The organism is Streptomyces asoensis (assembly GCF_013085465.1).
GTDB classification, from domain to species: Bacteria; Actinomycetota; Actinomycetes; order Streptomycetales; family Streptomycetaceae; genus Streptomyces; species Streptomyces cacaoi_A.
Genome location: NZ_CP049838.1, coordinates 8,867,526 through 8,924,201 on the forward strand (window position 1 = coordinate 8,867,526; position 56,676 = coordinate 8,924,201).

Annotated in this window: 51 protein-coding genes, 4 pseudogenes and 1 riboswitch (2 of these 56 running past the window's edge); of the genes and pseudogenes, 21 read left to right on the forward strand and 34 right to left on the reverse strand. The window is 70.9% G+C overall.

What is annotated here, in order from left to right:
- On the reverse strand, positions 1-436 hold the 5' end (the start) of the coding sequence (metE, locus tag G9272_RS39430; protein WP_171401005.1) for a 5-methyltetrahydropteroyltriglutamate--homocysteine S-methyltransferase. Its footprint begins 1,883 nt before the window's first position; only the first 436 of its 2,319 coding nucleotides appear in the window; it begins with the start codon at positions 434-436; the stop codon falls past the left edge of the window.
- A 166-nt stretch (positions 437-602) separates the two neighbouring features.
- Positions 603-833: riboswitch (cobalamin riboswitch) on the reverse strand.
- 202 nt (positions 834-1,035) lie between these two features.
- Positions 1,036-1,329 (reverse strand): annotated as a pseudogene (locus G9272_RS39435) (3-hydroxyacyl-CoA dehydrogenase family protein); the annotation flags it as partial.
- Positions 1,330-1,333: 4 nt separating this feature from the next.
- Here G9272_RS39435 and G9272_RS39440 point away from each other — a divergent pair.
- Positions 1,334-1,711 (forward strand): annotated as a pseudogene (locus tag G9272_RS39440) (DUF2083 domain-containing protein); the annotation flags it as partial.
- 58 nt (positions 1,712-1,769) lie between these two features.
- Here the strand turns inward: G9272_RS39440 and G9272_RS39445 are convergent.
- Positions 1,770-2,222 carry a nuclear transport factor 2 family protein gene (locus G9272_RS39445; RefSeq protein ID WP_171401006.1) on the reverse strand — a complete coding sequence of 151 codons (453 nt, stop codon included), beginning with the start codon at positions 2,220-2,222 and terminating at the stop codon, positions 1,770-1,772.
- Positions 2,223-2,428: 206 nt separating this feature from the next.
- Between G9272_RS39445 and G9272_RS39450 the strand changes: the two genes are divergently transcribed.
- A complete protein-coding gene (locus tag G9272_RS39450; RefSeq protein WP_171401007.1) occupies positions 2,429-2,899 on the forward strand; it encodes an ATP-binding protein in 471 nt (156 codons plus the stop codon).
- Between the two features lie 57 nt (positions 2,900-2,956).
- On the opposite strand, the gene G9272_RS39455 is transcribed toward G9272_RS39450, so the two are convergent.
- From G9272_RS39455 to G9272_RS39475, 5 genes are all read right to left on the reverse strand, one after another.
- Complete coding sequence (locus G9272_RS39455; protein ID WP_171401008.1) at positions 2,957-4,324, reverse strand: M1 family metallopeptidase; 1,368 nt, start codon at positions 4,322-4,324, stop codon at positions 2,957-2,959.
- 122 nt (positions 4,325-4,446) lie between these two features.
- Positions 4,447-5,139: a response regulator gene (locus G9272_RS39460; protein ID WP_171401009.1), complete on the reverse strand. Its 693-nt coding sequence runs from the start codon at positions 5,137-5,139 to the stop codon at positions 4,447-4,449.
- A gap of 30 nt (positions 5,140-5,169) precedes the next feature.
- Positions 5,170-6,363, reverse strand: a complete 1,194-nt coding sequence (locus G9272_RS39465) for a sensor histidine kinase (RefSeq protein ID WP_171401010.1) — start codon at positions 6,361-6,363, stop codon at positions 5,170-5,172.
- A gap of 135 nt (positions 6,364-6,498) precedes the next feature.
- Positions 6,499-7,188, reverse strand: coding sequence for a DUF4232 domain-containing protein (locus G9272_RS45605; protein ID WP_171401011.1), 690 nt, complete (start codon positions 7,186-7,188; stop codon positions 6,499-6,501).
- A 249-nt stretch (positions 7,189-7,437) separates the two neighbouring features.
- Positions 7,438-8,034 (reverse strand): NADPH-dependent FMN reductase, encoded by a 597-nt coding sequence (locus tag G9272_RS39475; protein ID WP_171401012.1) that lies wholly within the window; start codon positions 8,032-8,034, stop codon positions 7,438-7,440.
- Positions 8,035-8,146: 112 nt separating this feature from the next.
- Between G9272_RS39475 and G9272_RS39480 the strand changes: the two genes are divergently transcribed.
- Complete coding sequence (locus G9272_RS39480) at positions 8,147-8,983, forward strand: helix-turn-helix domain-containing protein (RefSeq protein WP_171401013.1); 837 nt, start codon at positions 8,147-8,149, stop codon at positions 8,981-8,983.
- Positions 8,984-9,015: 32 nt separating this feature from the next.
- Here G9272_RS39480 and G9272_RS39485 read toward each other — a convergent pair whose 3' ends face one another.
- The 4 genes from G9272_RS39485 to G9272_RS39505 form a co-directional block, all read right to left on the reverse strand.
- Positions 9,016-9,660 carry a dihydrofolate reductase family protein gene (locus G9272_RS39485; RefSeq protein ID WP_171401014.1) on the reverse strand — a complete coding sequence of 215 codons (645 nt, stop codon included), beginning with the start codon at positions 9,658-9,660 and terminating at the stop codon, positions 9,016-9,018.
- Positions 9,661-10,309: 649 nt separating this feature from the next.
- Positions 10,310-11,329 carry a DNA-directed RNA polymerase subunit alpha gene (locus G9272_RS39495; protein ID WP_171401015.1) on the reverse strand — a complete coding sequence of 340 codons (1,020 nt, stop codon included), beginning with the start codon at positions 11,327-11,329 and terminating at the stop codon, positions 10,310-10,312.
- A gap of 261 nt (positions 11,330-11,590) precedes the next feature.
- Positions 11,591-14,059 (reverse strand): SpoIIE family protein phosphatase, encoded by a 2,469-nt coding sequence (locus G9272_RS39500; protein ID WP_171401016.1) that lies wholly within the window; start codon positions 14,057-14,059, stop codon positions 11,591-11,593.
- Between the two features lie 418 nt (positions 14,060-14,477).
- A complete protein-coding gene (locus tag G9272_RS39505) occupies positions 14,478-15,377 on the reverse strand; it encodes a LysR substrate-binding domain-containing protein (protein ID WP_171402365.1) in 900 nt (299 codons plus the stop codon).
- Between the two features lie 140 nt (positions 15,378-15,517).
- Between G9272_RS39505 and G9272_RS39510 the strand changes: the two genes are divergently transcribed.
- Together G9272_RS39510 and G9272_RS39515 are read left to right on the forward strand one after the other, a co-directional pair.
- On the forward strand, positions 15,518-16,528 hold the full coding sequence (locus tag G9272_RS39510) for an aldo/keto reductase (protein ID WP_171401017.1): 1,011 nt from the start codon (positions 15,518-15,520) through the stop codon (positions 16,526-16,528).
- A gap of 33 nt (positions 16,529-16,561) precedes the next feature.
- On the forward strand, positions 16,562-16,993 hold the full coding sequence (locus G9272_RS39515; protein WP_171401018.1) for an SRPBCC family protein: 432 nt from the start codon (positions 16,562-16,564) through the stop codon (positions 16,991-16,993).
- A 78-nt stretch (positions 16,994-17,071) separates the two neighbouring features.
- Here G9272_RS39515 and G9272_RS39520 read toward each other — a convergent pair whose 3' ends face one another.
- The 9 genes and pseudogenes from G9272_RS39520 to G9272_RS39560 form a co-directional block, all read right to left on the reverse strand.
- Positions 17,072-18,313 (reverse strand): PP2C family protein-serine/threonine phosphatase, encoded by a 1,242-nt coding sequence (locus tag G9272_RS39520; RefSeq protein ID WP_253268077.1) that lies wholly within the window; start codon positions 18,311-18,313, stop codon positions 17,072-17,074.
- Between the two features lie 219 nt (positions 18,314-18,532).
- Positions 18,533-19,534 carry a hypothetical protein gene (locus G9272_RS39525; protein WP_171401020.1) on the reverse strand — a complete coding sequence of 334 codons (1,002 nt, stop codon included), beginning with the start codon at positions 19,532-19,534 and terminating at the stop codon, positions 18,533-18,535.
- A 56-nt stretch (positions 19,535-19,590) separates the two neighbouring features.
- Complete coding sequence (locus tag G9272_RS39530) at positions 19,591-20,871, reverse strand: TRAP transporter large permease subunit (RefSeq protein ID WP_171401021.1); 1,281 nt, start codon at positions 20,869-20,871, stop codon at positions 19,591-19,593.
- Positions 20,872-20,874: 3 nt separating this feature from the next.
- Positions 20,875-21,480, reverse strand: coding sequence for a hypothetical protein (locus G9272_RS39535; protein WP_171401022.1), 606 nt, complete (start codon positions 21,478-21,480; stop codon positions 20,875-20,877).
- Complete coding sequence (locus G9272_RS39540; RefSeq protein WP_171401023.1) at positions 21,477-23,606, reverse strand: hydantoinase/oxoprolinase family protein; 2,130 nt, start codon at positions 23,604-23,606, stop codon at positions 21,477-21,479. The genes G9272_RS39535 and G9272_RS39540 overlap by 4 nt, the downstream gene beginning before the upstream one ends.
- A gap of 100 nt (positions 23,607-23,706) precedes the next feature.
- A complete protein-coding gene (locus tag G9272_RS39545; protein ID WP_171401024.1) occupies positions 23,707-25,305 on the reverse strand; it encodes an FAD-dependent oxidoreductase in 1,599 nt (532 codons plus the stop codon).
- A gap of 59 nt (positions 25,306-25,364) precedes the next feature.
- Positions 25,365-26,390: a LacI family DNA-binding transcriptional regulator gene (locus G9272_RS39550; protein WP_171402366.1), complete on the reverse strand. Its 1,026-nt coding sequence runs from the start codon at positions 26,388-26,390 to the stop codon at positions 25,365-25,367.
- A 325-nt stretch (positions 26,391-26,715) separates the two neighbouring features.
- Positions 26,716-27,027 (reverse strand): annotated as a pseudogene (locus G9272_RS39555) (transposase); the annotation flags it as partial.
- Between the two features lie 187 nt (positions 27,028-27,214).
- Positions 27,215-27,988 carry a maleylpyruvate isomerase N-terminal domain-containing protein gene (locus G9272_RS39560; RefSeq protein WP_171401025.1) on the reverse strand — a complete coding sequence of 258 codons (774 nt, stop codon included), beginning with the start codon at positions 27,986-27,988 and terminating at the stop codon, positions 27,215-27,217.
- Between the two features lie 509 nt (positions 27,989-28,497).
- Between G9272_RS39560 and G9272_RS39565 the strand changes: the two are divergent.
- A pseudogene (locus G9272_RS39565) lies at positions 28,498-28,653 on the forward strand (STAS domain-containing protein); the annotation flags it as partial.
- Positions 28,654-28,815: 162 nt separating this feature from the next.
- Here the strand turns inward: G9272_RS39565 and G9272_RS39570 are convergent.
- The 3 genes from G9272_RS39570 to G9272_RS39580 all read right to left on the reverse strand — a co-directional run bounded on the left by G9272_RS39570 (position 28,816) and on the right by G9272_RS39580 (position 30,839).
- Entirely contained in the window at positions 28,816-29,781 is a 966-nt protein-coding gene (locus G9272_RS39570; RefSeq protein WP_171401026.1) for a pirin family protein, read from the reverse strand.
- A gap of 76 nt (positions 29,782-29,857) precedes the next feature.
- The gene (locus G9272_RS39575) at positions 29,858-30,346 is read right to left on the reverse strand and encodes a hypothetical protein (protein ID WP_253268078.1); all 489 of its coding nucleotides are present in this window, start codon (positions 30,344-30,346) and stop codon (positions 29,858-29,860) included.
- 1 nt (position 30,347) lies between these two features.
- Positions 30,348-30,839 carry an ATP-binding protein gene (locus G9272_RS39580; RefSeq protein WP_171401027.1) on the reverse strand — a complete coding sequence of 164 codons (492 nt, stop codon included), beginning with the start codon at positions 30,837-30,839 and terminating at the stop codon, positions 30,348-30,350.
- 129 nt (positions 30,840-30,968) lie between these two features.
- Here G9272_RS39580 and G9272_RS39585 point away from each other — a divergent pair, with 129 nt between their 5' ends.
- Entirely contained in the window at positions 30,969-31,199 is a 231-nt protein-coding gene (locus G9272_RS39585) for a DUF397 domain-containing protein (RefSeq protein WP_171401028.1), read from the forward strand.
- Positions 31,200-31,297: 98 nt separating this feature from the next.
- Entirely contained in the window at positions 31,298-32,221 is a 924-nt protein-coding gene (locus tag G9272_RS39590; RefSeq protein ID WP_171401029.1) for a helix-turn-helix domain-containing protein, read from the forward strand.
- 11 nt (positions 32,222-32,232) lie between these two features.
- On the opposite strand, the gene G9272_RS39595 is transcribed toward G9272_RS39590, so the two are convergent.
- Positions 32,233-33,051 (reverse strand): SAM-dependent methyltransferase, encoded by an 819-nt coding sequence (locus G9272_RS39595; RefSeq protein ID WP_171401030.1) that lies wholly within the window; start codon positions 33,049-33,051, stop codon positions 32,233-32,235.
- A 175-nt stretch (positions 33,052-33,226) separates the two neighbouring features.
- On the opposite strand from G9272_RS39595, the gene G9272_RS39600 reads away from it, so the two are divergent.
- The 3 genes from G9272_RS39600 (at position 33,227) to G9272_RS39610 (ending at position 35,418) form a co-directional block, all read left to right on the forward strand.
- On the forward strand, positions 33,227-33,946 hold the full coding sequence (locus tag G9272_RS39600) for a helix-turn-helix transcriptional regulator (RefSeq protein ID WP_171401031.1): 720 nt from the start codon (positions 33,227-33,229) through the stop codon (positions 33,944-33,946).
- Positions 33,943-34,917: a threo-3-hydroxy-L-aspartate ammonia-lyase gene (locus G9272_RS39605; protein ID WP_171401032.1), complete on the forward strand. Its 975-nt coding sequence runs from the start codon at positions 33,943-33,945 to the stop codon at positions 34,915-34,917. The genes G9272_RS39600 and G9272_RS39605 overlap by 4 nt, the downstream gene beginning before the upstream one ends.
- Positions 34,918-35,058: 141 nt before the next feature.
- Positions 35,059-35,418: a cupin domain-containing protein gene (locus G9272_RS39610; RefSeq protein ID WP_171401033.1), complete on the forward strand. Its 360-nt coding sequence runs from the start codon at positions 35,059-35,061 to the stop codon at positions 35,416-35,418.
- A gap of 40 nt (positions 35,419-35,458) precedes the next feature.
- Here the strand turns inward: G9272_RS39610 and G9272_RS39615 are convergent, their stop codons facing one another.
- Positions 35,459-36,811, reverse strand: coding sequence for a vWA domain-containing protein (locus G9272_RS39615; RefSeq protein ID WP_171401034.1), 1,353 nt, complete (start codon positions 36,809-36,811; stop codon positions 35,459-35,461).
- A complete protein-coding gene (locus G9272_RS39620) occupies positions 36,808-37,665 on the reverse strand; it encodes an AAA family ATPase (RefSeq protein ID WP_171401035.1) in 858 nt (285 codons plus the stop codon). The genes G9272_RS39615 and G9272_RS39620 overlap by 4 nt, the downstream gene beginning before the upstream one ends.
- A gap of 134 nt (positions 37,666-37,799) precedes the next feature.
- On the opposite strand from G9272_RS39620, the gene G9272_RS39625 reads away from it, so the two are divergent.
- Positions 37,800-38,378 carry a hypothetical protein gene (locus G9272_RS39625; RefSeq protein WP_171401036.1) on the forward strand — a complete coding sequence of 193 codons (579 nt, stop codon included), beginning with the start codon at positions 37,800-37,802 and terminating at the stop codon, positions 38,376-38,378.
- Positions 38,379-38,380: 2 nt separating this feature from the next.
- On the opposite strand, the gene G9272_RS39630 is transcribed toward G9272_RS39625, so the two are convergent.
- Positions 38,381-39,226 carry an NAD(P)H-binding protein gene (locus tag G9272_RS39630; protein ID WP_171401037.1) on the reverse strand — a complete coding sequence of 282 codons (846 nt, stop codon included), beginning with the start codon at positions 39,224-39,226 and terminating at the stop codon, positions 38,381-38,383.
- A gap of 103 nt (positions 39,227-39,329) precedes the next feature.
- On the opposite strand from G9272_RS39630, the gene G9272_RS39635 reads away from it, so the two are divergent.
- Positions 39,330-39,695, forward strand: a complete 366-nt coding sequence (locus G9272_RS39635; RefSeq protein WP_171401038.1) for a winged helix-turn-helix transcriptional regulator — start codon at positions 39,330-39,332, stop codon at positions 39,693-39,695.
- 48 nt (positions 39,696-39,743) lie between these two features.
- Here G9272_RS39635 and G9272_RS39640 read toward each other — a convergent pair whose 3' ends face one another.
- From G9272_RS39640 to rhaI, 6 genes are all read right to left on the reverse strand, one after another.
- Complete coding sequence (locus G9272_RS39640) at positions 39,744-40,385, reverse strand: LutC/YkgG family protein (protein WP_171401039.1); 642 nt, start codon at positions 40,383-40,385, stop codon at positions 39,744-39,746.
- On the reverse strand, positions 40,382-41,869 hold the full coding sequence (locus G9272_RS39645) for a LutB/LldF family L-lactate oxidation iron-sulfur protein (RefSeq protein WP_171401040.1): 1,488 nt from the start codon (positions 41,867-41,869) through the stop codon (positions 40,382-40,384). The genes G9272_RS39640 and G9272_RS39645 overlap by 4 nt, the downstream gene beginning before the upstream one ends.
- On the reverse strand, positions 41,866-42,621 hold the full coding sequence (locus G9272_RS39650; protein WP_171401041.1) for a (Fe-S)-binding protein: 756 nt from the start codon (positions 42,619-42,621) through the stop codon (positions 41,866-41,868). Before G9272_RS39650 ends, G9272_RS39645 begins: the two co-directional genes overlap by 4 nt.
- Positions 42,622-42,694: 73 nt before the next feature.
- Positions 42,695-44,131: a rhamnulokinase gene (locus G9272_RS39655; RefSeq protein ID WP_171402369.1), complete on the reverse strand. Its 1,437-nt coding sequence runs from the start codon at positions 44,129-44,131 to the stop codon at positions 42,695-42,697.
- A gap of 5 nt (positions 44,132-44,136) precedes the next feature.
- Entirely contained in the window at positions 44,137-46,176 is a 2,040-nt protein-coding gene (locus tag G9272_RS39660; RefSeq protein WP_171401042.1) for a bifunctional aldolase/short-chain dehydrogenase, read from the reverse strand.
- Between the two features lie 141 nt (positions 46,177-46,317).
- Entirely contained in the window at positions 46,318-47,478 is a 1,161-nt protein-coding gene (rhaI, locus tag G9272_RS39665; RefSeq protein ID WP_171401043.1) for an L-rhamnose isomerase, read from the reverse strand.
- A gap of 261 nt (positions 47,479-47,739) precedes the next feature.
- Between rhaI and G9272_RS39670 the strand changes: the two genes are divergently transcribed.
- The 8 genes from G9272_RS39670 to G9272_RS39705 form a co-directional block, all read left to right on the forward strand.
- Positions 47,740-49,257 (forward strand): sugar ABC transporter ATP-binding protein, encoded by a 1,518-nt coding sequence (locus G9272_RS39670; RefSeq protein WP_171401044.1) that lies wholly within the window; start codon positions 47,740-47,742, stop codon positions 49,255-49,257.
- Positions 49,254-50,348, forward strand: a complete 1,095-nt coding sequence (locus G9272_RS39675) for an ABC transporter permease (protein ID WP_171401045.1) — start codon at positions 49,254-49,256, stop codon at positions 50,346-50,348. Before G9272_RS39670 ends, G9272_RS39675 begins: the two co-directional genes overlap by 4 nt.
- A complete protein-coding gene (locus G9272_RS39680) occupies positions 50,341-51,333 on the forward strand; it encodes an ABC transporter permease (protein ID WP_171401046.1) in 993 nt (330 codons plus the stop codon). Before G9272_RS39675 ends, G9272_RS39680 begins: the two co-directional genes overlap by 8 nt.
- Before the next feature lie 35 nt (positions 51,334-51,368).
- Entirely contained in the window at positions 51,369-52,451 is a 1,083-nt protein-coding gene (rhaS, locus tag G9272_RS39685) for a rhamnose ABC transporter substrate-binding protein (RefSeq protein ID WP_020127638.1), read from the forward strand.
- Positions 52,452-52,491: 40 nt separating this feature from the next.
- Positions 52,492-52,812 (forward strand): L-rhamnose mutarotase, encoded by a 321-nt coding sequence (locus G9272_RS39690; protein WP_171401047.1) that lies wholly within the window; start codon positions 52,492-52,494, stop codon positions 52,810-52,812.
- A gap of 85 nt (positions 52,813-52,897) precedes the next feature.
- Positions 52,898-54,322 (forward strand): BNR repeat-containing protein, encoded by a 1,425-nt coding sequence (locus G9272_RS39695; protein WP_171401048.1) that lies wholly within the window; start codon positions 52,898-52,900, stop codon positions 54,320-54,322.
- 91 nt (positions 54,323-54,413) lie between these two features.
- Positions 54,414-55,454, forward strand: coding sequence for a LacI family DNA-binding transcriptional regulator (locus tag G9272_RS39700; RefSeq protein ID WP_171401049.1), 1,041 nt, complete (start codon positions 54,414-54,416; stop codon positions 55,452-55,454).
- 127 nt (positions 55,455-55,581) lie between these two features.
- On the forward strand, positions 55,582-56,676 hold the 5' portion of the coding sequence (locus G9272_RS39705) for an alpha/beta fold hydrolase (RefSeq protein WP_171401050.1). Its footprint extends 207 nt past the window's final position; the window shows 1,095 of its 1,302 coding nt (coding positions 1-1,095); it begins with the start codon at positions 55,582-55,584; its stop codon lies beyond the right edge, outside the window.

Sequence of the window (56,676 nt, forward strand, 5' to 3'; positions counted from 1 at the left end):
GCTTGGCCGGATCGGCCGTGAAGACGGTGTACGGGCCCAACTCGGGCACCAGGTAGTGGTAGTTGGTGTCGAACCACTTGGTCATCTCGAGCGGCGCGACGTCCTGGGTGCCGCGTGCCATGGCGAAGTAGCCGTCGAGCGGATCGGTGGCGACGGCGGCGCGGTGGCGGCCGGGGATCGCGCCGACCATGACGGTGGTGTCCAGGACGTGGTCGTAGTACGAGAAGTCGCCGGTCGGGACCTCGTCGATGCCGGCGTCGGCGAGCTGCCGCCAGTTGGCGGCGCGCAGTTCGGCGGCGGTGGTTCGGAGGGCGTCGGCGGTGACGCGGCCCTTCCAGTAGCCCTCGATGGCCTTCTTCAGTTCCCGGTTCGGGCCCTGGCGGGGGTAGCCGTACACGGTGGCCCGTGCTGCCGCGGCTGCGGACTTCGCTGTCACGGAAATCTCCTTCGCGAGACATCTCCCTGGGATCCCGGGACGGGACGCGAGCGCGAAGGGGTGACGAACCGGACGGAACCGACCTCGCGCGGCACAGCGCGGTCATCCGCCTGATATGTACGCCGACCCGCCCACGAGGTCACCGGGATCTCCGCGCACGAGTCCTTTCGTGCGCGGGCAACGGGCAGGTCTTCGGACTCACGGGCACGTCTCGTCGTACAAGGGTCGTACGAGACACCTACTGGCCGTCGCTTCCCAGACCCTGTTCGTGGGTCCAGTGCGTATGACGGCGTCGTTCCCGCTCACCGCTGCGGGGCAGTCCCGGATTTCCACCGGGTTCCCTCTTGCGACGCATCCCGCCTGGCGGACGGGGCGAACCAGCTGCACCCGCCAGCCTAGGGGGCAGTCCTTTGGTGCGGCGGATCACGTCCGGCATTCGGATGGTGAGGTGGAACACGCGTTCGGCATGCTTGGAATGCGCGGAGAGCGGGAAGCGCCGCACTCGCGCTTCCCGCCCGTCGCCTGGGCACAACCGCCGGATCCCTCGACCGGCGGTACGGCCCGGGCCTCTCGGCCCGGTCGCGCCAGGGTGCTCGGTCCCGGCCGTACACCTGGAATCCCCGGCCGGTCTTGCGGCCCAGCAACCCGGCTTCCACCATCTGCCGGAGCAGCGGGGGCGGAGCGTGGAGGGGTTCCTTGAACTCGTCGTACAGGGACTCCGCGATGGAGGCCACGGTGTCCAGGCCGATCAGGTCCGCCGGCTTCAGCGGGCCCACGGGGTGGGCGCAGCCCAGTTCCATACCGGCGGCGATGTCGGCGGCGGTGGCGAAGCCGGACTCCGCCATCCGGACGGCCGCCAGCAGATACGGCACGAGCAGCGCGTTGACGACGAAGTGTGGCACCTGCCCGCTCTGGAACGTCTACGAGGCGTTCGCCGTGCCCGGCCGCATCCACGTCCAGGTCGCCGAAATGCCCGACGGACAACGCTACTTGTGGACGGCCCGCGCGATCACCCGGCACCGTGGCGGCTGGGGCGAACCCGGCAAGACCTTCGCCGTCGGCCTCGGCTGCGAGATCCGCCACGCCCACCGGCTCGTCCACTCCGACGGACTCGACCTCGCCAACGCCTCCGCCGCCACCCCCATCGGCATGGGCTGCCGCGTCTGCGAACGCCTCGACCGCCCCCAGCGCGCCGCACCACCCCTCGGGCGGCCGTTGCGGATCGACCAGAACAGCACCACGTTCGTGCCGTACCCGGTACTTCCGCAAGGATGACCACGTCCGAGCGACGGCCGCGTGACCTTCCTCATGCAACCGGTGTCGGCTGGATCTGTCAGGCGAGCTCGGGCGGCTGACCCGTGGTCCACATCGCCTGGACGGACATGCGGCTGATGCGCCAGCCCTCGCGTACGCGCCGGAGTTCGGCCTCCCAGTAGCCGCCCACCGTGAAGAGAGGGTTGGCGCCTTCACCGCGCTGCTGAAGCGTGGCGTCGTGGTGAACGTGCGTCATCAACGCGTTCCAGGACGCCGTGGCTCTCCCCGCCGCAGCTTCGACGTCGACCAGGACATCGGAGGCGATGTGCTGGGTGCGGGCGTACCGCTCGAGTGCCTCCTCGGCGTGCGCCATCGCTTCGACGCCGTCGGCCGCGCCTATCGGTGTCACCGTTCGCACGTCGTCGGTGAGGTAGCCACGGGCCCAGTCACCATCGAACTTCCGCTCGTCCAGGGCTCGGAAGAAGCGGCTGATGAGCGTGCTGATCTCGGTGTGATCCGTCTGCGTGGTCATAGCCAAAGCGTCTGCCCTCAACCGCACTTGAGGTCAAGATCGCAGCAAGTCGGCCTCGGCGGGGCTTCGTCCGAGCGGTCGCCGAGGATCTGCCCCACCACCACGGCGGCATGGACCCGGGCGGCTGTGCCGAACGGCATCCCGTGGCATGCATGGCGCGATCGCGGGTACCGGCGCACGTGACCGGGGGAGTGAGGGCGAGACACGTGGAATCCCACGCCGGAGGCGACGGCCGTACCGGGCTGGACGGCCACCTGATGCGTGCCGGATACGCCCTGGGCGCGGACGACGGCTGCATCGCAGACGCCCGCCACCACGCCATCGCCTTCATCGACCAGGCCCATGACCACCATCGCCTGCCCGATCCGGCACGCGCGCGAGACCTCACTCAGCTCGTGGTCAGCGAGCTGGTCACCAACGCCCACAAGTACGCCTCCGGCCCCGTCCTGATGGAACTGCGCCTCACCGCCCATGCGGTGGACGTCGTCGTGTGGGACAGCGACCCGACCGTTCCCGCGGCCCGGGCAAACGATCCCGGCAGAATCGGCCAGCACGGCATGGAGATCGTCAAGGCCGTCACCGAGGACCTCTTCATCGAGCAGGAACCGGTCGGCAAACGCATCACGGCCCGCATCGCCCTGGCTGCCACACCCCGCGACAGCACCACCCGCACCTGACACAGCGGCAGGTCCTCTCCGGCCGCGCGTGCGGCTCGACCTGCGTCGAGCACGCCGTCACCGGATGCGGTGGGTCTCCCAGAAGGGGCGGAGGTCCTCGTCCGTCATGGACTGGGCGGCCCTCTTGAAGTCGGCGGTGGTGGAGACGCCGTACCAGTGGTCCTGGACGTACCGTTCGAGGAGCCGTGCCATGGTGTCGGCGCCGAGGGTGCGTTCCAGGTCGGCCAGGGCGCAGGGCCCGGCCGTGTAGACGAGGTGGTACTCGCCGCGGTGCTGCGACCAGTAGGCCATCGAGGCGGTCAGCGCGGTGTTGTCGTCGGGCCAGTAGACGTCCGACCAGCAGTCGCTGGTCTCCCAGCCGTAGAAGCGGGCGTTGGCGTACTGGGCGAAGCTCTCGTCCAGCCACGGTGAGGTGTACTCGTCGTTGCCGACGATGCCGTACCACCACTGGTGCGCCAGCTCATGGACGACGGCGCTGCCTTCCTCGGTGGTGCCGAGGAGGACGAGGCCGGGGTACTCCATGCCGCCGCCGAACCGGGGGGTCATCACGAGGTCGATCTCGCCGTACGGATAGCGGCCGAACTCCCGGCCGAACCGGTCGATCGCGGCGACGGCGTCCGTGCCGTTGAGACGGACGCCCGCGGCGGGGGTGTCGGGCGTCCAGTACGACTTCACGCGCACGCCCCCGGGCGTGGTCCGCGTCGCCGTGCGGAACGGGCCCGCGGCCCACGCGAAGTCCCGCACCCGGTCCGCGACGCTGAGGGTGACCGTACGGCCGGGGCCGCCGGGGAGGGTCCGGGTGTGACCGGTCGCGGGCACTTTCAGGGTCGACGGGTGGTCGAGGCGGACTCGGAAGTCGCTCGTCAGCGCGTAGAAGCTCTCACCGAGCGCCACGTACGGGTCGAGGTGCCACCCCCTCGCGTCGTGCACGGCGAGCACCGGCAGCGCGTTGCCGAGGAAGCGGTAGGCGCCCTCACGGCCGAAGCGGGCATTGCGGTCGGGCACGGTGACGGAGACATCGAAGGCGACGGACGTCCGCTCGCCGCGCGCGAGCGGCTTCGGCAGGGCGATGCGCAGGGCCGTGCAATCCACGGCGGGACGCCCCGGTGTGCCACCCTCCACGCTCGACACGATGACAGGGGCGGGCGCACCGGGTGTGCCGCACTTGTCCTCGCCGTTGCCCCACAGCCGTAGGTACACCTCACGCAGAGGCTGATCGGATGTGTTGCGGAACGACACCCGCTGCCGTCCGCTCCAGTGGCCGCCGTCGGCGTCGGAGCGCAGAGTCACGTCGTAGCGAGCGCGATCGGGCGTCGCCGCGGCACTGGACACCCCTGGCCCGGCTGCCGCGCCGGCCTCATGCACACCGGCGCCGACCGCCGCGAGCAGCACGAGCAGCACGACGAACAGACGACGACGGGGCATGGACGGCCACACGGCCAACGGCGACATGCCAGCCGATACTGCCACAACACGCCAGCCACGGAACGGACTTGGGCAGACCTGCGTGGACCTTTCGGCCACGCCACCAGGTCTCGCGGCAACCGTCACGCGCCGGGGGTGTCCGGCCGCATCGGCCTGCCGCCGACCTGCACGATGCCCGATTCGTAGGCGAACACCACCGCCTGGGCGCGGCTGTGGAGATCGAGCTTGGTCATCAGCCGGTGCAGATGTGTCTTGACGGTGGACTCGCTGACGCACATGTGCTCGGCGATCTCCTCGTTGGCGAGACCCTTGGCGACGAACCCGAGCACCTCGACCTCGCGGCCCGTGAGCATGCTCGTCGAGTCTGTCTCGGCCCGCGACTGCTGCTGGTGGACGACGTGCCTCTCGATGAGCCGCCGGACGTGGGCCGGGGCCACCAGGAGATCGGCGGAGAGGGTCGCCGTGACGGCGCTGAGAAGCTGTTGCGGCGGCATGTCCTTCAGCAGGAAACCGCTGCATCCGGCGCGCAGGGCAGCGTAGACGAACTCGTCGTCGTCGAAGGTGGTGAGGACGACGATGCGCGGAGCCGGGTCAAGACCGAGGGCGAGAATGCGCTCCGCGGCCGCGAGGCCGCTGAGCCGGGGCATCTTGATGTCCATCAGGATCAGATCCGGGTGGTGCTCGCGTGCCGCGGCGACGGCCTCGACGCCGTCCGATGCCTCCACGACCGGGCCGAGCCCTTCCACCGTGCGCAGAAGCGTGACGATGCCGGAGCGGATGAGATGCTGATCGTCCACAACCAGGATGCGGGCCACAGCGCTCCTCGCAGATGCTCACGTCACGGATCAGCCGCCGTTGCGGTCCTGCCCCAGGGGAAGACTGAGTTGCACCTGGAATCCACCCTCCGGACGCGTACCGGCTGTCAGCGAGCCGTGCCAAATCTTGGCCCGTTCCCGCATTCCGATCAAGCCGTGTCCGGACCCGGCGGTGGATGTGGCCGAAAGTGGGCCGCCGTGGTCGAGAACAGCCACTCGTAGTTCGTCGTCCAGGTAGCGGACGGCCACTTCGGCGGTGGCCGACCCGGAGTGCTTCACGACGTTGGTGAGGGCTTCCTGGACGACACGGTAGGCGCACAGTTCGATCCCCGGGTGCAGGGGCCTGCGCTCTCCCGCGAACCGGACCTCGACATGCAGGCCGGCCGCCTCCAGCCGCTCGGCGAGCGCGGGAATGCGGTCGATGTCGGCCAGCAGGTCGTCGGGGACCGGGTCGGCCGGATGCTCGGGACCGGATGCGCCGCCGAGATCGTAGGTGCGCAGTACGACCAGCAGTCGGCGAAGCTCCTCCAGCGACTCCCGTCCGGCCGCGGCAGCGGTGCCGAGCGCCTTGCGGGCGGAGGGAGGATCGGTGAAGAACACGTACTCGGCCAGCCCGGCCTGAAGAGTCACGATCGTCATGTGCTGCGAGATCGTGTCATGCAGCTCGCGCGCGATGCGGAAGCGCTCGTCGAGGACGGCCCGGCGGGCTTCCTGGCGCTGCTGCTGATCGAGCAGGGCGGTCAGCCGCCGCAACTCGGCGTTGCGTTCGGCGAGACGGCGCTGGGTGAGCCCGACGGTGAAGGCGACGGCCGGCACGATCAGGGCCTGCACGGGCACGACGGGCCAGGGCAGCCGGCCGCACACTCCGCTGAGGGCGATGACCGCCGAGAGCAGCGCGGTACCGCACACGATGCGGCCGCGTCCTTCCCGGGCGGCGACGGAGATGAACGCGACCGCCGGAACCCAGAAGTTGAGGGAGGGCTGATATCCGAGCAGCAGATATCCGGCGAAGCCGGCCGCCGTGATCACCAGCACGCCGAACGGCCGGTTCTCCCGCAGAGCGAGTGACAGGGCGATCAGCAAGGTGAGCAGATATGCCCACAGATCGAACGGCCGCCAGGGCGCCGGATGGTAGAAGGCACCGGCCAGGCAGCCTGCGAGGGCGAAACCGACGGCGAGGGCGACGTTGACCGGGCGCGGGCGGAAGGCCTCCGTCGCGGGCATCCGGACATGGTAGACGACGGTCCTCAACTGATCCGCCTCCTACGAGAGTTGCAGATGATCGCCTGCCCTGCCGGGGACGTCCCCGGCAGGGCAGGCGAAGCTCAGTGACCGGGAAGTGGTCCCGGTCGAGGTCCGTCAGGAGGACATGATGAAGTCCAGGGCGAACCCGGAAGCGGTCGTCCAGTAGGTGACGCGGGCACCGTCGTCGAACGCGACCTTGCGGGGCAGGTCGACGCCGATCGGCTCGCTTCCGTCGCTGCCGAGCTCGCGGCCGTGGAGGAGGAGGGTGATCGAGTTCGTCTCGTACTGGTCCATGGGGACACCGGAGGCGAGCAGCGCCGCGTACGCCTCGTCACCCGGAGCGAGAGTGACGGGCCCCGACTTCGGGTCGCTGTCCTCGTACACGTCGATCGGATACCGGGCCTCGGCGTAGTCACCGAGAAAGATGTGCGGGTAGTGGTAGACGTTGCACTTCTTGTCGCCGGCGTTGGTGACGGTGATGAGGAGATGCTTGGGGACCTCGCCCTTTCCGTCCTCGAGCGTGGTGCCGAAGGAGAGGTCCTCCGCGGCGCAGGCGGGGACGGCACCGCTGCCGCCGCCCCCGGTGGCGCCCGAACCGCCGCTCGGCGTGGCCGAACCCGTCGAACCGGGCGTGGCCGAGCCGGTCGCACCCGGCTTCGCCGGGCTCGTCGCGCTCGGCCGGTCCGAGGCGGTGGAGCCCGCGCCGTCGGCCTCACCCGGCTCGCACGCCGTGGACGCGAGGAGCGCGCCGACCGCCGCGGCCCCGACGGCCCAGGACTTCCAGCCCTTGGGGCTCCTGGACATCCTGCGGTTCCTGCACACAGCAGCATTCATGGTGTTCCCCCGTGGCCGGCCGCGCCGGCCGCTCTCGACTCCGGTCCGCCGAAACGTCGTCCCGGTGATGCCGAGGCTAGGAGAACGAGGGTGCCGACGGCGTCCGGCAGAGAGTCAGTACCTCCGTCAACTTCCGGCGTCGAGCGGCAGCTCGGCGTAGACCGGCGCCGACGACAGGGTCAACCTCCGGTGGACCCGTCCGTCACCCATCGCCCGTCGTCATGCGGGGTAGGGGGTGGTCTCGCGTGCCGTGCGCAACGCGCCTGCCCACCAGGCCAGTTGGTCGAACAGGGTCTTGGCGTACCCGGGGGCCTGGGGGTCGAGCGGACGGCCGTCCTGCCACGCGGTGTAGTAGTTCGGAAAGGACAGGCCGTCGCGGATGGTCACCGCGTGCAACTCGGTCAGCACGTTCTCCAGGTGCAGCACCGCGTGTCGGCCGCCTGCCGCGCCGCCGTAGCTGACGAAGGCAACGGGCTTGGCCGTCCACTGGGTGAAGTGCCAGTCGATGGCCGCCTTCAACGAGGCGGGGTAGCTGTGGTTGTACTCCGGCGTGACCACGATGAACGCGTCGGCGCTCTCCAGCGCCGACGTCAAAGGCGCCATCGCGGCCGGACGGGGGTAGTCGTCGCCGGCGTACTTCGGCGAAGCCGCGGGCAGCGTGAGCGGGATGTCGATCTCGGCCAGATCGACGACGTCCACGTCGAAACCGGCGTGCAGGCGCGCCTGTTCGGCGATCCACGAGGCGACGACCGGGCCGAACCGTCCCTCCCGGACGCTCCCGACGATGATCACCAGCTTGTGCTTGTCGTTGTCCATGCCCGCCACGATCAGGCCGCACCGTGACCGAAGCCAGACCGAGCTCAGGCTGGCCCCCGCAGGGCCACGCTGAGCACCGCGCGGGCAGCGGGCAGCGTCCTATCCTCATCGCATGGGCACGCCGTTGGGGGATTTCGTCCGGGCCAAGCGCGACAGCATCCAGCCGCAGTCGCTGGGGCTTCCCGATCGCGGCCGCCGCCGGTCACCGGGGCTGCGGCGCCTGGATCTCGCCGCGCGGGCCGGCATCAGCGTCGAATACCTGACCCGCATCGAGCAGGGCCGGGACCGCCGTCCCTCGGTGGCGGTGATCCACGCGCTCGCCGACGCTCTCAGCCTCGACCTCTCGGAGCGCGAGCACCTGCGCTACCTCGCGAAGATCACCGGCGGCGAATGCCCCACCCACACCCGGCCCGCACCACCGCGCCGGGATGTGCGACCGGCGGTCCTGGAAACGCTCCGCCTCCTCGAACCGGGCATCGCGATGGTCACCAACCGGCTGGGCGACGTCCTCGCCCACACCGGCGCATACGAGTCGGTGACCAGCGCAGCCGGACTGCTCGACATCGACCCCCCGAATCTCACCCACTACGTCTTCACCGACGCCCGCGCCCGTACGTTCTTCGCCGACTGGGACGACATCGCCGACGAGCAGGCATTCGACCTGTGGCTCGGGCCGTCCGCCGAGAACTCCGCATGGCTCACCGCGCAGCTCACGGTCCTCGCCGGACCCGACTTCACCCGTCGCCGGAACCGCCACGTGGTTCCACGACGAGGCATCCTCCGGCTCAACCACCCCTCCGGACACGAACTCCGGCTGCGCCGCGAGACGCTCGAACTCTCCTCGGACGCACAGCAACTCGTCGTCTTCCTTCCCGACGACGACAAGACGGCTCAGGCCGTCGAGCAACTCCGCCAACGGCCCCACGGCCGACTCCGGGCCATCTCGTGACCCCCGTGACGGACTCCGCCATAGGGGCGGCTTCAGTCGTCGCGCCCGACACCGCGATCGGGTGCGCTCATGTCCCCCGTCCCGGGCGTGCCCTCGGCGAGCCCGTAGCGCAGGTACACCGTGCCCTTCGGACCGGCTGCCGGCGGTTCGAGAAGTGTGACGTTCGTGGGCACCGCCCCACCGTCGAACACCTTCTTTCCGACGCCCAGCACGATCGGGTGCACCCAGAGGTCGAGACGGTCGAAGAGCTTCTCGCGCAGGAGGGTCTGCACCAGGTTCAGGCTCCCGACGACCTTCACGTGCTCGTGCCGGTCGCGGATCTCGCGCACCGCGCCGGCCAGATCCGGGCCGAGCTGCGTCGACCCGGCCCACGAGAGGTCGGGCCTGCCACGGGAGGCCACGTACTTCGGGACGCTGTTGAAGAGCGTGGCGATCTCGTTGTCCTCGCCGCCCTCCTGGTGCGGCCAGTAGGCGGCGAAGATGTCATACGTCCGGCGGCCGAGCAGGAGGGCGTCCGTGCCCTCGTACGCGGCACCGACCTGCGCCCCGGCAGTCTCGTCCAGCAGGGGCGCCTGCCAGCCGCCGAACGGGAACCCCGCGGGGTCCTCGTCGGGGCCGCCGGGCGACTGCCCGACGAGGTCGAGGGTCGCGAACAGCTCGATGTGGATGAGGCCCATGCTGTGCTCCCGATGAGTCGGTTGTCTCGTTCGGCAGGTAGACCTGTGGGCGCCGGCAGACTCATCGCTGCGACGGCACCCGGTTTCGTACCCGTCGACCGCCTTGCCCGGTGCACCGGTGACCACCCCGGGCGGGCGTCCGCCCCTCTTCCAGGCTCTTCCAGGATCGGGGTTTCTGCCGGGCCGGGCCATCCGGACGACCGAGAGCCGCGGGCAGAGGTGCGGCCGTGCGGCCGTAAGGGTTGGCACTGTCAGCCCAGGAAGTCCGTCAGCCGGTCGTTCAGGTGCTTCGGGGCGGTGAGGGGCAGGGAGTGGTGGGTGGCTCCGGGGAGTATGGCCACCTCTCCCTGCGGGAGCGCCGGGCGGCCACGTTCCAGGCCTCGGTCCGGCCGCCAAGCCGGTGGCGGTCTTCGCCGGGCCTGGCCGGACAGGCGGCAGCGCGCCCGAGGTGTCGTGGCCCTGTTCGACGAACACGGCGGCGGCCCGCTCGCGCTCATGGACGCCGAACCGGTCACCGCCGTGCACACCGCCGCCGTCGCGACCATCGGCTGGCTGCCGCGCCTGCGAACGCCCCGACTGCCTCCAGCTCAGGCAACGCCCTCGGGCGCCCGCTGCGGATCGACCAGAGGTGACCGGCGCGGCGCAGCGTTCAGTATCGCTCGGTCTCCATGAAACCCGCGTCCGGGTCATCGTCCGCACCGAGGGCGTCGGCGGCGGTCGGGTCGAATCCGGGCGGGCTGTCCTTGAGGCCCAGTCCCATGCCGGCGAGCTTCGCCTTGACCTCGTCGATGGACTTCGCACCGAAGTTGCGGATGTCCAGCAGGTCGGCCTCGGAGCGGGCGACGAGCTCGCCCACGGAGTGGACGCCCTCGCGCTTGAGGCAGTTGTACGACCGGACCGTGAGGTCGAGGTCCTCGATGGGCAGTACCAGGTCGGCGGTGAGGGCGGCATCCACCGGGGACGGGCCCATGTCGATGCCCTCGGCGTCGATGTTCAGCTCGCGGGCGAGACCGAACAGCTCGACCAGGGTCTTACCGGCGGAGGCCATGGCGTCACGAGGACGCATCGCCTGCTTGGTCTCGACGTCGACGATCAGCTTGTCGAAGTCGGTGCGCTGCTCGACGCGGGTCGCCTCGACCTTGTACGTGACCTTGAGAACCGGCGAGTAGATCGAGTCGATCGGGACGCGCCCGATCTCCTGACCGACCAGCTTGTTCTGCACGGCGGAGACGTAACCGCGACCGCGCTCGACGGTCAGCTCCATCTCCAGCTTGCCCTTGCCGTTGAGCGTGGCGAGGACGAGGTCGGGGTTGTGCACCTCGACACCGGCCGGGGGCGCGATGTCGGCGGCGGTGACCAGACCCGGCCCCTGCTTGCGCAGGTACATCACGACCGGCTCGTCGTGCTCGCTGCTCACGACCAGCTGCTTGATGTTGAGGATCAGGTCGGTGACGTCCTCCTTGACGCCCGGCACGGTGGTGAACTCGTGCAGCACGCCGTCGATACGGATGGACGTGACCGCCGCACCCGGGATCGAGGACAGGAGCGTCCGGCGAAGGGAGTTACCGAGGGTGTAGCCGAAGCCCGGCTCCAGCGGCTCGATCACGAACCGGGAGCGGAACTCGTCGACGACCTCTTCGGTGAGGGACGGACGCTGAGCGATCAGCACGTGGTGTTGCCTCCAGAGATTTGGCGCCCGCTATGTGACGCCGTAGACACCACGAAGGGTACTTGCGATACGGGCGATACGGTCTCCGCAGACGCCGAACCGCCCGTCTCCCTTACCCGGCGAGGAGACTTCGGGCCTCCCTTCCGCCTGCCGCTGCCACACAGGTGTGGCCCTGCCGGCCTTGGGGATGTCCGTGGCGGTGGTCGCTGAACCGCCCCACGTGTCCGGCGCGCCACAAGGGTTCGCACGCGGTCGGCACCGTCATGGGGAGGCGGGGATTTCCTGCTCGGCCCAGATCGTCTTGCCGCTGTAGGTGTGGCGGGTACCCCAGCTCTGCGTGAGCTGGGCGACCAGGAGGAGTCCGCGGCCGCCTTCGTCGAAAGTGCGTGCCCGGCGCAGGTGGGGGGCGGTGCTGCTGGCGTCGGAGACCTCACAGATCAGGTTGCGGTCGCGGATCAACCGGAGCTGGATGGGGGCTCCCCCGTAGCGGATGGCGTTGGTGACCAGTTCGCTGACGATCAGTTCGGTGACGAAGGCGGCCTCGTCCATGCCCCAGAGGTCCAGCTGACGGCAGGCGTTCTTGCGGGTTTCGGCGACCGAGGCAGGGTGGGACGGCACGTCCCAGGTGGCGACATGGGCGGCGTCCAGGGCTCGGGTCCGGGCCATGAGCAGCGCCACATCGTCGGTGGGGCGTTCCGGGAGAAGCGTCCGAAGCACGGTGTCGCAGGTGTCTTCCAATGACGGGTTCTGCCGGGCCAGGGTCGCACGCAGGACATTGAGGCCCTCGTCGATGTCGCGGCCACGGGCTTCGACGAGACCGTCCGTGTACAGCGCGAGGACACTTCCCTCGGGCAACTCGATCTCGGTGGCTTCGAAAGGCAGGCCCCCCAGCCCCAGCGGCGGGCCTGCGGGGACGTCGAGGAACTCCACGGTCCCGTCCGGGGTCGTCAGCGCGGGTACGGGGTGGCCGGCCCGGGCCAGTGTGCATCGCCGGGAGACCGGGTCGTAGACCGCGTACAGACAGGTGGCGCCGATGCCACCGTCGGTGTCGGCTGCGCGTTCGGCCTCGGCGGACAGGTGGATGACGAGGTCGTCCAGGTGGGTCAGGAGTTCGTCGGGCGGGAGATCGACATCGGCCAGAGTGCGTACGGCGGTGCGCAGCCGTCCCATGGTGGCCGAGGCCTGGATGCCGTGGCCGACGACGTCGCCGACGACGAGCGCGACCCGGGCGCCGGACAGCGGGATCACGTCGAACCAGTCACCGCCGACGCCGGCCTGCGTGCTGGCGGGCAGGTAGCGGGAGGCGACGTCGACGGCGGCCTGCGGCGGCAGCCGTTGCGGCAGGAGACTGCTCTGAAGGGTGAGGGAGGTGCGGCGCTCGCGGGTGTAGCGGCGGGCGTTGTCGATGCAGACGGCGGCCCTCGCGGTGATCTCCTCGCCCAGGAGCAGGTCGTCCTGCTCGAAGGGTTCCGGGCGTCGGTGGCGGGAGAAGGTGGCCACGCCGAGGGTGATGCCGCGGGCGCGCATCGGTACGGCGAGCACCGAGTGGAAGCCGTACCGCCGCACCCTGTCGGCCCGGTCCGGGACCTGGCTCGCCCATCTGCCGATAGCGGGTTCGGTCACCTTGCGGATCAGCGGGCGGTCGGCGGCCAGGCACTCGGCCGCAGGCGACTCGTCCGGGTAGGCGGCCAGTGCTCCGTACTCGACCACGGCCTCGGGGCAGCCCTCGAGGACGGACTGGTTGGCGACTCGGCGCAGCATGACAGGGCTGGTCGGCGGCCCGGTGGGCGGATCGTCACCGCCTTCGATGGCGGGGAGGAGGTCGACGGTGACGAAGTCCGCGAGGCGGGGGACGGCCACGTCGGCGAGTTCCTGCGCGGTACGGGCGAGGTCCAGGGTGCTGCCGATACGGACGCTCGCGTCGTTGAGCAGGGCCAGACGCTCCCGGGCCAGGTGCTCCTCGGTCATGTCGTGGGCGGAAAGGAGCACGCCCCGTACCGTTCCCTCGGTGTCCCGCACGGGGGTGAACGACGTGGTCCAGATGCTCTCGCGGTCGTGGCCGACCAGGTGCAGGGCCTGCCGCAGATGCTGCTGCTCGCCGGTCTCCAGCGCCCGGCGCATGCACTCTTCCGTCCGGTCGCCCTCCGGGTCCACCACGATCTCCGACACGCGCAACCCCTGCATCGCCGCTTCGGGCAGGCCGATCACCCGCTCCATGTCCGCGTTCGCCCGCCGCAGGCGCAGGCCGGTGTCGTACAGCGCCGTCGCGGACGGGGACCGGGCGAAGGCCCACATCACCAGCGCGTCGTCCTGGGTCGGCGACACCGGGCGGGCCAGGGAGGAGACCAGGAACCACTCGCCGACCCCCACGTCCTCGCCGCTGTCCGGCACCTGCTCCTGCTCCGGCTCCCGGCGGTGTGCCAGCAGGTCCACCGTGAGGCGGTGGCCGTCCCGGTGCAGAAGCCTTACCGCGCCGTTCCACCTCGGCAGGGTCCGCAGGGATCGCAGTGTCTGCGTGGGCGGCTCCCCGGCGAGCAGCAGCGCCGCAGGCCGACCGATGATCTCCGCGGACCGGTATCCGAGCAGCCGCCGTGCTCCCTTGCTCCACCCGGTCACGATGCCGTGCGGATCCACCGTGGCACGGGCACTGCCCGCTTCGTCGACGGGGTCGTTCGACCGCCGCGCCACCCGGTCGTCGTCGGCGGGATCAGAACCCGTCATCGCGCTCATCCGCCCTCGCCTCGGTCTATCCACCGTGCGCCCGAGTTCGGCCGGGAGCAACCGATGGGCAGAGTGGATGGATATATGGGACCAATCGTGATGTAGATGTGGAAAAACCTCGGCGCGTGGATGAGGGAGGGCGTGCCATGGCTGCCGTCGGCGGGGCGACGTGGCCGGACGCGACCGACTGGACCGGGAAGATCTACAGCGACACCTGGCGGCGGTCCCGGCGAAGGGCGGCTACGAGATCGCGGCCGCACCCAGCCAGGCCGGCACAGGCCGCCGCCGGCCGGAGTCGTGCGGGGAGGGGTAGGGCGATGGAGCCGTCGGCATGCCGTGGGATCCTGCGGTGCCGGGGCCCGACCGCGTCGGAGTGGACTACCGGTCCGGTGCCGGAGAAACCGGTGGCCCGCTTGTGTGCCCTCGCTCAGACGGCACCCCGGCCCGCGAGGACCGTTTCGCGGAATGCGGCCACCACGGGCCGGAGATCGACCCGGTGCCAGGCCGCCCACAGCTGAACAGACCCTCCGTGCCAGGGCAGTTCGCGTACCGCGACGCCGTCGGTCGTGCCGCGCATCATGCTCTTCTGGATGAGCGCGAGGCCGAGACCGGAGGCGACCAGGCCCAGTGCGGTGAGTGGATCGGCTGCGTCGAGACGGATGTCCGGAGTGAAGCCGGAGGCTACGCACGACGCGACGAACGTGTCGCGCCAGGCCGGGTCCTGGGAGTCGCCCACCGCGATCCACGGCTGCCCGTCAAGGGCGTTGGGGGGCAACTCCTCCTGCCCCGCGAGGGAATGGTCCGCGGGCAGCGCGAGCAGCAAGGGATCCTTCAGCAATGGGGCCGCGTTCAGGTCCGGGTCGTCCTCGGGCGGCGGCGTGCGCACCAGCGCGATGTCCAGGCTGCGCTGGCGCAGTCCCTCGAACTGCTCGGCCGATTCCTGGTCGTACAGCGCAACGTGAATGCCCGGGTGTTGATCGCGCAGTGTGCGCAGGGCGGTGGGCAGGGTACCCGTGTGCATGGCGTCGGTCACGTAGCCGATGCACAGGCCGCCCTCCTCGCCACGGCCGAGCCGCCGGCCGAGGTTCTCCAGCCGGTCCGCGTGGCGCAGCAGGGCATGTGCCTCGGTCAGGAAGACACGGCCGTCGGAGGTCAGCCGGATGCGCTGCTGGCTGCGTTCGAAAAGGGTAAGGCCCAGGTTCTTCTCGAGCTGGGCGATCTGCCGGCTGAGAGGCGACTGGGAGATGTGCAGCCGCTCAGCGGCACGGCCGACGTGTTCGGCCTCGGCGACGGCGACGAAGTAGCGGAGTTGGCGCAGGTCGAGCATGTAGGACCTCGAAGGACTCAAGTATGTCCAAGCAAGTCTTGGACAGTCTCATCTATGGATCCTAGCCTCGAACACGCAAGGCCGACGGATCGCGCATTCACTGACGAATCCGCCGCAATCACCATCGCAAGGATCCCCCCATGAGCATCAAGCCCCACCTGCCCGGCGCCCTCGGCTTCGGCACCGCACCGCTCGGCAACATGTTCCGCGCCATCCCCGACGAGGAGGCGGCAGCCACCGTCGAAGCCGCCTGGGACCAGGGCATTCGCTACTTCGACACCGCCCCCTTCTACGGCGCCGGCCTTTCCGAGATCCGGCTCGGCGACGTACTGGCGCAGCACCCCCGGGACGAGTTCGTCCTCAGCACGAAGGTCGGCCGCGTCATCTTCGACGAGATCGAGGACCCGGCCGTACGCGACCTCGGCGAGAAGGGCGGCCTCTTCGAACACGGTCGCCCGAACAAGATGGTCAACGACTACACCGCCGACGCCACCCTCCGCTCCATCGAGGACAGCCTCAAGCGCCTCCGGACAGACCGCCTCGACATCGTGTGGGTGCATGACGTCGCCCAGGACTTCTACGGAGACGAGTGGCTGGCCGTCTATGAGACCGCGCGCACCGGCGCGTTCCGCGTCCTGGAGACGCTGCGCGAGGAGGGCGTCATCAAGGCCTGGGGCCTGGGCGTCAACCGCGTGGAACCCCTGGAGCTCACCCTCGACCTGGACGAGCCGAAGCCCGACGCCTTCCTGCTCGCCGGTCGCTACACCCTCCTCGACCATGACCGGGCCCTCCAGCGCCTGCTGCCGGCCGCTGCCGACCAGGACGTCGACGTCGTGGTCGGCGGCCCCTACAGCTCGGGCATCCTCGCCGGAGGAACGCACTTCGAGTACCAGAAGGCACCCGCGCACATCATCGACAAGGTGCAGCGGATCAAGGCGCTTGCCGATCGGCACGGGGTCGGTATCAAGTCCGCCGCGCTCCAGTTCTCCCTCGCCCATCCGGCGACGGCGGCTGTGATCCCCGGCGCCACCAAGCCCGGTCGCATCTCCGAGGACATCGCCGCTCTCGGCGAGACGATCCCGGCCGCGTTCTGGACGGATCTGCGCGAGGGGCGGCTGATAGCGCAAGACGCTCCCGTACCCGCCGCCTGACCCCGTCACCCCGCACGTCCCCAGGAGAATCCCGTGGCCACGACCACCGCATCCCTCGACATCCCCGCCTCGCCCGAACGCGTCTGGCAGCTCATCGGCGGCTTCGACTCACTGCCTGACTGGCTGCCCTACATCCCCACCAGCGAGCTCAGTGACGGCGGACGCGTCCGCAGTCTCAGGAACGAGGACGGCGGCGTGATCGTCGAACGCCTCGAAGCCTTCGACGACAAGGCCCGCACCTACAGCTACTCCATCCTCCAGGCTCCCTTCCCCGTCACCGGCTACCTCTCCACCCTCACGGTGCACGAGACGCCCGGGCAGGACACGGCCCGCGTGGAGTGGTCCGGCACCTTCACACCGGACGGCATCAGCGACGACGAGGCCATCGCCCTGTTCCACGGTATCTATGCGGACGGCCTCGCGGCGCTGAACCACACGCTCACCGTTCCTGACCAGCGTGTATAAGCGTCTTTCGGAGCGGCAAGGTCGACAGTGCGTCGCCGGTTCCGGCATCTGGTCCCGTGCCGGCGTTCGGGGATTGCCCTATGCGGGTGCGGGGCGGTGCCGCAGTTGGGCGGCCATGACCGCGACATCGTCCTCGGCGTGCCGGGCGTCGAGGCGGGCGAGGACCGTGTCGAGGATGTCCTCGACACCTGTGGTGGCCGAGAAGCTGAGACCGGCCAGTCGGTGCAGGGACTCGTCGATGTCCTCACCACGGCGCTCGACGAGCCCGTCGGTGAACAGCATCAGTGCCTGGGAGGGGTCCAAGCGGTAGGTCGCCGGTTCGTAGCCGCCGAGGCCCGTGCCCAGGGGCGGGCCGACCTGCACGGGCAGCAGTGAGGCCCGGCCCTGCCCATCGATCACGGCCGGCGGCAGGTGGCCGGCACTGGCCAGGGTCACCAGCCCGCGGACAGGGTCCACGCGCGCGATGAGGCAGGTGGCCGGGCGGCGGTCCGGCTCTCTGGAGGCGATGTCGTCGAGCTGGCGCAGCACGCGGTGCGGCGGCAGGTCGGCGGAGGCTATGTACCGCAGGGACGAGCGGTGGGCCGCCATGTCGACGGCGGCCTCCAGGCCGTGCCCCATGACGTCGCCGACGACGAGCAACGTACGGCCGAAGTGCAGCCGGACGGTCTCACACCAGTCACCGCCGACCAGGGCGCGCTGCCCCACGGGCAGGTAGCGGATGGCGACATCCAGGTTCGGGTGCGGTCGGCCGGGTTCGGCGAGCAGGGCCCGCTGTAGCTTGCCGACAATGCCGCTCACCGCGTCGTGCTCCCGGGCGTGCCGGATGTTCGAGGCGGCCCGCTCGGCGAGGAACGTGACGAGCTCCACCTCCTCGCGGGTGAAGGGCGCCCCCTCCCGGGCGCACACCAGCACGCCGTAACGGTGCTCATCGATGGCAAGCGGCACGCGGAGTGCGGGCCGGGCACCGCCGGAAGCCAGGTGCACGACCCCGCTCTCTCCCGGGCCGGCCCGCTCCCTCGCCGCTGTCGCTGCCCACCGGGCGTCGGGAAGCACCTCCGGGTTCCCGCTGACGGCGTCGTACGTCGAGCCGGCCTCGCCCCTACCGTGCAGGACCGCCGCCGCGGCTCCCACCTGTCCGGTGACCTCCCGAGTCAGCTCCGCGCACGTCGTGTCCTCGTCCAGCGTGGTGCCGATCCGGGCCGCCGCCGAGCGCAGCACGCCCAGCGGGGACGGCACGTCGACGCCCCATGCGGGTGCGCCGCCGGATCCCGTCGGCTCCACCGTCGCCGGACTTCGAAACGACTCGAACCATCGCGCCACACCCACCACCCTAAGAGCACCACGAACCGGCGCAGGTAACGCACATGTTTCCTCATCTCGAACATGCATCCGAATTGGCTCACCGGTAGGGTGCCCGCCGAGCACGGGCCGTGAACAGGGTGATCCAGCGACCGACCGCCGGGACGACTCGGCCCTCCGTCCGAGCCTGTCGGGTTCGGCGGTCCAGCCGCAGGGGCGTTGGCAGGGCGACCTGCGGGTTCAGCCTCGGGCGACCGCGATGGCCCCCGCGAGCCTCTCTCCCGCCTCGTAGATCATGTACGGGACGCCGCCGTCGGTACCGAACGAAGGTGCCGCGGCGCGACCGTTCTCCGGGGCGGTGCCGCGCGAGTTGTAGAAGACGCCGAGGTGGGTGCGCTTGCTGAAGTCGTCGCCGACCTCGGTGATCATGATGTCGCCGCCGCTCTCCTTGTCCTTGTTGTAGACGACGTAGGTGCTGTTGTTGCGGTAGAGAAGGTGCGGGCCGCCGACGTTGACGGCGCCGACGTCGCCGTGCCGGATCAGCGGCTGCTGGTCGTAGGTCCAGGTGCGGCCGTCGGCGGACCAACCCCAGTGGATGTCACGGTGGTTGGTGGTGTTGTTGAGCATGAAGACCATCACGTGGCGGGCGCCGCGCGAGGGCAGGTCGTGGCGGAATACCCGGGCGTACGACGTCTCCGTGGTGCCTGCCGGGAGCATGGATGCCGACAGTACGACCTTGTCGTACGCGAAGTGGATCCCGTCGGTCGAGCGGGCGAGGCGGGTCGTGGTGTTCTCGCCGTGGAAATACAGCCAGAACTCCTTGACGTCCGCGTTCCACAGCACGTGGGGGGACGAGACATGGCTGACGGAGTAGTGCGGGGACCAGTTGTTGGAGACGATCGGATTCGACGGGTACTCCGTGAACGGCCCTTCCAGTGAGTCGCCGTAGGCCAGGCAGACCCCACCGGGCGGGTCGTGCGGCGCGTAGTACAGGTAGTAGCGGCCGAGCGGGGAGCTCAGCTTGTCGTAGACGCCCCTGATGCAAGGAAAGATGATCTCGCCGGTGGGGTTGTACTTCAGCCGAGATGGCGTCAGAAGGGTTCGGACATAGGTGTAGTTCGGGAATCCGCCGGGTGCTGCGGCCGCGGGCTGGGCTCCCAGGGCTGACCCGACGGTGAGGGCGGCTCCGGTGGCGGCGGTGGCGCGCAGGAAGAGACGTCGGTCGAGATGTTGCTCCTGCATGGTGGCTCCGATGGCAGAAGGTGTCTGGCTCGGCGGGCCCGGACGGGGCCGCGGGCTCAGAGGCGGGTGGCGGCGGTGACGCACAGGCCGCCGAGGGCGACCGCCCAGACGTACGGCAGGCTGCGCACCATGACCTGTTGGGGAGTGACGCCTGCGTACTGGGCGCTCCACACGGTCTGTGTGCTGGTCGGGTCGGCGACACCGAAGACCTGGTTGTACGAGGTGGCCATGCCGAGGACGGCGGCCGCGGGGTAGATGCCGGTGGCGATGAGGACGCCGGCGATGCCCGCGCCGAGCCCGAACACGTTGAGGGGGCCGCGGTAGAGGCACAGGGGGACGAGGAGCGTGAAGACGAGGACGAACAGCACGGGGTTCCGCGGACTGACGGCCTTGACGAGCGGTTCGAGCGCGTCCACGGCGCCGGGCAGCTTGACGGCCGCGAGCAGGATGCCGATGGCGATGAAGAGGACGATCGGCGGAGCGGCCACCTCGAAGCCGCCGTACAGGGTGCGCAGCAGCCGCTTGTTCATCTCGCCGGGCCGGGTGGTGGTGACCAGCGCGTACAGGACCCCCGCCAACAGCGAGGGGATGATGGCGAGTTCGAAGCCCAGCGCGAGGACGAGCGGGACGGCGGGGGCGAGCAGCGCGTACCAGGGCGCGTCGCCGAGGTCCTTGCGCCGTGAACGGGGCTTCGCGTCCACGGACTTGAGCGACCAGGCGTGCTCGGTGCCACGCCGACGTGTCTCGACGAGGACGAACGCGAGGGCGGCGACCAGGGCGAACGGGAAGAGCTTCACCATGAAGCCGCGCACGGTCGGGATCGGCAGTTCCAGCGCGGTGGAGAAGAACTGCCACACCGGCAGCTCGAAGGGGATGCCCACGGCGATGCCCATCAGCACTGTGCCCGCGGCGGTCACCTTGGGCACGCCGACGGCGATCATGGCGGGTATGCCGATGATGCCGGCGAGCATGGCGGCGGGGGCCGAGCCGGTCACCGTTCCGACGAGTGCGGACACGGCGAGGACACCGAGGGCCACCACGGTCGGGCGGTCACCGCCGAACTCGACGATTTTGCGGACGAGCGTGCCCGCGATACCGGTCTCGTCGAGGAGCTTGCCCAGCCAGGAGCCCAGAATGATCGCGATCATGGTGGCGGCCAGGGTCGGCGCGCCTTCCTGGAGAACGGTGTCCAGCACGCTGTTCTTGCCGGTCAGCGGTGCCCCGGCGAGGAAGGCGATGACGACGGCGAGCAGCACCAGCGCGAAGGCGGTGGGCAGTCTGCGGGTGAGCATCAGGCCGACGCCGGCGGCCATGACGAGGAGGATGACGACACCCATGGGTCAGTTCTCTCTTCCGGGCCGGGTGAGCGCTGTGCGAAGCGCGGCGGTGAGGAGCAGGGGGCTGCGGCCGAGCCCGCAGACGGTTCTGGCGTAGGCGTGGGCGGCGACCTCTTCGGCACCGGCGACATGGCCGGCCACCCGGTGGCGTCCGAGGCGCAGCACGGTGTGATCGAGTGCCTGCTTGAGCCCGGCCTTCGCCGGGCCGTGGTGGAGGTGGGCGTGCACGGCCTCGTGGGCGAGCGCGGCCGCGCGTACCGAGCCCGGCGGGTACCAGGCACGCCAGCCGCGGGCGTCGACCAACTCCTCGGCGAGGGCGAGCGTGTCGGTGTAGAGCTCGACCGTCGGGGGCCGTGACGTGTAGCGGGCGAGCAGCATCCGCTCCAGACCGTCGTCCCGCTCGACCACGCGCGCGGTGGACGGGACGGGGGCGAGCCGGGATCCGAACTCGTCGGCCCTACGGGCCCATTGGCGCAGCAGCCGCGGATCGCGGCCCTCGTGGGTGGGCGTGGCGGCCAGCAGCCGGACGGCCCATTCGACATCGTCGACGGACGCCGGATCCCACAATCCCCCGTGCTGGGACACGAGTTCATCGGCCGCGGACGTCATGGCCGCACCTCCAGGACCGCGACCACCGGCTCGTCTGCCGCGCGGGCCCGCAACTCGCTGCGGGCCAGCGCGAGCAGAGGCTGGGGATCGAGGACGCCGGACAGGTCGGCGATGCGGGAGCCGAGCAGCAGCCGCAGGGCGGGAGCGCGCACCCCGCCGTCGCCGTACGAGGTGGACTCGCCCACCAGCCGGGCGAGTACCTCCGGGGCGCCGGCCACGGTGGTGGTCTCCACGCGGGCGTCGGCGGCGTGGTGGCGTACGACGCCGTCCGCGTCGACGATCCGTACGGGCCGGCGGGTCGGCCGCAGGCGACGGCGCGTCTCCGTGCCGTAGACGGTGTGGGCGGCGGTGCCCGCCAGGACGTGGACCGCCGTAGGGTCGGTTTTCAGACTGGCCGCCGCGGCACGGAGTCGCTCGGTGTCGTCGGCGCGGTGGGACCGGTCCTGGGTGCGCAGTTCGGTGGCGCCGGTCGCGACCGCGCGCACGGTGTTGGTCTGCGGGTCGACGGTGACTTCGACCTCGACGCCTTCGGCGGCGGCGCCCTGGGCGACGACCGCCCGCTCCGCCTCGGCCCGGACGGCGAGGATCTGTTCCTGCGTGGCGCCGGGCACGATCCGCTCGACCTGTTCGCGTACGAGCGCGAGGGCGACGCCGATGGGGCTGATGACCTCGTTGTGGCGGGCGATCCGGCCCTCCATGCCGCTGGTGCGAGCGAGGTGCGGGGTGACGGATGCGGCGCCGCCGCCTCCGCCGACGAGGACTGCCGTGTCCTTGTCGAGGCGGTAGTCGCGGATCATGGCGTCCACCACCGTCTTCACCCGGTCGACGCCCGCGTCGAGGATCTGAAGGGCCGCGGTGGCGACGTCGGTGCCGAACAGGGCGGCCAGCGGCGCGATCGCGGCGCGCGCGCTCTCGGGGGCGCAGTGTGCGAAGTCGCCCTCGGGGACACGGCCGAGGGCATTGGCGGCACAGGTCATCGTGACGGCGAATCGCCCGCCCGCCGCGTCGAGCACGGCGTAGTCGGCGGGGTCGCCGTCCATGGGCCGGACGGTGTCGACCTTGGCGTCCCGCAGCCGGTCGGGGGAGGCGAAGCAGGCGTACGGAAGTCCCGCGATGTGGGCGCTGCGCGGTCCCACGCCCGTCACCCGGCCTTCGCCGATCCGCACCATGGAGCCGCCGCCGACGCCGACCGTGCGCACGTCGAGGGCGCTCAGATACGAGGTCTTGCCGAGGATGGTGGCGTGCCGGACGGCGACCTTGCCGCGGCGTACGACGCTGATGTCGGTCGAAGTGCCTCCGGTCTCCAGGAACACGCCCTCGCTCACCCGCTCCCGCATCAGAGCGCCCGCGACTCCGGCAGCCGGTCCGGACAGGACCGTCAGGAGCGGTCGGCGGCGCATCTCGTCGAGAGCCATCACACCGCCGTCGCAGCGCATCACCATCAGGGGCGCGGTCACGCCCGCCTTGGTGATGGAGGCATCGACGAGGTCGGCGGTGGCCAGCATGCGGGGCAGGATCGCCGCGTTGACCACGGCGGTGCGGGTGCGCTTGTGCAGCCCGTACAGCGAGGTGATCTCGTGCGCGGCGGTCATCGGCAGCCCGTACGGCCGTGCCGCGTCCAGGACAGCCTGCTCGCCCTCGGGGCGGTCGACGCTGAACGGCTGGCTGGCGACGAGGACTTGAGCGCCTTCATCCCTCAGCTGTTCGACGGCGCGACGGACGGCTGACGTGTCCTGAGGGTCGGCGACATGCGCGTAGGCCAGCGGAAGCCTTTTGCCGGGGGCGAGTTCGAGCCTTCCGAACGAGGCGAGGCGGCGGGTGAGCACCGCTGCGGGGCCCGTCCCGATGCCGATCAGTCCGACGGTCGCCACGTCGCCCTCCAGGAGGGCGTTGGTAGCCTGGGTCGTGCCGTGCGCCAGGAAGGCGACGTCGGCCGGGGCGCAGCCGGTCTGCTCCAGGAGCCGGTCGAGCGCCTCGACGATGCCGTGCGCGACGCCGTCCTCGTGATGATGGCTGGTGGGGACCTTGACCTGCCCCAGGAGTTCGAGGGTCGTGGCGTCCACGGCCACGGCGTCGGTGAAGGTTCCGCCCACGTCGATGCCGACGCGGATACGGGGTGTGTTCATGTCCGGGCACCTCCTTGTGCTGGATCGGTTCGCGCGGGCGGTCACCGGGCGGGGCGGGTGGAGCCGCCCCGCCCGGAACTCCCGTCCGCATACGGGTCGTTCAGTAGCCGCGTACGTCCGGCCAGTGGCGTTGCACTCCGTCGCGGTCGAGCAGCCGCGCGAACTCCTCGAACCGCTTGTCCTCGGCCTGCACCTGGTGCGGCTCGACGTCCTCGGCGACGCAGTGGGCGGCCAGGGCACCGGCGACCTCGCCGACGTTCCACTCCACGGGGTGGAGCCGGTAGCAGCCGTTGGTGATGTGCGTGGTGCCGATGTTCTTGCCGGCGGGCAGCAGGTTGCGGACCCGCCGCGGCACCAGCGCCCCGAGGGGGATCTCGAAGGGCACCGAGCCGATGTCGATGTAGTTGTCGCCGCCGGTCGAGGGATGCAGGTCGATGCGGTACCCGCCCACGCCGACGGAGTCCCGGTGCCGGGTGCCGCCGTACGGGCCGACCAGGTCGATCGCCACGTCGTGCTCGGTGACCGTGGTGACGGCCTTGATCCGGCGGGACTCGCGGACGTAGGCAGCCTTGGCCAGGCCGTCCGCCGTGCCGGTCACGTCCGGGCGGATCCGCAGGCCCGGGAAGCCGGTGCCGCCGTCCGGGCGTGGTGCCTCGGTGTGCAGCCAGTACAGCAGTGACAGCGACAACTGCCGCGCCTCGCGCAGCGCTTCGGCCTCCTGGCCGATGTACGGCTTGAGCCAGTAGTCGTTGAGCGGCCAGTTGACGAGTGTGATGTCGGAGTCGAAGGCGCCGGGGGAGTGGAGCTTGCGGGCGAGGATGCGGCGAAAGCCCCACAGTTCCTTGTCGCCGGCGTCGGCGCTCTGGTCGGCGGAGACGCTGAGCGGGTCGAGATCCGGATTCGGTACGAAGGTGCGCGGCACCGGTTCCAGCGTGCGCGGGTCGGGCGCCTCGAAGCCGAGCAGCGGGCCCGGCCAGAACGAGGGCTGGTAGGCGCGCCAGAAGTCGTAGTCCCGCGGGCGGTCGATGGTGTGGTCCTCGCCCTCGTGGTGGGAGAGCGCGAAGCAGACCGTGATGCCCTGCTGGTTGAGGGGCTGAGCCTCTTGCGGGGCGTGCGGCTCGTCGAACTCGGCGCGTGCCTCGGCCCCGTTCGCGTGCTCGACGCCTGCGAGGTGGAGGAGTTCGCCCGTCTCGGTGGCGTCCAGGACGTAACGCGCGGTGAGGGTGCGACGTGTTCCGTCCCGCAGGTCCCGCAGGGTCACCGACCGTACGACATCGTTGTCGGACTCGGCGGAGATCGGCCGGTGCTCGGTGAGCACGGTCAGCCGTCCCGCTGCCCGGTGGGGCGCGAGCATGCCCTCCAGGACGGCGAGGGCGACCCTCGGCTCGTGGCAGAGCTTGCTGACGCGGCCCGCTCCCGGGTTGAGGTCGGTGAGCGCCGAGGCCTCGGCCCGCAGCGGGTACCAGTGGCGGTAGTACCTCCGGATCTCCTCGCGCAGCCGCCGGTACGAGGCGGTCGTGCCGAACCGCTCGACCCACGGATGCTCGTCGGGCGGTACGGCCTGGCTGGTGAGCTGGCCGCCGATCCAGTCCGTCTCCTCGGTGAGCACGACGCTGCGGCCTGCCCGGCAGGCGGCGAGTGCGGCGGCCACGCCACCCAGACCGCCGCCCACGACGAGGATGTCGGCTTCGGGTATCACGCTTCTCCTAGCTGCTGGTTCGGGTTCCTTCGGGGTGTGGGGGTCTGTGGGGAGCGTGCTCAGGATCGGGCACGCGGCGGTCCGGCCGTCAGGCCCGGGCGGAAGGCACAGCTGACGAGTGGTTCTCGCGCCTCCTCGCCGGTGACGAGCGCGGCCAGCAGACGTACGGCCGCTGCGCCCAACTGCGGCCGGGGGATGTCGAAGCCGGTTGGTTCGGGTTCGCCCGCCAGGTCGGCGGGCGGGCTGCCGAGCAGGGCGAGAGACACCTCTCCGGGGCAGTCGAGGCCCGCCTCGCGCACGGCGGAGAGCAGCCCTCGCCAGGCCGCCCCGGTGTCGGTCTCTTCCGCGACGAAGGCCGTCACCCCTTCGTCGACCCAGGCCCGCAGCCGTTCGGGCGTGAGCTCCCGCTGCGGATCCGCGGACCGGAAGACGGTCGTCGGCCCGGAGGGCAGACCTGCTGCTTCCAGCCCTTCCAGGAAGCCGCGCTGACGGTCCGTCGAGGCCGGCGCGTCGTCGTCCTCGCGGACCAGGACGATCCGCCGATGCCCCGACCCGGTCAGATGACCCACGACGTCACGCGTGGCTTCGACATAGTCCGCGCCCACCCATGCCACGCCCTCCAACTCCTCGCGGCGGCCCAGGTGCACTACCGGGAAGCCGTCCTCGACCAGCCGCTTGAGCTCCGCCCGGGGTGTGTGCCGACCGAGGAAGAGACAGCCGTCGGCGAGCCGGACCCGGCCGAGAGCGTCGGGACCCGCGGCCCCCGCGCCGCCGGTGCTCGACCCGGTGAACAGCACCAGGTCGTAGCCGAGCGCCGCCGCCTCGCACTCCACGCCGACCAGGAAGGGGTAGTACGAGTGCTGCACATCGGTGGGGAACGTGGCGGTGAAACTGAAGACGCCGAGGAGGTTGTTGCGGGCGGCGGCCAGGCGTCGGGCGGCCGGGTCGGGCACGTAGCCGAGGCTGCGGGCCGCCTCCAAGACCCGCCGGCGCGTCTCCTCGGAGATGATGCGCCCCTTGGCGTCGGGCTTCGGGGAGAGCACCAGGGACACGGTCGCCTGGGACACTCCCGCGAGCCGAGCCACCTCGGCCTGGCGGGGCCGTGACGTACGCCCGGCCGGAGCGGGCGCCCGCCCGGGCCGCTTCCTGTGATCCACAGTGCTCTCTCTCCTCCAGGACAGGGTCCGGCTCCATCGACGAGGCCGTTAATGCGTATTACGTAATGCGCATTAACGAGAGACTGTGTACTTCCCCGCCCAGCGGGTCAAGAGTCGGGACGGAAGTTTCCGTGAGGGGCGAATCCCTGAGCGGCGGCATCCGAGTGTTCGCGCCGCCAGAAGTCATCCCCGCGAAACAGGCAGGTCGTAGCCGTGCACCTGGCCGAAGCGGGTGCCCTTCGGCCAGTCCTCCTCATGAGCGGAGCCGGATGACGAGTGCTGTGGCGGTGACGGTGCCGAGGTAGACGTAGGCGCGTTTGTCGTATCTGGTCGCGACCGCGCGGAACTGTTTCAGCTTGTTCGGGATGACGTGCCGGATCCCGCGTCCACGCAGGTAGGCGCGGGTGCGGCGGTTGCTGTAGACCTTGTCGGCCCTGACGCTGTCGGGCGTCGTGCGAGGCCGCCCGGTGGCCAGGCGGGGCACCCGGATCCGTTCCATGACAGCCTCGAACTGGGTGCAGTCGGCCCGCTGACCGGGCGTCAGGACGGGCGAGAGCCCTTCGCCCTTGAACTGCGCAGCACCGGCGCCGCGCAGTGTCCCCCAGTGCAGCGGCGCCGCCCGCAGGTGCGCCTTTCGCCCTTGAACAGCAGGACCGCAGCCTGTCCGCAGCCGCGCGATGTCCGCAACCCCGGGCCCAGTGGCGCCCGCAGGAGCGCGCGCACCACCGACAGATGTGTCACAAGTGCGCGTTCTACGCGTTCGGGTCCCAGTCTGCGAGCTGCTCCATCGGCTCGGTGTCGCCGGTGGTCTCCAGTCCGTCGAGCGGGACGCGCTCGTAGAAGTAGAGGACCAGTTCGCTCGCTGCGCCTCGCATCGCCATGTCGCCCGGCTCCGCGTCGGCGGCGAGGTCGTCGCAGCGGACGCCGTCGGCGTTGAGGGTCAGGCGCCAGGAGCGGCCCTCGGTCGTGTGCAGGTCGATGGTTGCCGGCTTGAACGGCCAGGGGACGGTCGTCGCCGAGACGGTCGTCAGGAACTCGTCGACGCCCTCGACCGCGACGTCCGTCGGCAGCGGCTGTGCGGTGCCCTGGATGAGCTGGGCGTCGTAGGTGTGGACGGCGATCTCCTGGATCTGGTGCCGGGCCACGGCTCCGCTGGTCTCCGGGGCCTGCGAGCGGCCCCACCAGGTCCAGCAGCCGCGGTCCGGGCCGGCCTCGCGCATCGCGTCGAGCATGAGCTCGGTCGACTCGGCGAGCCAGGCGTCCAGGGCTTCGTGGTCGCGGGGCGCGGTCGGGGCGCCTTTCGGGTCCGTCCTCGCCGGGGGCTCAGCGCCCGGGCCCGCCGCGACGATGGCGGCCTGGCGGCGGCGGCCGTCACCGAGGTGCTGCGCCAGTTCGCGCAGCGTCCAGTCCGGGCAGGTCGGGACCTGGACGTCAAGGTCGGGGGCGGACGCGATCGCAGCGCGGAACGCGGCCGAGCGGTCTTCGATCAGCCGCAGGACCTCGGGGAACTCCAAGATTTTTTGCACGGCGGTTATGTATCACGGTGCTCCGGCCGACGGGTAGCGAATTTGTCGGACGAACGCGTCGACGGCCGGGCGGAGCGCCGGCGCCGAAGCCGTCCTGAAAGTCCGCGCACTGCTCGCCAACGGCGACTTCGACCGCTACTGGACCCACCATCTGGGCCAAGAGCACCAGCGCAGCCACCAGGCCCGCTACCAACTCGCTGCTCGACCTACGAAGTCACTCCCAGCAATCCGCACCCCTGGCCGATGTCGGCGGCCTGAGTGGTGTGTGCGGCCCGGCGGCGCCGGCGCGTGCAGTCGATACACAACTGTCGACGCCGAGTGATGCTGAAGGCTTGACCGAGCTGAGGGAGTGGATGGCCCAGGAGCAGCCGCTGCCCAGCGGTCGAGCCGCTCCCGAGAACGGCGGCGCCGAACTTGCCGCGCTCAGGGACGAGGCCGCGCCCGTGCGAGGCACGGACGCAACTGGACACGGAGGCGAACGCCCCGCAGCGCTCGTAGCAGGGGCAGGGCTGTCGATCACCGGCGATGTTCACGCAGTGGCCGTTTTCGGTCGTCTCGATGTGCGGAGTGCCGCAGATGCCCGCACCGCTCTGAGCGCAGCTGTGGACGACGGACTGGGCGATCTTGTACTGGACTTGAGCGGCCTCGACTCGTGGGACGCTACACGTCCTGACATCGGCCGCCTACCCGAGTGCGACCTGCGCGAAGCGCCTCGGAGGTGCCCGAGCGGCAGCATCCGAGGACCCGTGCCACCAGAGATCATCGTTGAAGGACAGGCGGTGAGATGCTCTCGAGCTCCCAGGGCCGGAAGCCCGACTTTCCCCAGGTCAGCGAACCCTACCCCGTGGTTTCAGCGGCGTGGGCGGCAGTTCCGGCGCGCGCAGCGGAGCCCCGTCGTAGCCGTGCACCTCGCCGAAGCGGGTGCCCTTCGTCCAGTCCTCGCGGGCCTGGGTGATCTCTTCCTGGGAGCGCCCGACGAAGTTCCACCAGATGACGAGCTCCTCCTCGAACGGCTCGCCGCCGAGGAGCATCAGGGCCGCGTCGGACTCGGCCCGCAGGGGCAGTTCGGTGCGGCCGCAGCCGAGGTAGAGCATCGAGCCCGGCAGCACGGGCACCCCGTCCACATGCGCCTCGCCGGACATCGACAGCACGCCGTACTCGAAGTCGGAGACCAGCGGCAGCCGGACGTCGGCGCCCCGGGCGAGTGACAGGTCGGCGCCGACGAGGGGGGTGTACGTCGTCCCGGGGGAGGTGGAGCCGTCGAGGGCGCCGAGGAGCACGGTGGCGGTGAGGCCGGGGGCGGTGACCGTGGGCAGGTCGGCGTGGTGCTCGAAGTGGGGGTCGGTGTGCCGGTGGGCGTCCGGCAGGGCGACCCACAGCTGGGCGCCGTGCAGATACCGGGCGTGCGACCGAGGGCTCTCCTCGGAGTGGCTGATCGCCCGCCCCGAGGTCATCAGCCCGAGTTCCCTGGGCCGGATGGTCTGGAGGCTGCCGGTCGAGTCGCGGTGCAGCACCTCACCCTCGTGCAGCCAGCTGACGGTCTGTAGCCCCATGTGCGGATGCGGCGGGACCTGCATACCGGGCTCGTCGGCGATGTCGTCGGGGCCGTAGTGGTCGACGAAGGCCCAGGCGCCGATCATGCGTCGGCCGAGGTTCGGCAGCAGTCGGCGCACCTCGGTCGACCCGCCGAGCTTCACATGCCGGGGGCTCAGCAGTTCACGGACGGGTTCGGCGACGACGAATCCACGGCCGCCGCACAGGCTCGGTACGGGCGCGCGGTCTAGGTTGCTCATGCGGTCAACCTAGCGGTCGGGTGCGGCGGTGCGCAGAAGGAGCGGCGCCGGGTGGGGCGTGGCCCCCGGTGGGGGTTCAGTCGGCCAGTGTCGCGGCGAGTTCCGTGGTGGCCCGCACTATGTCGGTGTCCCGCTCGGCGAGCAGTTGAGGCAGGACGTCGCGCTGGGCGTGGACGGCGTGCCGGGCCGCGCGTTCCCACGCCACGTAATTGTCGGGGTGGTGCAGCAGCTTGGGGTAGGCGGCGGCGGTGGTCTCCCACTGCCGGGTTTCGGCGATGCTCTTCAGCAGGCGCAGGATCTCCGCGCGGCAGGTGACCTGGGGGAGCCGGGCGAGTTCCCAGAGGAAGGGCACCGTGGCCGCCGTCGCCTCATCGACGACAAAGCCGAACTGGCAGATCCGGCGGCGCAGTTGGCCGAGTGCGGAGCCGGCGCTGTCGGCGTCGCCGCGGGCGAGCGTGGTGAGCAGGAAGGGGATGCCCGCCGCGGAGCCTGTGGAGTCCTTGATCTCGGGCCACGGCACGTGTCCCAGGTCCTTGAGCGGTGCGGGTCTCTTCGTCGCAGTCATGTCAGGTGTCAAATATCGGGTCGGGGTCGGGGGCAGGACGGGAGCGGGTCGGCAGCATCGCCCAGACGGTCTTGCCCACGGGAGAGCGCCGGGTCCAGCCCCAGTGTTCGGAGAGGGCCTCGATGATGTGCAGTCCGCGGCCGTGTTCCAGGAGGGCGTCCGCGGTGCGCGAGTGGACGGGCAGGCTGTCGCTCGGGTCGGTGACCGCGCACACCAGGTGCGCGCGGCGCAGCGTGAGCCGGAGTCGTACGTGGAACTCGTCCGTCGAGGTCTGCGGGAGCGCGTGCAGGACGGCGTTGGCGGCCAGTTCCGTGACGACGGTGACCGCGTCGTCGGTGCAGTGCTCCAGGGACCAGCAGTCGAGGGTGCGCTGGGTGAACTCCCGTGCCTGGGTGAATCCCTCCCTGCTGCCCGTGAGGTACAGGGCGGCGGTTCTGGGGGAGTCGCGGACGGCGACGGACTCGTGGCTCCGGAACTGCGCAGGTGATGACACGGGGCATCTCCCTGAGGCGGCGTCAGGACGTCGGGTTGGAAGTGCGGTTGACGACATGGCTATTATCCACGCTGACGAGGTCCTCGTGCAATTTCACGAGAAATTGCGCGTACTAGCGAGGAGAATGCAGTGTCGTCAGTGTCGAACGGAGTACGGGCGAGCTCGCTGGGCGTCCGCTGGATCAAGAGCAGCCACAGCAACGCCGAGGGCAACTGTGTGGAGGTCGCGGCCCTGGACGGGGGAGGCGTCGCGCTGCGCAACTCCCGTGACCCCGACGGCCCGGCGCTGGTGTACACGCCGGCCGAGGTGGCAGCGTTCGTGGCCGGGGCGAAGGACGGGGAGTTCGACCACCTGGCCTGAGGGGGCTGTGTGAAGGCTCAATTCCCCTGCCGCGTGCGGTCGGAGGGCTTCGGATGCGATACTGCGGTCTGTCGTCTGCCGGTCCACGGGGAGTCAGGATGTCCGTCGAGTCGCCTCGAGTGTCCCGCCTCGAACCGTATCTGAACCGGGCCGAGCCCGCCCCGACCTTGCTGAAAATGCTGGTCGGCGTCCAGTTGGCGGGTATCCGGGAGGACGCCGGCCTCTCCCAGGACCAGGCCGCGCGGGCCGTCGGGTTCAGTCCGGCGAAGCTGTCGCGCATCGAGGCGGGCAAGGGCCGCAGGCCGCCCGTCGAGGCGGACGTCCGCGCGCTCCTGTCGCTGTACGAGACCGAGGACCACGAGGCTTCCGTACTGCTCCGGTTGCTGCGGCAGGCGGGTGAGCCGGGCTGGTGGCAGCGCTACGACAAGCGGCTGATGCCCGAGTGGTTCGACCGGTTGGTCGGTCTCCAGGAGGCGGCCACCGCGATCCGTACCTTCGAGATCCAGTACGTGCCGGGTCTGTTGCAGACGCCCGCGTACGCACGCGCCGTCGTGGAGCGGGGGCTGCCCTCGGCCACGTCCCGGGAGGTCGAGCGCCGGGTCGAGCTGCGGACGCGGCGCACCGAACTGCTGCGGCGACCGGACGCCCCGCGGGTGTGGGCGGTCCTCGACGAGTCGGTGCTGCTGCGGGTGCTGGGCGGCCGAGAGGTGATGCGCGAGCAGCTCGCCCACCTCGTGGAGCTGGCCGGGCTGCCCCATGTCACGGTCCAGGTCGTGCCGTTGGACGTCACGCATGCCTCCGCGCCGGCCATACCGGTCACCTATCTGCGGTTCGGCGGCGTCGATCTGCCCGACGTCGTCTATCTGGAGCAGATCAGGAGCGCGACCTTCCTGGAGGACCGGGACGAGACGGAGGAGTACCGGGTCGCGCTGGACCGGCTCGCGGACGAGGCCCTCGATCCGCGTGCGTCCATGGCGCTGCTGAAGGAGACGGCGGAGCGGCGCTATGCCGCCGCTCCGTGAGGTGAGGCGGCTCAGCTCAGGCGGGCCACACCGCCGAACTCGATCCACTCCTGGGTGAGCTGGCGGGGCGCGACCTCGGTGTCGGGCCGCCAGGTGGAGACCTCCACCAGTCCCGGGTCGAGGATGTCCGTGCCCTCGAAGAACGAGGCGACGTCCTTCTCCTGGCGCACCCGGCCCCAGTGGCCCTGTGTGGCCTTGTCCATGAAGTCGGTGACGAACTCCCTGACCTTCGGGTCCTCGCTGACCAGCTGACACATCACCAGGAAGCTGCCGGGCGCGAGGCGTTCGGTCACCCGGCGGACCACCGCCTGCGGACCGTCGGTGTCGCTGTCGGGGATGCAGTGGAAGACCGAGTTGAACAGCACGGCCACCGGCTGCGAGAAGTCGATCAGCCGCCGGGTGTCCTCGTGCGTGAAGATCGCCTCGGTCTCCCGCATGTCGGCGTGGATGACGGTGGTCCGCTCGTCCTGCTCCAGCAGGGCCCGCCCGTGCACGAGCACCATGGGGTCGTTGTCGACGTAGACGACGTGTGCGGTCGGGTCGACGCGCTGGGCGACCTGGTGCACGTTGTCCTGGGTGGGCAGGCCGGAGCCGTGGTCCAGGAACTGCCGGATCCCGAACTCCTGCGTCAGGGTCTTCACGACCCGCTGGAGGAAGCGCCGGTTGTTCAGCGCGAGGGCGCGGGTGCTCGGGACGACCTTGTCGAGTTCCTCGCAGGCCGCGCGGTCGGCCGCGTAGTTGTCCTTGCCGCCCAGATAGTGGTCGTACATGCGCGCGGCTGTGGGGACGGCCGCATCGATCGACGTGGACAGCTGCTTGCCAGGCTGCATCTCTTCCCCCAGAACGCCGCCGTGCCACGGACTGGCGCGGTCGACAACACATCCTAGGGAAACGGCAATTGGCGGCACCACCCCCTTGATCGACGGTTCCCCTGAAGGTGTTGACGCGGCGTGCTCGATTCTGGACTGCTGGTCCAGCACCTGGACGCGTGGTCTAATCGATGTCATGGAATCCCGGGAGACCGAGCAGGACGTGATCCTGCGTGCGCTCACCCCCGTCGTCGACGGGATCGCGGCGACGATCGGGCCGGTGTGCGAGGTGGTGCTGCACGACTACCGCAGACCCGAGAAGTCCGTGGTCGCCGTGGCCGGATCGGTGACGGGGCGGACGGTCGGCGGGGCGATGAGCGAGATCGGCATGCGGGTCCTCGCCCGCGGCGACGACGCAGACGACGAGCTGAACTACGTCACCCGCACCGGCGCCGGACGGCTGGTGAAGTCGTCCACGATGGTGCTGCGCGACTCCACGGGCGCGGTGTTCGGCGCGCTGTGCGTCAATGTGGACGTCACCGAGGTGGATCGGGTGCAGGGCCTGCTGGCCGCGCTCGCGGGGGCGGCGGGCGGCCGGGCCGAGGCGCCGGTGACCACGTTCGGCGACGACATCGACTCCGTCGTCGACGCCCTCCTCGACGACCGTCTGCGGCGCCAGGGCCAGACCTGGGCCGGCCTCGACCGGTCGCGGCGCCTCACGCTGTTCCGTGGCCTGGACGAACGCGGCGTGTTCGCCGTGCGCCGCGCGATCGAGCAGGTCGCCGCCCGCCTCGGCATCTCCCGCGCCTCCGCCTACAGCTACCTCTCCCAGGCCAGAGCCACAGACGAGACCGGAGCCGACGGCACCGACACCACCGAAGGCGCCGCCGACAACCCCGAGGGAGCACACCCGTGACGACCACACCCCCGCCGATCACCCTGGACGACGTGCGCGACGCGGCCGCCCGGCTCAAGGGCGTGGCGCACCGCACGCCCGTGCTCCGCTCCCGCACCCTGGACGCGCTGGTCGGCGCCGAGGTCCTGCTGAAGTGCGAGAACTTCCAGCGCGTCGGCGCGTTCAAGTTCCGCGGCGCCTACAACGCGGCCTCCCGGCTGGCCCCCGAGCAGCTCGCCCGGGGCATCGCCGCGTACTCCTCCGGCAACCACGCCCAGGCCGTCGCCCTGGCCGCGCGGGAACTCGGCACCACCGCGGTGATCGTCATGCCCGAGGACGCGCCCCGCTCCAAGCGGGCGGCGACGGAGGGTTACGGCGCCGAGATCGTGACCTACGACCGCTACACCGGCGACCGGGTGGCCATCGCCGAGGCGCTGGCCACCGACCGGGGCCTGGCGCTGATCCCGCCCTATGAGCACCCGCACGTCATGGCGGGCCAGGGCACGGCCGCTCTCGAACTCCTCGAGGAGGCGGGCGAGCTGGACGCCCTGCTGGTGCCGGTCGGGGGCGGCGGACTGATCGCCGGCAGCGCGACCGCGGTCAAGGGGCTGCGGCCGGGCACCCGGATCGTCGGTGTGGAACCGGAGGCCGGGGACGACACGAAACGGTCGCTGGAGGCGGGCCGGCGGGTCGAGATCCCGGTGCCGCGCACCATCGCCGACGGCCAGGCCCTGCACACACCCGGGGAGCTGACCTTCTCGGTGAACCGGCGGCTCGTGGACGAGATCGCCCTGGTCTCCGACGACGAGATCCGCGCGGCCATGCGGTTCGCCTTCGAACGCCTGAAGATCGTCGTGGAGCCGAGCGGCGCCACTCCGCTCGCCGCCCTCCTGGCCGGCCGGGCCGGCGCCCTGCCCCGGCGCGTCGGCGTGATCGTCTCCGGCGGCAACATCGACACCGCCCGCTTCGCCGAGCTGTGCGGCGGCGCCTGAGGGGCCGGTACCACCGATTGGCGGCCCCCGCGGGACGGGCGGAGGATGGAGGGGTGGGGCTCGGCCCCGACCGGCGACGCCCAGGTCCGCCGGGGAGACCGGCCCCGGCCGTGGTGAGGCGCGGCCGGAAGGAGGAGCGTCATGATGGAAGTGAAGGCGCTCGAGAAGCCGGACGAGCGGCGCGATTTCCCCCGGGGCCACCTGGAGGCGGTCCATATGACGGGGCTCGACTTCGCGGTGGCGACCTTCGAACCGGGATGGCGCTGGTCCGAGTCGCTCGCATCGCTCGCGGGCACCGACACCTGCCAGATCCACCACAACGGATACGTGGTCCAGGGCCGCATGCACGTCACCATGGACGAGGGCGGCGAGGGCGAACTGGGCCCCGGCGACGTCTTCGTGGTGCCGCCCGGCCATGACGCGTGGGTCGTGGGCGACGAACAGTGCGTGGTGTACGACTTCGCCGGGGCGATGGCCAAGGACTACGCGAAGGCGAAGTAGGACTGGCTGGGTACGGCTGTACGGCCATACAGCCGTACGGCTAGACCGGGAGCAACCGGCCGACCAGGGCGCCGAGTTGGTGAGCGTTGCGGCACTCGTGCATCGCGACCGACTGGGCGTACTCCGGGGCGGCCGAGTCGCCCGTCCCCCACAGGGAGCGGGGCTCCGGGTTCAACCAGTGGACGTGGCGGGCCTGTTCGGCGATCTGCCGGAGCGCGGCCAGGTTCGGGTCGCTCATGTTCGTCCGGGCGTCGCCGAGCACGAAAACCGTGGTGCGAGGGCCGACCGCCGCGCCGTACCGCTGCCCGAACTCGCCCAGGGCCACGCCGTAGTCGCTGCTGCCGTGGTAACCCGTCAGGTTCGCCTCGGCCCGGATGCGGGCGCCGAGGCCCTCCGGGTCGGCCGCGCCGTGTTCGAGCAGGCCGGTCACCTCGTCGATCCGGTTGACGAAGGCGAACACCCGCACCTTGCTGAACTGGTCGTGCAGCGCCTGCACCAGCAGCATCGTGAAGTCGGAGAAGCCGGACACCGACCCCGACACATCGCACAGCAGCACCAGTTCGGGACGGGCCGGACGCCGGCGGCGCAGCACGGGGCGCATCGGAACCCCGCCCGTCGAGAGCGAGCCGCGCAGGGTCCGTCGCAGGTCGATGGTGCCCCGGGAGGCCCGGCGGCGGCGCGCGGCCATGCGGGTCGCCAGCTTGCGGGCCAACGGCTGTACGGTCCGCCGCAGTTCGGCCAGCCGGTCCTTCCCGGCGTACAGGAAGTCGACCCGGTCGGCGGTCGGTGCCACCGCCCGCCGGGCGATCTCGTCCCGCCCCCGCCGCTCCGCCACCCGGCGCCGCGCCTCTCCGGCCACCCGGGCGCGGAAGGCCTCGATGCGGCGCCGGATCTCGTCCTCGAGGAGCCGGTCGGTGAACCCGACGTCACCGCCCCGGGCCCGGATGTCGTCCCGTACCCGCGCCAACAGCGTCTGCGGGCGCAGCCGTTCCAGTGTCTGGTACGACGACCAGCCGTCCGCGCCCGGTGAACTCCCGTACCCGCCCAGCCCGTCGACCGCCTCGATCGCCAACCGGGCCAGCATCGTCTCGTCGCCGGCGGCGAGTGCGGCGGCCAGTCGGTCACGCAGGTCGTCACGGTCGCCGGGCTCGCCCTGTGGCGCGCCGACGCCGTGCGGGAAGTACAGGTCGAAGACGGTGTCGAACACCCGTCGCTGGTCCGTGGAGTGCAGCAGCGTCGCGGCCAGCCCCTCGCGGAGCAGTCCGCGGTCCGCGAAGCCCAGCGCCGCCGCCGCTTCGGCGGCGTCCACCGTCTCGCCGGTGCCGACGCGCAGGCCGTGTGCGCGCAGCGCGGCGACGAAGCCGACCAGACGGTCGGCGACCTCGGCGCTCACACGGCGTCCAGGTCGAGCTTCGCGCCGGCCTTGAGGATGTCGTCCTGGTGCTTGAGGATCACGCCCAGGCTTTCGCGTACGACGTTCGCGTCGAGGGTGGTGGCGCCGAGCGCGAGCAGGGTGCGCGCCCAGTCGATGGTCTCGGCGACGGAGGGCGCCTTGCGCAGGTCCATCGCGCGCAGCGCGCCGATCACCCGGACCACCGACTCGGCCAGCGCCGCTTCGATGCCGGGCACCTTCAGCCGGACGATCCGCCGCTCCAGCTCCTCCTCGGGGAAGTCGATGTGGAGGAACAGGCAGCGGCGGCGCAGCGCCTCCGACAGCTCACGGCTCGCGTTGGAGGTGAGGACGACGAAGGGGCGGCGCGTGGCGGTGATCGTGCCGAGTTCCGGGACGGTGACCTGGAAGTCGCTGAGCACCTCGAGGAGCAGTCCCTCCACCTCGACATCGGCCTTGTCGGTCTCGTCGATCAGCAGGACGGTCGGTTCGTCGCCGCGGATGGCGGTCAGCAGCGGGCGGGGGAGGAGGAACTCCTCGCTGAAGATGTCCGTGCGGGTCTCGTCCCAGGTCTCGTCACGGCCCGCGCTGATGCGCAGCAGTTGCTTGGCGTGGTTCCACTCGTACAGCGCCCGGGACTCGTCGACGCCCTCGTAGCACTGGAGCCGCACCAGCCGGGCGCCCGCCACCTCGGCCACGGCCTTGGCGAGTTCCGTCTTGCCGACGCCGGCGGGGCCCTCCACGAGCAGCGGCTTGCCGAGCCGGTCGGCGAGGAAGACGGTCGTGGCGACGGCGGGGGAGGCCAGGTAGCCGCTCTCGGCGAGCCGGGCGGAGACATCGTCGACGGATGTGAACAACGGGGCCTCCGGGCGGATCGGTCGCGGTCTCGGCGAGTGTTCGATCACCTATCTAAGCGCTTGTTCACCCCCGTTGTCACCCGTTGCCATCAGCGGCCGGAGGGGTTGTCGGTGGCGGGCGGTACGTTGCGATCATGGGTGTGTATCTGGTGAGTGTCACCGCGCAGGACTGGTCGGAGCCCGGCGAGGACGGGTACGGAGACGTCGCGGCCGCGCTGAACACGGAGTTGGAGCGGCGCGGGCTGCCCCCGTACGGGCCGCCGGAGGCGGTCCGGGACGCGCCGGGCTGGTTCGAGGAGAAGATCAGCCCCTCCATGGCCGGCTTCGACGAGCTGTGCCGGGCGCGGCTGACCCCCGAGGAGCGGCACACCCTCCTCGACTGGTCGGTGCTGGTCCCGTTCGCGCTGGACGAAGGCGTCCTGCTGCCCGTCGGCTCCGCGTACACGGACGAGACCCTGGTCGTCGGAGCGCCGCACGTCCTCGCGCTCGCCGAGCGGCTCGCCGTGGCCCTCGGCCTGCCGCTGGACCTGGTACCGGCGACCTTCGGCAATCTCGAACTGACCTTCTGGTTCCTGGAAGGCGAGGCGGAGAAGGCCGCTGCCACCCGGCCGGGCCCCTGGGCCGACGACCTGGCCACGGCGTTCTATACGGCGCTCTACCTGCGCGCCGCCCAGTACTCGCTACGGCACGGCTGCCCGATGACCTACTGCTGAGCTCACCGGAACGCGGCCGCGTTGCGCCGTGCCCACTCCTCGAAGGTGCGCGGCGCGCGGCCCAGGACGCGTTCCACGTCGGGGCTGACGAGCCGCTCGGCGGGCGTCGGTTCGCCGAGGATGGACAGGGTGGTCTCGACGACCGGCGCCGGCATGAACGCCAGCATCTGCTCGCGCGCCTCCTCCCGTGTCTGCTCGACGAACCGGACCGGCTCCCCGATCGCCCTGCCGATGGCCTCCGCCCGCTCGCGGGGTGTCGTGGGGGCGGGCCCGGTCAACTCGTGGACCCGGCCGTGATGTCCCTCCTGCCGCAGGGCCACCGCGGCGATCTCCGCGATGTCGGCCGGGTCGACAGTGGGCAGACCGACATCACCGAAGGGGGCCGCAACGGTGCGGTGGGCGCGGACCTGCTCCGCCCAGGCGTAGGCGTTGGAATGGAAGCCGCCCGGCCGCAGGATCGTCCACTCCAGGCCGGACTCCCGGACGGCGTCCTCGATCGCACCCGCCAGGGCGCCGTGCGACTGCGACTCCGGTCGGGTCGCCACCCCTTGGGACGACAGCAGCACCACCCGGCCGACCCCGGCGGACTTGGCCACGTCGAGGAGGTCCCGCGGGCTGAGCAGATGTGCGCCGGCGCCACCGTTCTGGAGGAACAGCGCCTCGGCCCCGTCGAGCACCGGCCGCAGGCTCTCCGCGTCGGTGAGATCCGACCGCAAGGTCCGTACGCCGTCCGGGACTTCGGTCTCCGAGATGTGCCGGGACGTGGCGGTCACCCGCTCGCCCGCAGCCGCCAGAGAACGGACCAGTTCACGGCCGACGTTCCCGGTCGCCCCCGTCACCACGATCATGGGTAACTCCTTGTTCGAGATGGGTTGTTGACGTTGCGGAACGACGCTAACACCGCCGGTATAGTAGGTACCCAGAGGAAAGTGACTTCCCCGAGGGGTACGCATGACCGGTGACCCGACCGATCCAGAACTCGCCTGCCCCATCGCCCCCGTGGTGGACATCGTCTTCAGCCGTTGGACCACACCGATCCTGTGGACGCTGCACGCCCGAGGCCGTCAGCGGTTCGGCGAGCTGGAACGCGCGATCACGAACATCACCCCCAAGGTGCTGACCCAGCGCCTGCGCCAGCTGGAGCGCGACGGCCTGGTGGTGCGCACCTACCACCCGGAGGTGCCCCCGCGCGTCGAGTACGAGATCAGCGAACTCGGCCTCAGCCTGGCCCCGCTCTTCGCCCACCTCGCCGAATGGGCCACCGGAAACCTGCCCAAGGTGGCGCAGGCCCGGGAGGGGTACGACCAGCGGGGATGAGGCCGGCCCGTAGAGCCCTGTGAACTCCGGGCGGGGGCACTCAGGCGCTCAGCCGACCAGGATCACCTCGAGGGTGCGCGGGCCGTGCACCCCCTCCACCCGGTCCAGCTCGATGTCACTGGTCGCCGAAGGACCGGAGATCCATGTCAACGGGCGGGCCGGGTCGAGCCGTTCGAGAGCCTGCGGCACGGACGACACCACCTGCTCGGGGACGCGCACCACACAGATGTGGTGGTCCGGGACCAGGGTGATCCGGCGCCGCCCCTGGTCTGGACCGCCGTCCAGCACGATCGTCCCGGTCTCGGCGACCGCCACCGCGCACGCCGTGACCACGCTGTCCACCCGGTCGAGTTCGTGCGCGCCGCTCTCCATCCGGTCGGCCACCCGAGCGGCGTCCGCCTCCGCCAGCCACGCCTCGTCGAGGCCGGGCGGCACGAGCACGGTCGCCGCCTTCCGCTCCGTGAGCAACCGGGCCAGCACGGACGGGAGTTCGTCCGCGCCGCACCGGTGCACGACAGCACGGTAGTCCGCCAGGTTCTCCGCCAGCAGCTCGACCGTCTCCTCGGTACTGCGGGCACCGTGCTCGCGCAGGTAGTCGCGCGCGACGGCTTCCCCGTACGGGGTGTCGTCCTGCGGCACATCGGCCAGCGCGCGCCGCACCCGGCCCAGAATCCGCTCCCTGCTGCTCACTTCGCCGTCCCCTCGTCGGTGGTCCCGCCGTTCGTACGCTGCCACCAGTCGCGGAACGGCTCCGCGGGCACCGCCGGCAGATCCCGCGTAGCGCTCCACGCCTTGCCGGGGCCGGGCAGCGTACGAGGATGGAGCCGGCGTGTCCGGGACGCCAGCCGCTGCCCGGCGCGCAGGGCGCCGGGCCGGTCGAACGCCCAGCGCGCCGCCCGCATCGCGGCCCGCTCGGCGCCATGGCCCTTGGCCGGCTTCAGCACCACCTTGTTGCCCTCGCGCGTGACCGGGCCGCCCTGGACGACCCGTTCCCGCAGGTGCACCAGCACCTCCGGGATGTCGATGGCCACCGGGCACACCTCGTAGCAGGCGCCGCACAGCGACGAGGCGTACGGCAGTGAGGCGTCGATCTCGCTCGCGGTGCCGCGGAGCTGGGGGCTGAGGATCGCGCCGATCGGGCCCGGGTAGACCGAGCCGTAGGCATGGCCGCCCGCCCGCTCGTACACCGGGCACACGTTCAGACAGGCGGAGCAGCGGATGCAGCGCAGGGCCTGCCGGCCGACCTCGTCGGCGAGGGTGTCGGTGCGGCCGTTGTCCAGCAGCACCAGATGGAAGGTGCCGGGGCCGTCGCCGTCCGTCGTGCCCGTCCAGGTCGACGTGTACGGGTTCATGCGCTCGGCCGTCGAGGAACGGGGGAGGGTCTGGAGGAAGACCTCCAGGTCCCGCCAGGTCGGCACGATCTTCTCGATGCCGACGACGGAGATCAGCGTCTCGGGGAGGGTGAGGCACATCCGCCCGTTGCCCTCGGACTCGACGACCACCAGGGTGCCGGTCTCGGCGACCATGAAGTTGGCGCCGGAGACGCCGACCTTGGCGCGCAGGAACTTCTCGCGGAGGTGCAGACGGGCTGCGTCGGCGAGTTCGGCGGGGGTGTCGGTCAGGCCCTCGGGGGCGGGGCGGCCCCACTCGCTCATCTCGCGGGTGAAGATGTCCCGGATCTCCCCCCGGTTGCGGTGGATCGCGGGGACCAGGATGTGCGACGGCCGGTCCTTGCCCAACTGCACGATGAGCTCGGCGAGGTCGGTCTCGTAGGCGCGGATGCCCTCCGCCTCCAGCGCCTCGTTGAGCCCGATCTCCTGCGTGGCCATGGACTTGACCTTGACGACCTCCGACTCGCCGGTCTCCTTGACCAGGTCGGCCACGATCCGGTTGGCCTCGTCCGCGTCGGCGGCCCAGTGGACGATGCCGCCCGCCGCCGTCACCGACTCCTCCAACTGCACCAGGTACCGGTCGAGATGACGCAGCGTGTGGTCCTTGATCCGCTTGCCCGCCTCCCGCAGCTCCGCCCAGTCGGACACCTCGGCCACGGCGTTCGCCCGTTTGGCCCGGATGGTGTGGGTGGCGTGCCGCAGATTCGCGCGCAGGGTCTGGTTGCCGACCGCCTCGTGCGCGGCCTTCGGGAAGGCCGGCATTCCTACGAACGTCCCGCTCATGACGCCGGCTCCTCCTCGGTGCTCGCCAGGATCTCCGCGATGTGCACGGGGCGCATGCCGGTCTCCAGCCGGGTCATGGTCCCGCCGATGTGCATCAGGCAGGAGTTGTCCGCCGCGCACAGCACCTCGGCGCCCGTCGACTCGGCGTTGCGCACCTTGTCGGTGCCCATCGCCGCCGAGACGTCGGCGTTCTTCAGCGCGAAGGTCCCACCGAAGCCGCAGCACTCGTCGGCGCCCGGCAGCTCCACCAGCTCCAGCCCCTCGACCGCCTGGAGCAGCCGCCGGGGCCGCTCCCCGAGACCCAGTCCGCGCAGTCCGTGACACGTCGGGTGATAGGTCACCGTGTGCGGGTAGTACGCGCCGACGTCCGTCACCCCCAGTACGTCCACCAGGAACTCGGTGAGCTCGTACGTCTTCGGGACCACCGGCGCCAGAGTGGCGGCGAGGGTGTCCCCGCGCCCCTCGGCCCGGGCCCGCTCGCCCATCCGCGGATACAGCTCCCGCACCATCGCCCCGCACGACCCGGAGGGCGTCACGATCGCCTCGTACTCTCCGAAGACATCGGAGAAATGCCGGGCGAGCGGCTCGGCCTCATGGCGATAGCCGGTGTTGTAGTGGGCCTGGCCGCAGCAGGTCTGGGCCATCGGGAAGTCGACCTCGACGCCCAGCCTGGTCAGGAGTTTCACCACGGCACGGCCGGTCTCCGGATAGAGCGTGTCGTTGACACAGGTCAGGAACAGTGCGACACGCATCGCGGCTCCTTGCGGTTAGGTCATCGGATGAGTGCAGAGTAGTCCGGTGCAGGGGCCCGGGGGAGACCCCGGCTCACCGCGTGGCGAGCCGGGCCTCCGCCTCGCGCCACCGCTCGGCGTTGCCCTGCGGTTCGTAGCGCGTCAGGGGCTGCGTACGGGCGAGCAGCCGGCGCATGTCGGCACGGTCGCCGACCAGTCCGTGCGCCCGCGCCTGGACGAGCACGTTGCCGAGGGCCGCGGCCTCCGTCGGACCGGCCACCACCGGCAGCCCGCAGGCGTCGGCGGTGAGCCGGCACAGCAGCGCGTTGCGGGTGCCGCCTCCGACGATGTGCACGACGTCGACGGGGTGGTCGGCGAGCCGCTGGGCCTCGGCGACGGCCCGCCGGTGGGCCAGGGCGAGCGAGTCGAGGATGCACCGCGTGATCTCCGCGGGCGAGGCGGGCACCGGCTGCCCGGACGCGCGACACGCCTCGGCGATCCGCTCCGGCATCCGCCCGGGCGCCAGAAACGCGGCGTCCTCGGCGTCCACGACCGAGCGCAGCGCGGGCACGGCGGCCGCCTCCCGCAGCAGCCCGCCCAGATCCGGGTCGCCCCAGGCCCGCAGGCACTCCTGGAGGAGCCACAGCCCCATGATGTTGCGCAGGTAGCGGACCGTGCCGTCCAGCCCGAGCTCGTTGGTGAAGTTGGCGGCCCGGCTCTCCTCGGTGAGCACGGGCGCCGTCAGCTCCAGGCCGGCCAGTGACCAGGTGCCGGTGCAGATGTAGGCGAACCGCTCGCCGGTCGCCGGGACCGCGGCCACGGCGGAGGCGGTGTCGTGCGAGCCGACCGTCGTCACCGGCACGGGCCCGGTCAGCCCCGTCTCCTCCAGCACCTCCGCCCGCAGCAGCCCCGCCGGGTCGCCGGGCCGCCGCAGCGGCGCGAACAGCTCCAGGTCGATGCCCAGCCGGGCGGCGACGTCGTACGACCAGTCGCCCGTCGCGGGATCGATCAGCTGGGTGGTGGAGGCGTTGGTGAGCTCGGTGCCCTGCTCACCGGTCAGCCAGTACGCCAGCAGGTCGGGGATGAGCAACAGGCGCCGGGCGTGGGCCAGTTGCCGCGTCCCGCGGGCCGCCGTCAACTGGTAGAGGGTGTTGAAGGGCGCGTACTGGAGACCGGTGGCCGCGTAGAGCTCGGCCGCCGGCACGGTCGCCCACACCTTCTCGGCGACCCCCTCGGTGCGGGCGTCCCGGTAGTGCACCGGATTGCCGAGGAGGCTCCCGTCGGCGTCGAGCAGGCCGTAGTCCACGGCCCAGCTGTCGATGCCGACCGAGTCCACCCGGCCGGCCGCCCGCAGCCCGGCCAGCACCCCCGCGTACAGGGACAGCACATCCCAGCGCAGTCCCTCCGGAACCCGGACCGGCCGGTTGGGGAAGCGGTGCGCCTCCGTCAGCTCCAGTGAGTCCGGGCCCACCCGGCCGACCATGACGCGCCCGCTGGACGCGCCGAGGTCGACCGCCGCGTACGACCGCACGGCCGTCACCGGAGGAACGCGGCCGCCACACCCGCGTCGACGGGGACGTGCAGTCCGGTGGTGTGGGTGAGTTCGCCGCCGGTGAGGGCGAACACCGCGTTGGCGACATGGTCCGGCAGCACCTCACGCTTGAGGATGGTCCGCTGCGCGTAGAACTCGCCGAGCTTCTCCTCCTCGATGCCGTAGGTCGCGGCCCGCTGCGCGCCCCAGCCGCCCGCGAAGATGCCCGACCCGCGCACCACACCGTCCGGGTTGACGCCGTTGACGCGGATGCCGTGCTCGCCCAGCTCGGCGGCCAGCAGACGCACCTGGTGGGCCTGGTCGGCCTTGGTGGCGGAGTAGGCGATGTTGTTCGGGCCGGCGAAGACGGCGTTCTTCGACGCGATGTAGACGATGTCGCCGCCCAGCTCCTGCGCGATCATCACCCGCGCCGCCTCACGCGAGACGAGGAACGACCCGCGGGCCATGATGTCGTGCTGGAGGTCCCAGTCGCGTGCCGTCGTCTCCAGCAGCGGCTTGGAGATGGAGATCCCGGCGTTGTTGACGACGAGGTCGACCCCGCCGAAGGCGAGCACGGCGTCCCGGAAGGCAGCGGCGATCTGCTCCTCGGAGGTCACGTCGACGGTGACGGCGACCGCCTTGTCGGCCCCGCCGAGCTCTTCGGCCACGGCGGCCGCGTTCCCGGCGTCGAGATCGGCGACGACGACACACGCGCCCTCGGCGACCAGCCGCCGGGCGATGGCCTTGCCGATCCCGCTGCCGGCGCCGGTGACCAGGGCCACCCGGGTGGCCAGCGGCTTCGGCGCGGGCATCCGCCGGAGCTTGGCCTCCTCCAGTGCCCAGTACTCGATGCGGAACTTCTCCGACTCCTCGATCGGCGCGTACGAGGACACCGCCTCCGCGCCGCGCATCACGTTGATCGCGTTGACGTAGAACTCGCCGGCCACGCGCGCGGTCTGCTTGTCCTTGCCGAAGGAGAACATGCCCACGCCCGGGACCAGCACGATCGCCGGGTCGGCGCCGCGCATGGCGGGGGAGTCGGCGTCGGCGTGCCGCCGGTAGTAGGCGGCGTACTCCTCGCGGTACTCGGCGTGCAGCTCCTTGAGCCGCGCGATCGCGTCCTCCACCGTGCCGGTGGGCGGCAGGTCCAGGACCAGCGGCCGCACCTTGGTGCGCAGGAAGTGGTCGGGGCAGGAGGTGCCGAGGGCGGCGAGTCGCGGGTGCTCGGCCCGGGCCACGAAGTCGAGCACGGCGTCGGAGTCGGTGAAGTGCCCCACCTGGGGGCGGTCCTGGGAGGCGATGGCCCGCACGTACGGCGCGAGCGCGGCGGCCCGCTCCCGCCGCTCGTCCTCGGGCAGCGCCGCAAAGCCGTCGAGGACCGGTCCGAACGGATCGGCCTTCCCCTTCTCCGCGAGGAAGGCCTCGGCGGTCCGGATGATGTGCAGCGAGTTGCGCTCGCACTCCTCGGAGGTGTCGCCCCAGGCGGTGATCCCGTGCCCGCCGAGGACCACACCGATCGCCTGCGGGTTGGCCGCCTTGATGGCGGCGATGTCCAGCCCCAGCTGGAAGCCGGGCCGCCGCCAGGGCACCCACGCGACCGTGTCGCCGAAGCATTCGGCCGTCAGCTTCTCCCCGTCGGCGGCACAGGCCAGCGCGATCCCGGAGTCGGGGTGCAGATGATCGACATGGGCGGCGTCGACGAGCCCGTGCATGGCGGTGTCGATCGAGGGCGCCGCCCCGCCCTTGCCGTGCAGGCAGTAGTCGAACGCGGCGACCATCTCGTCCTCGCGCTCGACGCCCGGGTACACGTTCTTCAGAGCCCGCAGCCGGTCCAGCCGCAGCGCCGCGAGCCCCGCTTCGGTGAGCGTGCCGAGGTCGCCGCCCGACCCCTTGACCCACATCAGCTCGACGTCCCCACCGGTCACGGGGTCGGTGTCGGTGCCCTTGGCGGAGGTGTTGCCGCCGGCGTAGTTGGTGTTGCGGGGATCAGCGCCGAGCCGATGGGACCGACCGAGGAGGGCGTGGGCTTCGGGGTGGGTGGACATGCGGATTCCTTACTTCTCGAACGCGGGCGATGGAGCGCGCTCCAAAGGGGCGCGGGGCTGTGGGGACATGCGGCTCCGCCGCGCGGGCGCGACCAGCCACAACGGGCCCGCAGTCCGCGACGAACAGGTGACGGCAGACGCTTACGCCCCCCACCCCGCCTGCTCCCCACCGACCCGCGAGGCAACGATTTTCTGCGCCCACCCGGACGCCCGGTAAGCAGCAATGGGGTCGGGGTGCAACCCCGTCTCCTCCCGCACCTCACGCAGCAGCGGACGCACATCCGTGTTGTACGCGTCCATCACCACCGCGTTCGCCTCCAGCACATCGCCGGACGCCTGCGCGGCGGCCAGCGCCGACCGGTCGACCAGCAGCGCCTTCGCCGTGGCCTCCTGCACGTTCATCACGGACCGGATGATCGCCGGGATCTTCGCCTCGATGTTGTGGCACTGGTCGAGCATGAACGCCACATCGGACGTGAACCCGCCCCCGCGCACGACCTCGTACATGATCCGGAACAGCTGGAACGGGTCGGCGGCACCCACCATGAGGTCGTCGTCCGCGTAGAACCGCGAGTTGAAGTCGAACCCGCCGAGCTTCCCCTCGCGCAGCAGCGTGGCGACGATGAACTCGATGTTGGTGCCGGGCGCGTGGTGCCCGGTGTCCACCACGACCTGCGCCTTCGGCCCGAGCTTCAGGCAGTGCGCGTACGCCGTGCCCCAGTCCGGCACGTCCGTGGAGTAGAAGGCGGGCTCGAAGAACTTGTACTCCAGCAGCATCCGCTGCCCGTCCCCGAGCCGCTCGTACACCGCGGAGAGGCCCTCGGCGAGCCGGTCCTGCCGCGCCCGGAGGTCGTCCTGGCCGGGATAGTTCGTGCCGTCGGCGAACCACAGCTTCAGATCGGCGGAGCCCGTCGCGTCCATGATGTCGACGCACTCGAGCAGATGATCGAGAGCCTTGCGCCGCACCGCCGCGTCCGGGTGACAGATGCTGCCCAGCTTGTAGGCGTCGTCCTGGAACGTGTTGGAGTTGATCGCCCCCAGCATCACCCCGCGATCCTCGGCATGTTTCGCAAGTGCGGAGTAGTCCTCCACCTTGTCCCACGGGATGTGCAGGGCCACGGTCGGGGCGGCGCCGGTGAAGAGATGCACCTGCGCCGCGTCGTCCAGTTTCTCCTGCGGGGTGCGCGGGACGCCCTCCTGGGCGAACACCTTGAAACGGGTGCCTGAGTTCCCGTACGCCCACGACGGCGTCTCGACGGCCTGGGTCTTCAGCGCGGCCTTCACCGCGGCGAGGTCGGTCACTTCGGGCTCCTGTGACATCGGTCCGGAACAACTCCCGGATGAAACGATTCAGAACGGGAAGCTATGAGCCTGCGGGAAGAGTGTCAAGCCCTCTGTGCTGCTTCGTTCTCCGTGACCGCCGCGTGACCTTCGGCTATCGAAAACTTTTCGAGACGTACCCATTGACGTGACATGGCCCGGATGCCTAACGTCCCGGCAATCCAGTTGAAACCTTTCACGACGCTGTGAGGGCATGTCCCGGGCGTCGTCGAGGAGCCATCCATGACCCACCCGTCCGACGCGGGACCGGCCCCGGTGCTGGCGTTGAGGGACGTAACCAAGTCCTTCGGTGCCGTTCGCGCCCTGCGGGGCGTCTCCCTGGAGCTGTTCCCCGGCGAGGTGCACGCCCTCGCCGGCGAGAACGGCGCGGGCAAGTCCACGCTCATCAAGGCCCTCGCGGGAGTGCACCGACCCGACGCGGGTCGGGTGCTGCTCGACGGTGAGCCCGTCGTCTTCCACGGCCCCGGCGACGCCCGCGACGCCGGTATCGCCGTGATCTACCAGGAGCCCACGCTCTTCCCCGACCTGTCGATCGCCGAGAACATCTTCATGGGCCGGCAGCCCCGGCGCGCGCTCGGCCGCATCGACCACAAGGCCACCCACGCGGCCACCGCCGCCCTGATGCGGCGCCTCGGCGTCGAGCTCGACCCCGACCGTCCGGCGCGCGGCCTGTCCATCGCGGACCAGCAGATCGTCGAGATCGCCAAGGCGCTCTCCTTCGACGCCCGGGTCCTGATCATGGACGAGCCGACCGCCGCTCTCACCGGCAGCGAGGTCGCCCGGCTGTTCGGCGTCGTGCGCACCCTGCGTGAGCAGGGCGCGGCGGTGCTGTTCATCTCGCACCGGCTGGAGGAGATCTTCGAGATCTGCCAGCGGGTGACCACCCTGCGCGACGGCGCCTGGATCGCCAGCGAGCCGCTGGCGGACATGACCGAGGACGACCTGGTCCGCCGGATGGTCGGCCGCGACCTCGACGAGCTCTACCCCAAGCAGGACGTGACACCGGGCGAGGTCGCCCTCAGCGTCCGCCGGCTGACCCGGGAAGGTGTCTTCACCGACGTCTCCTTCGAGGTCCGGCGCGGCGAGATCGTCGGCCTCGCCGGACTCGTGGGCGCCGGCCGTACGGAGGTCGCCCGGGCGGTCTTCGGCATCGACCGCTGGGACGCCGGCGAGGTCGCCGTGGACGGCCGCACGCTGACGAACGGCGCCCCCTCCACCGCGATGGCGGCCGGCCTCGCGCTGGTCCCCGAGGACCGGCGGGCCCAGGGCCTGGTGATGGACATGTCCATCGAGCGCAACATCGGCCTGACCGGCCTGCGGACGACCGTGAAGGCCGGCCTGATGGACCGCGGCGCCGAGCGCAGCCGCTCCCTCGACTGGGCGGTCAAGCTCCAGGTGAAGTACGCCCGGATCGCCGACACCGTCAACACGCTGTCCGGCGGGAACCAGCAGAAGGTCGTCCTCGCCAAGTGGCTGGCCACCGGCCCCAAGGTGCTCATCGTCGATGAGCCGACCCGCGGCATCGACGTCGGCACCAAGGCCGAAGTGCACCGGCTGCTCAGCGAGTTGGCCGCCGACGGGGTCGCCGTCCTGATGATCTCCTCCGACCTGCCCGAGATCCTCGGCATGGCCGACCGCGTGCTGGTGATGCACGAGGGCCGGCTCGCCGCCGAGATCCCCCGTACCGAAGCCACCGAGGAAACCGTGATGGCCGCAGCCACCGGGAGGGCCGCCGCATGACGGTGACCACGTCCCACGAGGCCCCCGTCGCCGAGGTGCCGAAGTCCAGCGGCACCCGGCTGGTCGACCGCGTCTTCAAGATGCGCGAACTCGCCATCCTGGTCGTCTTCCTGGTGATGATCGCCGTCACCCAGGCCGGCAACAGCGAGTTCCTGTCCGAGCAGGGCATCAAGGACCTGCTGCTGAACGCGACCATCCTGGTGCTGGTCGCCACCGGCCAGTCCCTGGTCGTCATCACCCGCAACGTCGACCTGTCGGTCGGCTCCACCCTCGGCATCAGCGCCTTCGCCGCCGGTACGTATCTGCACGGCGGCGGCAACCCGGTGATCGCGATCGTGCTGGCGATCCTGCTGGGCATCGGCTTCGGGCTCCTCAACGGCCTGCTGGTCAGCCTCGGTCAGGTGCCCGCCCTCGTCGTCACCCTCGGCACGCTGTACATCATCCGCGGTATCGACTCCATCTGGGTCGGCTCCCGCCAGATCACCGCCGCCGACCTGCCCGACTCCTTCGTCGACTTCGGCTCCGGCGGTCTGTCCGCGGTGCCGTGGCTGGCGCTCATCGCGCTCGCCGTCCTCATCGCCACCGCGTACTACCTCAAGCACTTCGGCAGCGGCCGCGAGCTGTACGCGCTCGGCTCCAACCCGGAGGCCGCCCGTCTCGCCGGCATCCCGGTCCGCAAGCGGATCCTCGCCGCGTACACCTTCTGCGGCGGCCTCGCCGGCCTCGCCGGGGCGATGTACCTGGCCCGGTTCGGCAACGTCGACTCCGGGACCGGCAACGGCTACGAACTCACCGTCGTCAGCGCGGTGGTGGTCGGCGGCGTCGTCTTCACCGGCGGCTCCGGCAGCGTCTACGGCGCGGCCCTCGGCGCGCTGCTGCTCACCTCCATCAACAGCGTCCTGCCCGCGCTCGGCGTCAGCTCGGTCTGGGTGCTCGCCATCAACGGCGTGCTGCTCCTGCTGGCCATCGCGGTCGACCGGGTCGTCGCCCTGCGGGTGGCGTCCGCGCTGAAGAAGAAGTCGGCCGCGGCCCGGACCACCACCGCCCCCGTGAAGACCACCGTCAAGAAGGGAGACGCCGGCCATGCCTGAGTCGCTCACCCGCGCCGTCCGCTGGGACACGGTCGTCGGCGCCCTCCTGATCGTCCTGCTGCTGTTCTCGTTCTCCTTCGTGGACGGCTTCGGCAACGCCCTCAACCTGTCGTTCCTGATCGGCAACACCCTGCCCATCGCGCTCATCGCGCTGCCGATGACCCTGCTGGTCGTCGCCGGCGAGATCGACCTGTCGGTCGCCTCCACCGCCGGGCTGTCCGGCGCGGTGATGGGCGCCCTGTGGAACCAGGGGCTGACGATCGAGGCGATCATCCCGATCTGCCTGCTGCTCGGTGTGGTGTGCGGGCTGGTCAACGGCCTGCTCGTGACCCGCCTCGGGCTCCCCTCGCTGGCCGTCACCATCGGCACCATGGCCGCCTACCGGGGCATCGCGCAGATCGTGCTCGGCTCCGACGCGGTCACCGACTTCCCCACCCAGTACCTGGACTTCGCGGCCGGCCGGCTCGGGGACACCTTCCTCCCGCAGGCCTTCCTGCCCTTCGTCGTCCTGCTCGCGATCGCCGTGGTCGTCCTGCACGCCACCCCGTTCGGCCGCTCGCTGTTCGCGATCGGCGCCAGCGAGGAGGCCGCCCGGTTCGCCGGCATCCGGGTCCGGCGGCACAAGCTGATCCTGTTCACGGTGACCGGCCTGCTGGCCTCCCTCACCGGCATCTTCTGGGCCCTGCACTACGCCAGCGCCCGCTACGACAACGCCACCGGCCTCGAACTCTCCGTCATCGCGGCCGTCCTGCTCGGCGGCATCGACTTCGACGGCGGCAAGGGCACGCTCGGCGGCGCGATCGCGGGAGTCTTCCTGCTCGGCGCCGCGCAGAACGTGATGAGCCTCCAGGACGTCTCCGCCCAGTCGCAGATCGTCGTCACCGGCGTCCTGCTCGTCGTCTCCGTGCTCGGCCCCCGGGTCGCACGGCAGATCTCCGTCGCACGGGCGGGCCGTAGAGCCACGGCCCCGACTCCGACGGCTTAACTCCACTTCGCTCACCCTCGTAAAGGAACCCCGTGATGCGCAAGTCATCCCTCCGTCGTGCCTGTGCGGCCCTCGCCGCCGTCTCCTCCCTCGCGCTCGCCGCCACCGCCTGCGGCGGCACGACCAAGGAGGACGTGAAGAACGAGAGCACCGGCGCGGCCGCCTCGGCCGGCAAGGCCGACCCGAACGCGGCCACCAAGAAGGGCCTGACCGTCGGCTTCCTGCCCAAGCAGGTCAACAACCCCTACTTCACCAGCTCCGACAAGGGCGGCGAGGCGGCTCTGAAGGAGCTGGGCTCCAGCTACAAGGAGGTCGGCACCAACAGCGGCACCGACACCTCCGGCCAGGTCTCCTACGTCAACACGCTGACCCAGCAGCAGGTCGACGCGATAGCCGTGTCCGCCCAGGACCCGGGCGCCCTGTGCACCGCGCTCAAGCAGGCCATGAGCAACAAGATCAAGGTCGTCACCTACGACTCGGACACCAACCCCGAGTGCCGCAACGCCTTCGTCTCGCAGGCGTCCGCCGAGGACCTGGGCCGTACCGAGGTGCAGCTGCTCGCCGAACAGATCGGCTACAAGGGCGAGATCGCGATCCTGTCCGCCGCGCAGACCGCGACGAACCAGAACACCTGGATCGACTTCATGAAGGACGAGCTGAAGGACGCCAAGTACAAGGACATCAAGCTCGTCAAGGTCGCGTACGGCGACGACGACGCCCAGAAGTCCTTCCAGCAGACCCAGGGCCTGCTCCAGGAGTACCCGAACCTGAAGGGGATCATCTCCCCGACCACTGTCGGCATCAAGGCGGCCGCCCAGTACCTGTCGGGCTCCAAGTACAAGGGCAAGGTCAAGCTGACCGGCCTCGGCACCCCGAACGACATGCGCACCTACGTCAAGAACGGCACCGTCGACGCCTTCGAGCTGTGGGACCCGGCGAAGCTCGGCGCGCTGGCCGCCCAGACGGCGGTGGCGCTGGTCTCGGGCCAGATCACCGGCGCGGAGGGTGAGACCTTCAAGGCCGGCGGCACCACGTACACCATCGGCAAGGACGGCGTGATCAGCCTCGGCAAGCCGACCGTGTTCGACGCCAAGAACATCGACCAGTTCAACTTCTAGTCGCCGGTCACCTCAACCCCCCACGGAGGAGCGGTACTTCATGCAGCGCGTCTGTTTCCTGCTCAAGGTCCGTCAGGACCGGCTCGCCGAGTACCGCGAACGCCATGCCGCCGTGTGGCCGGAGATGCTGGAAGCTCTCTCGGCCACCGGCTGGCACAACTACTCCCTGTTCCTGAGAGACGACGGCCTGCTCGTCGGCTATCTGGAGACCGAGGACTTCGCCGCCGCCCAGGCCGGCATGGAGGCCACCGACGTCAACGCCCGTTGGCAGGCGGAGATGGCCCCGTTCTTCGAGTCCCTCGACGGAGCCCGCCCCGACGAGGCGATGAAGCCTCTCACCGAAGTGTTCCACCTCGCCTGACACCCCGTCCCGTCCCCGCTGTTCCCGGCTGTTCCCCGCTGTTCCCTCTGCTTCCCGCTCTCGCAGACGATGGAGTCCCCCCGAGATGAGACGACGCACCCTGCTGGCCGGCGCTCTCCTCAGTGCCGCGGCGTCCCCCGTCCTCGCCGCCGGCACCGCCCGCGCCGCAGACCCCGGCCCCTCGGTCACCAAGAAGGCCACCACCCAACTCGACGCCACGGCCGTGTTCTTCGTGTCCTACGACGGCCTGGTCAACAACAACTCGTTCCAGAAGAACGGCCTGTTGACCTACAAGGGCTACCAGTACGCCGCCTGGTACACCTCCACCAAGAACGCCGTCGTCGCCCGCCGCGTCCTCGGCGGCACCACCTGGTCCACCGTCACCCTCTCGCACCAGCTCAAGGCCGGCGACTCGCACAACGTCATCTCCATGGGCGTCTCGAAGGTCGACGGCCGTCTCCACCTCAACATGGACTCCCACAGCGACGGCTTCTTCTACCTGAAGTCGGCTGCCGGGCTCCTGGACAACCCGGCGACCACCTCCTGGACGTCGTCCGTCTTCGGCGCCGTACAGACCACCCTCGACGGCCTCGCGCTCACCACCCAGTTCACCTACCCGCAGTTCGTCGCCACCCCCGAGGGCAGGCTCCAGCTCAGCTACCGGGTCGGCATCTCCGGCAACGGCCGCAACGCCCTCGCGGAGTACGACGGTTCGACCTGGACGAACCTCGGCGAGTGGTCCAGTTCCACCGGCACCTACACCAGCGAGCACGGCACCTCGACCGTCCGCAACATGTACCTGCACGGCATCGACTACGACGTCAACGGCCGGCTGCACTCCTTCTTCACCTGGCGAGAGCAGAACGGCGCCGTGATGTGCTCCAGCGGCGGCATCACCAACCACGACACCGGCTACGTCCACTCCACCGACCGCGGCCGCACCTGGCTCAACAACGCGGGCACCGTCGTCGGCACCACGGGCGGCTCCGACAAGGTCGCCGTCACGGACGCCGGACTCGTCGTGGACGCGCTCAACCCGGACCACTCCCTGATGAACCAGGAGAGCCAGGCCACCGACTCCACCGGCCTCCCGCACGCGATCATCAGCTACGTCCCCGGCCGCTTCGGCCAGTGCACCACCAACTACGTCAGCGACCGCACCGCCAACGGCCGCGCCTTCCATCTGCGCAAGAACTCCTCCGGGAGCTGGCAGAAGACGGAGATCCCCGTCGTCCTCGGGTCCAGCCAGCGCACCAAGCTGGTCCTGGACAAGTACGACAACGCGTACGCGATCTTCCCCTTCGGCCGGATCGCCGGCGCCTCCAAGGCCTCCGGCTACACGGACTGGACGGTGCTCTTCGACGGCAGCGGCCTCAACGCCTTCGGCGAGGTCGTGATCGACGAACTGCGCGTCAAGGCCGACAACGTGCTGTCGTTCATGTACCAGGAGAAGTCGAGCGGGACGACCCCCTCGGCGCTCCACGTCATCGACTTCGCACTGCCCGCATGACCCGTACCCGCACCCGGACAGGGGTGCGGCGGGATGACGGTAATGTGAAGGCCGTCCCGCCGTACCCCGTTCACCTGGAGGTCCCCGCCTCATGGCCCAGCCGGTGGGAATCAAGGACGTCGCCCGTGCCGCCGGAGTCTCCGTCGGTACGGTCTCCAACGTCATCAACCGCCCCGACACCGTCGCCACCGAGACCCGGGCGCGCGTGCTGTCGGCGATAGACCGGCTCGGCTATGTGCGCAGCGAGTCCGCCCGTCAGCTGCGCGCGGGACGCAGCCGGATCATGGGGCTGCTCGTCCTCGACATGGGCAACCCCTTCTTCGTGGACGTCGCCCGCGGCGCCGAGCGGGCCGCCCGCGACGCCGGCCTCGGCGTGATGGTCTGCAACAGCGCCGAGAGCGCCGGCGAGGAGGCCGAGTACCTGTCGCTCTTCGCCGAGCAGCGGGTGCGGGGCGTGCTGCTCACCCCGGCCGACGCGACCGGCCGCAACATCGCCTCCTTCCGCCGGCACGGCATCCCCTTCGTCCTCGTGGACCGCGTCTCCGAGGGCACCACCGAGTGCTCGGTCTCGGTGGACGACGTGGCGGGCGGCGCGCTCGCCGTGCGGCATCTGATCGACGCCGGACACCGCTCGATCGCCTATGTCAGCGGCCCGCCCGGTTTCACCCAGGTCCGCGACCGCCGCACCGGGGCCCTGAACGCGCTCGCCGAGGCGGGACTCGGCCCGGAGTGCCTGCGTGAGCTGCCCACCGAACGGCTCGACGTGGCCGCCGGGCGGGACGCGGGCGCCCGCCTGCTGGGCCTCGGCGACCGCCGCCCGACCGCCGTGTTCTGCGCCAACGACCTGCTCGCCCTCGGTGTGCTCCAGGCGATGTACTCGGCGGGGGTGAAGGTGCCGGAGGACCTGGCCATCGTCGGGTACGACGACATCGAGTTCGCGGCCGCCGCGGCGGTCCCCCTCACCTCGGTCAGGCAGCCCGCCGTCACCATGGGCGCGCTGGCCGCCGAGATGCTGCTGGAGGAGACCGAAGAAGGAGGGGCGGGAGGGGCGGGCGCCGGCCGGCACGAACACCGGCGGGTGGTGCTCCAGCCGGAGCTGGTGGTGCGCAGGTCCAGTCTTTCGGCGCGCTGAGCGACGGTTCAGTAACCGTGCTGAGTGCCCGTTCAGTAGCTGTTCATGATCCCCCGGGCTCCTGCACCGCCCGGACATGTGCTGAACTGGGACGCGGCCCGTACACCGATCGTCCCGGGAGCCTCCGTTGTCCGTCAGCTACCGCCAGCCCGGCGTCGTCCTCACCGACCGCCGCTTCACCGTCCCCCTCGACCACGCCGACCCGGACGGGGAGACGATCGGGCTCTACGCCCGCGAGGTCGTCGCGAGCGAAAAGGCGGACCAGGACCTGCCCTGGCTGCTCTATCTCCAGGGCGGCCCCGGCTTCGGCGCCAACCGGTTCGTCGGCAGACCGGCCTGGCTCGGGCGCGCGCTGAAGGAGTACCGCGTCCTCCTTCTCGACCAGCGGGGCACCGGCCACTCCACCCCGGCCAACCGCCAGACGCTCCCGCTGCGCGGCGGCCCGGCGGAACAGGCCGACTACCTGGCACACTTCCGCGCCGACTCCATCGTCCGCGACTGCGAGCTGATCCGTCGCGAGATCACCGGCGGCGCCCCCTGGACCGTCCTCGGCCAGAGCTTCGGCGGCTTCTGCACGGTCACCTACCTCTCCCTCGCCCCCGAGGGCCTCGCCGCCGCCCTGATCACCGGCGGTCTGCCCGCTCTCGACGCGCATGCCGACGACGTGTACCGCGCCGCCTACCCGCGCATGGAGCGCAAGGCCGCCGCGCACTATGCCCGCTACCCGCAGGACGTCGACCGTGTCCGCCGTATCGCCGACCACCTCCTCCACCACGAGGTGACCCTCCCGAACGGCTACCGCCTCACCGCCCCGGCCTTCCAGACGCTCGGCATCCTCCTCGGCGGCGGCGAGGGCAGCCACCGCCTGCACCACCTTCTCGAAGAGGCCTTCGTCCCCACCCCGCACGGCCCGGCGCTCTCCGACGCCTTCCAGGAGGAGATGCAGAGCCAGCTCTCCTACGCCGGACACCCCCTCTACGCCCTGGTCCACGAGGCGATCTACGGCCAGGACGGCCGCCCCACCGCCTGGGCCGCCGACCGGGTGCGCGCCGAGTTCCCGCAGTTCGACGCGGCGAAGACGCTCACCGGCGACGGACCGCTGCTGCTCACCGGCGAGACGGTCCACCCCTGGATGTTCGACACCGACCCCGCGCTGCGCCCGCTCCGCGAGACCGCCGAACTCCTCGCCGCCCGCACCGACTGGCCGCCCCTGTACGACTCG

Bases quoted from the DNA above. Each gene is read 5' to 3' on its own strand.
- G9272_RS39445 (WP_171401006.1), bottom strand. From the start codon at position 2,222: ATGACCACGCAGACGGATCACACCGAGATCAGCACGCTCATCAGCCGC.
- G9272_RS39455 (WP_171401008.1), bottom strand. From the start codon at position 4,324: ATGCCCCGTCGTCGTCTGTTCGTCGTGCTGCTCGTGCTGCTCGCGGCG.
- G9272_RS39465 (WP_171401010.1), bottom strand. From the start codon at position 6,363: ATGCCCGCGACGGAGGCCTTCCGCCCGCGCCCGGTCAACGTCGCCCTC.
- G9272_RS45605 (WP_171401011.1), bottom strand. From the start codon at position 7,188: ATGTCCAGGAGCCCCAAGGGCTGGAAGTCCTGGGCCGTCGGGGCCGCG.
- G9272_RS39475 (WP_171401012.1), bottom strand. From the start codon at position 8,034: ATGGACAACGACAAGCACAAGCTGGTGATCATCGTCGGGAGCGTCCGG.
- G9272_RS39480 (WP_171401013.1), top strand. From the start codon at position 8,147: ATGGGCACGCCGTTGGGGGATTTCGTCCGGGCCAAGCGCGACAGCATC.
- G9272_RS39485 (WP_171401014.1), bottom strand. From the start codon at position 9,660: ATGGGCCTCATCCACATCGAGCTGTTCGCGACCCTCGACCTCGTCGGG.
- G9272_RS39500 (WP_171401016.1), bottom strand. From the start codon at position 14,059: ATGAGCGCGATGACGGGTTCTGATCCCGCCGACGACGACCGGGTGGCG.
- G9272_RS39505 (WP_171402365.1), bottom strand. From the start codon at position 15,377: ATGCTCGACCTGCGCCAACTCCGCTACTTCGTCGCCGTCGCCGAGGCC.
- G9272_RS39510 (WP_171401017.1), top strand. From the start codon at position 15,518: ATGAGCATCAAGCCCCACCTGCCCGGCGCCCTCGGCTTCGGCACCGCA.
- G9272_RS39525 (WP_171401020.1), bottom strand. From the start codon at position 19,534: ATGCAGGAGCAACATCTCGACCGACGTCTCTTCCTGCGCGCCACCGCC.
- G9272_RS39530 (WP_171401021.1), bottom strand. From the start codon at position 20,871: ATGGGTGTCGTCATCCTCCTCGTCATGGCCGCCGGCGTCGGCCTGATG.
- G9272_RS39535 (WP_171401022.1), bottom strand. From the start codon at position 21,480: ATGACGTCCGCGGCCGATGAACTCGTGTCCCAGCACGGGGGATTGTGG.
- G9272_RS39540 (WP_171401023.1), bottom strand. From the start codon at position 23,606: ATGAACACACCCCGTATCCGCGTCGGCATCGACGTGGGCGGAACCTTC.
- G9272_RS39570 (WP_171401026.1), bottom strand. From the start codon at position 29,781: ATGAGCAACCTAGACCGCGCGCCCGTACCGAGCCTGTGCGGCGGCCGT.
- G9272_RS39575 (WP_253268078.1), bottom strand. From the start codon at position 30,346: ATGACTGCGACGAAGAGACCCGCACCGCTCAAGGACCTGGGACACGTG.
- G9272_RS39590 (WP_171401029.1), top strand. From the start codon at position 31,298: ATGTCCGTCGAGTCGCCTCGAGTGTCCCGCCTCGAACCGTATCTGAAC.
- G9272_RS39595 (WP_171401030.1), bottom strand. From the start codon at position 33,051: ATGCAGCCTGGCAAGCAGCTGTCCACGTCGATCGATGCGGCCGTCCCC.
- G9272_RS39600 (WP_171401031.1), top strand. From the start codon at position 33,227: ATGGAATCCCGGGAGACCGAGCAGGACGTGATCCTGCGTGCGCTCACC.
- G9272_RS39610 (WP_171401033.1), top strand. From the start codon at position 35,059: ATGATGGAAGTGAAGGCGCTCGAGAAGCCGGACGAGCGGCGCGATTTC.
- G9272_RS39625 (WP_171401036.1), top strand. From the start codon at position 37,800: ATGGGTGTGTATCTGGTGAGTGTCACCGCGCAGGACTGGTCGGAGCCC.
- G9272_RS39630 (WP_171401037.1), bottom strand. From the start codon at position 39,226: ATGATCGTGGTGACGGGGGCGACCGGGAACGTCGGCCGTGAACTGGTC.
- G9272_RS39635 (WP_171401038.1), top strand. From the start codon at position 39,330: ATGACCGGTGACCCGACCGATCCAGAACTCGCCTGCCCCATCGCCCCC.
- G9272_RS39645 (WP_171401040.1), bottom strand. From the start codon at position 41,869: ATGAGCGGGACGTTCGTAGGAATGCCGGCCTTCCCGAAGGCCGCGCAC.
- G9272_RS39650 (WP_171401041.1), bottom strand. From the start codon at position 42,621: ATGCGTGTCGCACTGTTCCTGACCTGTGTCAACGACACGCTCTATCCG.
- G9272_RS39660 (WP_171401042.1), bottom strand. From the start codon at position 46,176: ATGTCCACCCACCCCGAAGCCCACGCCCTCCTCGGTCGGTCCCATCGG.
- G9272_RS39670 (WP_171401044.1), top strand. From the start codon at position 47,740: ATGACCCACCCGTCCGACGCGGGACCGGCCCCGGTGCTGGCGTTGAGG.
- G9272_RS39675 (WP_171401045.1), top strand. From the start codon at position 49,254: ATGACGGTGACCACGTCCCACGAGGCCCCCGTCGCCGAGGTGCCGAAG.
- G9272_RS39680 (WP_171401046.1), top strand. From the start codon at position 50,341: ATGCCTGAGTCGCTCACCCGCGCCGTCCGCTGGGACACGGTCGTCGGC.
- rhaS (WP_020127638.1), top strand. From the start codon at position 51,369: ATGCGCAAGTCATCCCTCCGTCGTGCCTGTGCGGCCCTCGCCGCCGTC.
- G9272_RS39690 (WP_171401047.1), top strand. From the start codon at position 52,492: ATGCAGCGCGTCTGTTTCCTGCTCAAGGTCCGTCAGGACCGGCTCGCC.
- G9272_RS39695 (WP_171401048.1), top strand. From the start codon at position 52,898: ATGAGACGACGCACCCTGCTGGCCGGCGCTCTCCTCAGTGCCGCGGCG.
- G9272_RS39700 (WP_171401049.1), top strand. From the start codon at position 54,414: ATGGCCCAGCCGGTGGGAATCAAGGACGTCGCCCGTGCCGCCGGAGTC.